This is a genomic window from Niallia sp. MER 6 (assembly GCF_023714395.1).
Taxonomy (GTDB): Bacteria; Bacillota; Bacilli; order Bacillales; family Cytobacillaceae; genus Niallia.
Genome location: NZ_JAMAUK010000004.1, coordinates 285,230 through 329,502, shown reverse-complemented (window position 1 = coordinate 329,502; position 44,273 = coordinate 285,230). Strand labels below are relative to the sequence as shown.

Sequence of the window (44,273 nt, the reverse complement as noted above, 5' to 3'; positions counted from 1 at the left end):
AATCCTATTACTCATAAAAAATCTCCAGTCCCATGTTGTTTTTTCTCTAGTTGTGTTTCTTTATTATACAAAAAAGCACCCTATAGGTAGACTTTTTTTAGTGTCTACTCTATAGGGTACATTTTAATTTAAATCTAGTTCTTTTTTTATTGCTTACTTAACCACTAAAGGAACAACCATCCCTTTATTAACATCAATTAAGCCATGATCTGTAATTTTTAATGCAGGACTTACTGGCAGCGATAAAGTGCTTAACGACATAATCGCATTATAATGTTCATAGCCAAGCGCTTGGAGTGTTGCTGTTAATTGTTCTACCTGCTTAGAAATGATAGATAAAGGCTCTTCTGAAAGAATACCGCCAACAGGCAACGGCACATTTGCAAGAATTTCGCCATTATGAACACAGCAGATTCCTCCTTGCTGCTTTATTACTTCATTCGCTGCTATCACCATATCCTCTTTATTTTGACCTAGGACAAGGAGATTATGGTTATCATGTGAATAAGTTGTGGCAACAGCACCTCTTTTCAGGACATCCCCGCCAATAAGCCCTCTTGCACTATTGCCGTTCTTGCCATAGCGTTCAAATGTAGCAAGAAGTCCGTATTCACTTTCCTCCCACTGCAGCATACCCGCTTCTATATTTAAATCATCATGTTTTTCTTCTGTGAAGGTAGAGCCGTTTTTCACATTCATTATTCGGCATTTTACTTTGCCATCATTTTTCATAAGCTTCACTTGAAAAGCATCTTCATCCAGTTTGTTTAGATTTACACTTTCGTAGAAGCTGCTCGGAAATGCTTGGCTGCTTTCTTCCTGTACGTAAGGAATTGTCTCATCATAGACCTTTGTTCCTTCTTTATATACTTCTTGGATATGAAAGCTTTCTAACTCTGAAACTAGCAGAAAATCTGCGAGCTTGCCTGGTGCAATTACGCCTCTGTCATACATTCGCATGCGGGCAGCTGGTGTATAAGTACAAGCATAAATCGCTTTCTCAGGAGACATGCCCATTGCGATAGCTTTTTTCAGGAGAACATTTAAATGCCCTCTGTTTTGCAGGGAATCTGCCATTACATCATCTGTCACAAAACAGAAATGCTCATCAACATCTTGATCAATTAAATAATCTATAACTTCTTTTGTCATTGATTTTTCTTGAATTTCAAGGAACATCCCTATTGCTATACGCTCCTTCATCCCTGCTACTGTTTGATGGGTATGATCGGATGTAACTCCTGCAAATGCCAGACTCTGTAATTCGAGATCAAGGAGTTTTGGAACATGTCCTTCAATAATAAGCTCAGGATAATTCTCTGACATATATGATAATATCTTGTTTGTTTTTCCGCCTGGTTTGGAAATAACATCATAATAATTCATGATTTCCCCAAGGCATTTTATTCTCTCTGTCTGCAGCAATTCTTCGATATCTTCTATCTCAATTGCTCCGCCAGTAGTTTCCATACTAGTTGCAGGAACCGAGCTTGGAATAGCATAGAACATGTCCAAACGACAGTTCTTGCTTGCCTTGATCATCTCTTTTACACCTGCTATTCCAAACACGTTTGCCATTTCATGAGGCTCAGGTACAATCGTGGTGACCCCATTTTTTAGCAAACCGTATGAAAATGTCGCTGGAGTAACCATCGTGCTTTCAATATGGAGGTGGATATCAATCAATCCTGGAACAAGATACATGCCAGCAGCTTCTATTATTTTCTCTGCCGTAAACGTTTCACTGCCTTTTGCACCTATATAAAAGAACTTGCCATCCTTAACAGCGACATTTGCTTTTGTGAACTGTTTGAAATAGCTGTTAAAAACCATTGCTTCTTTAATAAGCATATCTACTTTCATTGTTTGACCCCTCCTACTCTACAAGCACCATCTGATCCTTTGGAATAATCAGGACTACAACTTGTCCGACATTAAATGGTGCTGTCATCTCTTTATTAACAGTAAATTCACCAATTGGTGTGCTGACAACATATTGATAGCTTCTGCCGAGGAATGTTGTAATCTTTATTTTTCCTGGTATGCCATTAGAAGGAAGGACTTGTGTTTCGTTCCATTCTGCAAGCAGGAAGTCATCTGGCCGGACAGCTCCAACCTTTTTAGCTGGCGTCATATGGGAATGTTTTTCAACAGTAAACATACTGCCATTCTTATACAGCTCCACTATATCCCCTTTATCTTCTCTTCTATCAAACTCAATAAAGTTTTTGAAGCCGATAAAATCAGCGACAAATTTTGTTGCAGGATATTTATAAATGGTTGCAGGATCACTCAATTGCTCGATGATGCCTTTATTCATGATGGCTACTTGATCAGAAATAGAGAAGCATTCTTCTTGATCGTGAGAAACGTATACCGTTGTTATTCCAAGCTCTTGCTGTATTCTTCTTATTTCAACACGCATATTGACACGCAAATTAGCATCGAGATTGCTTAATGGTTCATCAAAAAGGAGAATATCCGGTTCAATGACAAGTGCTCTTGCGATTGCGACCCGTTGTCTTTGTCCACCTGAGAGCTCTGCAGGGTATCTTTTACCGTATCCTTCTAGATTGACGATTTCCAACATGCGCTCTACTCGCTTCACAGCTTCTGCTTTCGGAACCTTTCGCAAACGAAGACCGAAGGCAATATTATCAGCAACAGTCATATGGGGGAACAAAGCATAGTTTTGAAACACAAACCCAAAGTTTCTTTTGTTAACAGGAACCTTTGTATAATCTTTATCTTTAAACAAGAACTTCCCGTTATTTGATTGCAGGAAACCGGCAATTAGACGAAGCGTTGTTGTCTTGCCGCAGCCGCTTGGTCCAAGCAGGGATACAAGCTGCCCCTTTTCGATTTCAAGATTGAAATTCTTAAGAATTTCTTTTTTGTTATAAGCTACAGATATGTCTTGTAATGTAAACAAAGCCACATTTAACAATCCCTTCTATCTTTTTGTAAAATAGGATAATCCCATTAATCGTTCTACTATAAACATGAACAATGCAGTAATAATCATTAACAGTACAGATATAGCTGCAACAGTAGGGTCAAAGTAGTTCTCTACATACAACAGCATCTGGATTGGGAATGTGCTCACACCTGGTCCTGTCATGTAAACAGAGATATCAACATTATTGAATGACTCTAAGAAGGCAATCATTACAGCTGCAATTATGCCTGATTTTATATTCGGGACAACTATCGAGAAAAAGGTGCCAATTCTGCTTGCTCCTAAACTAAGTGCAGCTTCCTCTATCGAAAAATCAAAGTTTGTTAAGCTTGACGAGATAACACGAATAACAAACGGCAGCATGATGACAGTATGACCGATAAATAGGGAAGTATAGATCGGCAGCTCATATGCAACCACAATATAACGTAAGAAGGAAAAACCTAACACAATTCCCGGAATAAGAATTGGCGAAACAAAAATCCCATTGATAATTCCCTTACCCGCAAAGTCAAATCTGCTTAACGCATATGCAGCTGGCACGCCAAGTAATAATGCTAAAATATTTCCGGCAATGGAAACAAGGATAGATGTCTTGAATGTGCTCAAGAACATTTCTACTTGAAAAATATTTTCATACCATTTAAACGAATACTCTTCAGGAGGGAACTTCAAGATGCTTCCGCCCTCAAATGAAGTAATTGATATAATAAGCAAAGGCCCTAGTAAAAAAACAAAAACGAGGAAGGTAAACAGGGCCAACCCTCTATTCTTTTCCTGCATACACCTCTACCCCTTCGGATTAAGTTTTTTTGCTACTCCATTCATAATGGAAATAATAATAAAGGTCACGACAATCATGATTGTTGCTACAATGGATGCTAGCTTCCAATCATTTAATGTAATCGCATTTTGATATAAAAACGTCGAAATAACCCTTTGTTTTCCGCCTAGCAATGCTGGCGTTGTATAAGCTGTAAAGCTGCCGACAAACACGAGAATGCTGCCAATTACCAGCCCTGGCACACAAAGCGGCACAACAATCTTCAAGAAGACTCCGAGTTTTGATGCCCCAAGACTCTCTGCTGCCTGCAGTAAATCCATTTCGATATTCTCCATTACTCCAACAAGTGTAACAATTACTAAAGGCAGGAATAAATGCACTAAACCAATAATAATAGCTGTTGGTGTATACAAAATTTCAAGCGGCTGGTCGATAAGCCCGGCTCCTAGTAAAATCTTGTTCAGAACTCCGTTTTTCCCGATAATAATCATCCAGCTAAATGAGCGGACAACAGGGCTTGTCAACAACGGAAAAATAGTTAACAGCAGGAAAACTGCCTTTTTCCGAGCTTGAAGTTTAGAAATATAATAAGAGACCGGAAAGCCAATCAAGATACAGATAAGCGTCGTCAACAAGCTGACACGCAAGGTAGTCAGTAAAATCTTGATGAAATAATCATCCTTAAAAAAATCGATATATCCTTTTACACTAATTGTTCCATTATCATGAAAGGTTGTACCAATCATCGACAAGATTGGGATAACCATAAAGACAGTTAAAAACAGCAATCCTGGTAGAAGCAACAGGTATAGATATCTTTTCTTCATCTCATCACTCCCTGTTTAGTTTTTAGAATTTAAAGTTTCAATAAACATTTCAAAAAAGGCTTCCGTATCCACTTCAAGACATACCTCTAAATTAGGCTCCTTGTTCAAGCGGTTTTGGAAATCACACACAAACTGACCATCGCATAATTCACTCTTTGTTTCCACATCCACATAATGCTTCTCTGTTACCACCAGCTTGCTGTTAATGGCAATTCCGACCGCTAACGGGTCGTGCATGGCACATGCATGCACATTATAGCGGGAGTAGTACTTTTGCTGATAATCGCTTGTGCTTTCATCTATATAGCTCGCAAGCTTTTCATCTTTCAACTGTTGAATATGATCTCTAGTAAGCAATGCCTTTCTAGTTACATCCAAGCCAACCTGTACAATGGACGGAAAGCCAGCCTGAAGGACAATCTTTGCAGCCTCTGGATCAACATAAGCATTGAACTCAGCTGTTGGGGTAATATTGCCGACACCTCTTACTACACCGCCCATGAAAATCACCTTTTTGACATGCTTCGTAATTTGAGGACATTTTTTCACAGCCAATGCCAAGTTGGTAAGAGGACCGGTACAGATTAAGGTAACCTCTCCAGAAAAACTTAAAATTGAATTGATTATGAAGTCTGGTGCAAAGCCATCGCTTATCTCATTGCTTACAGGGATATCCTTTAACGCTCCGCCAAGGCCATCTTCTCCATGAATACGATGTTCAAAAACCGGCTTTCTAAACAAGGGAGACTCTGCTCCCTTAACAACCGGTATTTCTGTACTACCAAGCAAATCAAGTATTTTGCATGTATTAATAGTCGCGGTATTCAAGGAGACGTTTCCGCTCACTGTCGTTATACCTAACAGGTCAAAGTTTTTGCTTTTAACGGCGAGCAAAATGCCAATCGCGTCATCAATCCCTGTATCCACATCAAGTATCAGCTTTTCAGGCATTCCAAGTTCCTCCTACTCTTATTGAATAAGCTCACGGTTCCAGCGGTCTATCCACTTGCTCAAGTTCTCATTAACGAATTTCATATCCATTGTGTGAAGACTGTTAATCAAGTCTTCTCCATATGTTAGTCCCTCAGCTTCCTCTTCTGTCAGCTCAACATCAATATTTACAGGAGAATCCACTTTATTTTTTGCTGATTTCTCTTGAGCTTCTTGACCGAGAATGTAGTTGATGAATTTTTCAGAAAGCTCTTTTTGATCTGTTCCTTTAATAACATTCATTGTGTTCATTACTGCATAACCACCTTCAGCCGGTGTTACAAATTCTGCATTTGGAACTGCTTCTTTCAAGTCAGCAAAATACATTTCCATAATTGGTCCAGCTGCAATTTCGCCTTGTGCAAACATGTTTACATATTCAGAAGTTTGTCCGTATTCCTTCACAACACTTGGCATAATTTCTTTCAAGGATGTGAAAGCTGCATCTTCGTTAAATGTTTCTTGACCGCTCACCTGTGATGCTAAATCAACCATCATCGGACCTGTTGTAGAAGTGATGCTTGGAATGGTAATTTTCCCTTTTAAATCTGCACTCCATAAATCCTTCCAAGAAGTGATTTCAATTGGAGACTCATCAGGGTTATAAGCAATTCCAAACTGAGCAATTGTGTACGCTGGTCCGTATTCTTCCCCTAGCGGAGCTTTCGCTACATCATAGATTTTGTCAACATTAGGAATATTCTCGCGGTCAATCGTCTCAAATAATCCATCTTGAATGCCTTGCTGTGCATAGTAGTCTGATAAGAAAATAACATCTACATCTGAATTGCCTTGCTTGATTTTATTGAGACGATCAGCATTATTGCCTGTATCTAAAACGATTTCTACATTGTTTTCCTCTTCAAAAGGCTTATAAATTTCTTCACGGAAAAAGTCTTCATTAAAGCCCCATGTCGATACAACAAGTTTCTCTTTTCCTTCGTTGCTGCCTGAATCATTAGAACCACAAGCTGCCAATAACAGTAAAGATGATGCTGCAAATGCTTGAACTATTTTTTTCATTTTTTATGCTCCTCCATTTTCATTTCTATTAGGTATTTTTTTATAATAAATGCTGTATAATACTCCCTTTTTTTATCCTGCCCGCCTTAAAGGCGCGAAGCAAAACAAAAAAAGACAATCTTAAATAGAATCATTCTTCTACTTAAGATTGTCTTTTCTTTGATAAACAAAGGGAAAACTATCTTAGTCTTATATTTTGGCGTTTCACTCAGATAAATCCAAGCAAAAATCCTCATTATTTAGTATTTAAGACGATATTTGTAAAAGCAAATTGAGTGAATGAATCGTAATCTCTTAATAAAGCTTCAATATTCCAGCCTGTTTGTTCCTCAAGCTGCTGCCTGAACTTTTTCTTAAACAATAGAGACAGATGGAAATCCACCTCTAGCTTTAAGCTCGGCACTTCCCCTTCCAGTGCAGCTGATCGGGAAGCCCTCGGATGCTTGGCTTGCAAGGTTATTACGTTTTGATCGATGGTTACTTTCAGCAATGTGGTACCAGCACCAAACAATTCCTTTGATACTTTATTATAGATTTGAGAAAGTAATCTTTTCGTTTCATTCGAATCTATGATAATCACCTGCCAAACTGTTTATACCTGTATTATACATACCTTTTTATTTATTTACAACAAAATGTGCGCTTTTTAAATAAAAAATTATAAAAAAACAGTTCTAAAGTAATAAAATTCAAGCAAAATACGAACTATATCCAAAAACAACATTCCCTATTAAATAGAAAAAAAACACTCTTCCGCGTTAGTTTACCTCTTTTCATGTAAAAAAACGAGACACTTGTCAGAATATCTGACCAGTTTTCACTTTAACCAAATCTCTTTAATCTTGTTACATATCATATCATTATAAAATTATTTAGAAAATTACTTTTTTAATAAAAGAGCAGAATTCTTGTGAATATCACTCTTAAGGTTATTTATAACAGGAGTTACGCCTCCATTAACATACAACAAATCCCGATTACCTTTTAATCGGGATTTGTTCGTATTTTAAGAGACAGCTGTTAGTCTTCGTGTCTGATTTTCTCTATTTCATCTGCAACAAACTGCACTTGTGTGCCGACAATGACTTGAATGCTAGTTGGGCCGACGATATTAATTCCCGGCACTCCCGTCGCTTTGATTTTATTCTGATTTACTGCATTCATGTCTTTCACTTCAATTCTTAATCTTGTTACACAGTTATCGACAGAAGCGACATTTTCATCTCCGCCTAAACCTTCGTATATTTGTGAAGCCATTGCAGCAAATTTGTTATCACCAGTCTGTGTTGTTACCGCTGCTTCTTCAGCAGTCTCTTCCTCACGTCCTGGTGTCGTCAAGTTAAACTTCGTGATTAAAAAGCGGAACAGCGTATAATAAATAACGGCGAAAACCAACCCTTGAACAATCAGCATATACGGCTGGTTTGCCAAAGGCAGCCGTGAGCTTAAAATAAAATCAATTAAGCCACCGCTGAAGGAGAACCCGGCCGTCCAATGGAAGAAGGACGCGATTGCCAGTGAGAAACCAGTAAGCACGGCATGAACTAAATACAATCCAGGTGCTGCAAACATAAAGGCAAATTCAATTGGCTCTGTTACACCTGTTACGAATGCCGCAATTCCTGCTGCAAGCATAAGGGATGCGACTTGCTTCTTTCTTTTCGTCTTAGCTGTATGGTACATCGCCAAAGCAGCTGCTGGCAATCCGAACATCATAACAGGGAAGAAGCCTGCTTGATACATACCGGTCACACCTTTTTCCCCTTTGCCAGCCCAGAAGTTCCCGATATCATTAATACCTGCTAAATCAAACCAGAATACGGCATTCAGCGCATGATGGAGACCTGTCGGGATAAGCAGTCTGTTGAAGAAACCATATAAACCTGCTCCGATTGCTCCTAGCTTACTGATTTGTGTTCCAAATGATACTAATCCGCTGTAGATAGCCGGCCATAAGAATAATAAGATAACAGCAACTACAAGCATACTGACAGCACTTAGAATTGGAACAAGCCTTTTGCCGCTGAAAAATGCAAATGCGGCTGGAAGCTGTGTTTTGCTGAAGCGATTATACATAATCGATGCGACTATACCAGAAAGCATCCCAATAAAGGCATTTTCAATTTTTGTAAAGGCAATATTCACATCTTCTGGATTAACTCCTTGAAGCATCGCAACGGAATTTGTGGATAACAATGTCTTAATAACTAGAAATGCTACTAAACCGCTTAACGCAGCAGATCCATCCTTATCCTTAGATAATCCTAATGCAACCCCAACTGCAAATAAATATGGAATATTGTCAAGAATGGAAGAACCAGCCTTTATTAGAAAAGCTGCTGTTGGACTGTCTGCTCCCCATCCAGAAGGGTCGATTGCATAACCTATCCCCATTAAAATCGCTGCCGCTGGCAATACAGCTACAGGCAGCATTAAAGCTCGACCAAGTTTTTGCAAATAAGCTTTCATACTATTACCCCTTTAGTTTTTCAAAGTAAAAAAATTATATATAATAGCTTAGATTAATCTTCTTTGTTCGTTTAAGCCCTCCCCTCCTTTACGTCCTGGAAATAAAGCTGAATCGCTTTTTTTAAATGCCCCTCTGATTGTGTTAAGAATTCCGCTGCTTCCTCAGCTGCTGCACCTGTCAGAATCAAAAATGCTGCTGATTTCAAGTTAAGGTCTGCACTCATAAGAGCAGCCCGCGCCTCTTCCTCTGTTGTATCTGTTATGTTAATCAGCATCTGCACAGCTCTGTCCACAAGCTTTTTGTTAATCAGTTTCATGTCTGCCATTTCATTTTGATATACTTTGCCGAGCTTTGTCATCGTTGCTGTTGACAGCATATTCAAAATCATTTTTTGAGCTGTGCCTGCCTTCAGCCTTGTTGATCCCCTAATCACTTCAGGTCCTGTTGGCGCCTCGATCCCGATTTCGCATATAGAGGATAAAACAGTTTGTTCGTTGTTGCTGATTCCAATTGTCATCGCACCGACTTGAGCTGCAAGTTTTGCAGCAGCGAGAACGAAAGGTGTTGACCCGCTGGCTGTTACCCCTATCACCACATCGTCCTTTGCAAGAGAGTGGCTGTTCAGTGCAGCAATAATCCAGTTATCATCATCCTCTGTTTCTTCAAGGGAATTCCACATTGCTTCATATCCGCCAGCAAGGAGAGGCACCCATCTGTTTTGCGCGATTGAAAACGTCGGAACTAGCTCTACTGCATCAACTACCGCCAGTCTGCCACTCGTCCCTGCCCCAACAACAAAGCATCTGCCGCCGCGCTTCCATCTGTCAGCAATCCCATCGACGGCAAGGCTAATTTCTGCCAGTGCTCCACGGACTGCCTGAGCAACTCCTTCATCCTCCTTGTTCATAAATTGAACAATCTCTAGTGTTGACCATTCATCTAAATGAAGACTGTGTGGATTGCGCTGCTCTGTTCCTCTTAATTCGCTCATATTTTCACCTCTTCATATCGATGACAAATTTATAGCGGTCTCCTCTGTAAATGGATTTAACATACTCAAAGGCCGCTCCATTTTCCAAATAGCTGTAGCGTTCAATAAGCAGCACAGGATCGCCTTCCTCAATTTTTAATAAATTGCATTCATTTCCTTGAGCAAGGGATGACTCCAGCGTTTGTGATGCATGGCTGATTGTAAGCTGCAGCTCCTTTTCAATATAATCATAAAGGGAGGCGTGAATGGTTTTTTCGGTCAGGTCAGTGATAATATGGGCCGGTAAATAAGAAACCTCCAGCGCCATTGGACTTTCATCTGCTAGCCTTAGACGGCTCACTTCATATACCGGCATGTTTTCTTCTATTTTCAGCTTTGCAGCAATATTTTTGTCAGAACTGATTTGTTGAAAAGAAAGGATTTTCGTCTGCGGCTTCATCCCCCTTGAACGCATATCCTCTGAAAAACTCGTCAAGCCGGAAAGAGGCTGCTCTACCTTCTGTGCTGCAACGAAGGTTCCTTTGCCTCTCTTTCTAACTAAAATACCTTCATTGACAAGATTATTGATAGCTTGACGGACAGTCATTCTGCTGATGTCATATTTCTCTGCAAATTCTCTTTCAGAACTAATTGGGTCCCCAGGATTTAAGCCCTTTACAAGCTCCTTTATTTCCGTTTCCAGCTGAAAATAGATTGGAATATGGGAATCCTTAATAATCAACGATACACACTTCCTTCTTTATCCTTCAAAATTGCCAAAGCTTCACTGTCTGCAATTATTGTTACATCTGGATGCTGCTTCAGAATAGATGCAGGAATATCTTCTGTCACCTCTGTTTGGAAAAGATTATATAAGATCGGCGCTTTTTTGCTGCCTGAAGCGAGCAAAATAATTTTTCTGCTTTTCATGATGGTAGAGATCCCCATAGAAATCGCATGTGTCGGTACGTCATCGCGATTTTCAAAGTATCTTGCATTTGCCTCTCTTGTTGACTCATCCAATTCGACAACACTTGTCTTCGAGGTAAATGATGTGCCCGGCTCATTGAAGCCAATATGGCCATTTTCGCCAATACCAAGAATTTGTAAGTCCACTCCTCCTAATTTGTCGATCAGCTCCTCATATTCTGCGGCATCTTGTTCATATGGCGGTGTTTCCGCCTTTGGAAGATGAACATTTTCTCTTTTAATGTCAATATGATCAAACAGATGCTTATCCATATAATAGGAATAGCTTTGTTCACTATTTGCCTCTAAGCCCACATATTCGTCTAAGTTAACAGTTTTGATGTTTTCATAGGATGTTTTGTTTTGCTTAAAGTCTTCTGCAAGACGTTTATATGTCCCAGCAGGTGTTCCGCCAGTTGCCAAACCAAGAATAGCATCAGGCTTTTCCTTCACAAGTCTGATGATGGCATCTGCTGCCTGCGCACTCATTTTTTCATAGTTATCTACTTCGATCCATTTCATTATTCTGCACCTCCGGATTTTGCTGCGATTATTCCTCTGCAAATGGTTAAGATTACTTTATTGTTGTCATCTAGTACGACTAAATCTGCATCCTTGCCTGTTTTAATACTGCCTTTTCTATCTAAAACGCCAATTTGTTTAGCTGGATTATAAGCACCCATTGTGATGACATCCTCTAACGAACAGCCTGTAAAAGCCATCATATTGGTGAGTGCATCATTCATCTTTAAAGTGCTTCCAGCAAGAGCCCCATTTTCGAGCAACGCTTTGCCGTCTTTTACAATTACTTTCTGACCGCCTAGTGAGGAAACACCATCTTCAAGCCATTTTGCTCTCATGCTGTCTGTTATCAGAATGATTTTATCCTTCCCCTTTTGTTTATAGGTCAGTTTGACGATTTCTGGATGGATATGAACTCCATCTACAATCATCTCTGCTGTTAACTCATCATGAAGGAGGACAGCTCCAGCTGTGCCTGGGTCTCTATGATGGAAACCTCTCATGCCATTATATAGATGTGTAACATGATTCATTCCTGCTTGTACGGCTTCAACTACTTCCTCATAAACAGCATCTGTGTGTCCCATTGACGCGACAATACCATTCTCTTTTAAGTAAGCTGCAAGCTTTAGCCCATTCTCCTTCTCAGGCGCTAATGTAACCAGTCGAATCTGGTTACCAGCCAGTTGATTCCATCTTTGGAAAAGCTCAATATCTGCCGTTTTAATTGCATCGAGCGGCTGTGCTCCTGCTCTCTTTTCATTAATAAATGGTCCTTCTAAATGAACGCCCAGAATTTCTGCCTGGCCTGGTTTGTTGTCTGTTTCTATAAATGCCGAAATGCACGTAAGCGCAGATTCAATTTCTTCCTGCCCTTGTGTCATCGTTGTCGCTAAAAAGCTTGTTGTTCCCTCATATGGCAGGATTTCGGCGATCGTCTTTAGTCCATCGTGTGAACCATCCATCGCATCGGCATTTTTCGCCCCATGAATATGAATGTCAATCATCCCTGGAATAAGCTTGCTTCCTTTAGGGAATGATATTGTTTGCACGTTCTCTGTCTTCTCAAGCTCCGCTAATTTTCCGTAAGAATGAATCCTTCCTTTCTCCATAAGCAAATAACCATCTGAGAGCACTCCCTCTTCTGTGTAAATGGTTAAGTCTTTAAGAAGCAAAAGCTCACCTTGTTCCTTCATTGTCATAACATGATCCCTTCTAACTGAAAATGATTTATCAACTATATAACTAGATGTCTAGACCAGTTAATTCAATATAAACCAATTCTAGCAAATATTAAAAATAATGCTTGGTTTTTGTGAGATTATCTGACCTATTTTTTTAGCGATCAATCGAAACCGCTTACAAGCAGATTATAAATGACTGCCCTTTATATTGTCAATACTTCTATTTTATTCTCCCCTTTCCCTTGGATTTTATTTCTAAAACTAGCATAATTTCGTGAAAAATGTATAGTTTTATACTAAATATTTCATAATGGTGATAGCACTAGTTTAACTAATAGCTTCAAATAAATACATTAAAGAAAGTTTGGATGATAGATGAATCTACTCTTTTTTCGGCCGAAAACTAAAACTGCCAGCGATTATGAGCTTTTCCAGCATCCCAACCAGACTGCAGCCCCCATTGTAACGGTGGTTACACCTGTATACAACAATGATGCCACTATAAAAAAAACAATCGATTCTGTTTTGAATCAAACATTAGGAGAAAAAATTGAATACATCCTCGTGGATGACGGTTCAACAGATAATACCCGCTCCATTCTGCTTGAGTACAGCAAGAAACATCCAAATATTAAGCTAGCATTCCTAAAGAAGAATACAGGGACACCTGCCTACCCAAGAAACTTAGGTATAAAGCTTGCTAAGGCTCCCTATATTTCATTCCTTGATGCAGATGACTGGTTTGAATTATCCGGGCTTGAAAAGCTTTATAATGTGCTTAAAGAAACAAATGATGATTATATCGTGGGTAAAACTGTGAAAATACGGACAGACGGTACAGCAATCGTGGGAGAGCATGAATCAAGCACAGAGCGAAGGAATGTTCCGCCAGTTTCTATCCCCCATATCTTTCATCACTTAGGACCACGAGCAAGAATGATGAAAACGAGCATTATTAAAGAAAATGGCCTAAAGTTTCCTGCCATGAAATTTGCCGAAGATAAGCAATTTTTTATGGATGTGCTCGCATGCTGTAAATCCATCTCAACAACAAAAGATGTCATTTACTATTTAAACAGACAAAACGAAAATAAAGATTCCTTAACTTCAAGAACGAATGTCCTACATAAGATGAAATGTAATCAAAAGGTGATTCACTACTTTAAGGGCAAAGAACTTGATCCTGTTATAAAAAAGATGATACTGAACAGATTATATGAATTTGACTGCTTTACCGGCTTTATCAACCGTTACCATACTTTGCGAAGTGAAAAATCTTCAGTAAAGCATAAAGCAAATGACTATTTGAAAAGGAAAGCCTATGTATGGACAATGAAAAAAACATTAAGGACAGCTAAGAGTTTAGATTATGACATTAGCGATCATTTCTTTAAGCCTATTAACAAAGCATGCTATCAGCTTTTTAAAAACGGTTGCTATAAGGAAGTGGAAGAACTCACCCGCTGGCATGCGAATACAAAAATAAAGAACTTTCATTTTAAAGATGATCAAGTCTTTATGGTGTCACCATTAGCAGAGCCCTATAAATATATCGAGCTTCCAGCTCATGCAGAGCTTGCCAACTGCACCCCTAACACGGACCATATTAGCCTTCATTTGAAGGCAACAGGTGTTGATGCAGCGATCCAAGAACTTCTTTTACGGGACAGGCAGTCCGCAGCATCAGAATTCAGCCTTCCTGCATCCGTCGATGAAAATGGTGAAGGAATAATAGCCATACCGCTCGAGTGGCTAAGCGCTCTTCCAAAATCAGTGTACAATCTTTATTTACGCTACAATGACTATCAAAAGGTGCAATTGCATATCCCGGCATCTATAGAAAGCTTAAAGAAACAGCAGAGTAAAAACTGTCATTTCTATTGTACTGTTAATCAAAATCTTGCTTTGAAAATTAAATAAAGAAAAAACAGGATGCATCCATAATAGATGCATCCATTTTTCATTCGTAATTCGGCAGCCAGCTTCCATGTGCTTCAATTAAATCATCACACATGGCAACAATATCATCAATAGACAGTTCAGCTGCAGTATGAGGGTCCAGCAGGGCTGCTTGATAAATATATTCTTTTTTCCGGGTGACAGCAGCTTCAATTGTCAGCAGCTGTGTATTGATATTAGTTCTGTTTAATGCAGCTAGCTGCTCTGGAAGCTCGCCTATATAGCATGGCAATATCCCGTTGCGATCAACAAGGCACGGCACCTCGACACATGCCTTTTCAGGCAGGTTGCTGATTAAGCCGCCTGTGTTTAAAACATTGCCTCCAAATTTGAAAGGGATGTTTGTTTCCATCGCTTCGATAATTCTTGAACCATATTCGTGGGAGCGCACATGTGTTAGATTGCTGTTATGTACAAGCTCCTTGCGCATTTTTTCCCAGTTTTCGATTTGCTGAACACAGCGGCGCGGATATTCATCCAACGGAATTTGAAAGCGGTCAATTAATTCAGGATAGCGCTTCTTAATGAAATATGGATGATATTCAGCATTATGCTCTGATGATTCAGTCACATAAAAACCAAATCTCTCCATCAATTCAAACCGGACCATGTCCGAATGCTTTTGCAATTGCTTTTCTCTCGCGCGCCTCTTTATTTCTGGATATAAGTCCTGCCCGTCTGCTTTTACTTCCAAAAGCCATGCCATATGATTAATCCCGGCAATCTTCTCCTCTACATTACTGGCTTTTATCCCTAAAGACTTTAAAAGATGGGATGTACAAACTTGAACACTGTGACACAGTCCGACTGTCTTAACATTCGTATAACGGAGCATCGCACCAGTAAGTGCTGCCATTGGGTTTGTATAATTCAAAAACAAGGCATCAGGACAAACTTCTTCCATATCCTTCGCAAACTCAAGCATGACAGGAATAGTCCGTAAACTGCGGAAAATACCGCCAACTCCAACAGTATCTGCAATTGTTTGACGCAGACCGTATTTTTTCGGAATCTCAAAGTCGATAACTGTGCTAGGCTTATACCCGCCAACTTGGATGGCATTTATGACATATTTTGCTCCTCTTAATGCTTCCTTCCGATTGGAATAAGCTTTTATCGTAATAGAGCAATTATAGTTGTTACGCAAATTGTTCAGCATATTTTCCGAATCCTTCAAGCGGCCTTCATCAATATCAAACAGAGCAAACTCAAAACCTTCCAGTGCAGGGACCATCATGCAGTCTCCTAGTACATTTTTTGCAAACACAGTGCTTCCTGCTCCGATGAAAGTAATTTTGGACATATGTTTTTCTCCCCTCTATTCTTCTATAAAACCGCTATGCTTGTTTACGCAGTATGTTCCTGTATGCTGTATTAACATTCCAAGTCAGCCACAGCGCTATCGTGCTTCCTAGGAATAACAAGAAGAAGCCGGCGAATCGGCTGAAAACAGCAAAAATCGTGATAGTGCCGATCACCATAATTGCGCTGTGTGCAATCCGGGTAATGCTCATAAACAGCATACTTTTCAGCACTTCCCTTATAGTTTGTTTCTTTTCCACTAATAGAGGAAATAAGTATGGAAGCATAATGATATAAACAAATGCAATAGTCAGTAGAGTATATCTGAAAACTACAAAAATAGTACTCTCTGCTTGTAAAAAAAACTGGAAATCAACATACAGCAAGATACCAGTAAATAGAACGATTGCCCCTAAAATATTTGCCTGGATGAAATACGCTTTGAACTTTAGCATAAACTCTCGGAACATATGGTCATCTCCCGCTCCCTCGAGCCATTGTTTCGTTAAAGAAAACATGGCTGCAGTTGCAGGAAAAATTCCAAACAGGACAAGTCCTGCGGCTGTAAACAGCAGCCAGAGAAGATTAGCATACAGCAGGCGGTATATCCATGTGCACGCATTCATCAGCTTGTTAATAAGATCACCTCATTAAGGATAGTTCTAACCATCAATGACTTTAGCCTTTAGAGCCCGTTAAGGCGATGCCTTCAATAATTTGTTTTTGGGCAAAAATATAGACAATAATAACTGGAATAATGGAAATGGTCGTTCCAGCCATCATCAAGGACCAGTCTGTAAAATATAAGCCTTTAAAGGTATTCAAGAGCAGCGGAACAGTGAAGTTTTCTGGTGAAGTTAAATAAATCAGCGGCTCTAAAAAACTGTTCCATATTCCCATAAAGGCAAATATTCCGAAGGCAGCAAGTGCTGGTTTGATCAATGGCAGTATGATGCTTCGATAAATCCGAATTGGGTTTGCCCCATCTAATACAGCTGCCTCGATTTGTTCATTCGGTATCCCTCTAATAAACTGCCGCAATAAAAACACCCCGAATGCATTAAACAAGCCAGCTGGAACAATTAAGGATAGATGTGTATCAATCCAGCCAAAGGCATCCATAATTAAGTACAATGGCACCATCGTCACTTGCTTCGGTATCATCATTGTTGCCAAGAACATAATGAACAGCAGATTGGAACCGCAAAAGCGCATTTTTGCGAAAGCAAATGCAGCCATGGAACAAGTCAGCAAGTTTAAAAGCACAACAACTGCTGTTATATAGAAGCTGTTAAAATAAGCTTTTGCAAATGGCATGGCTGTTAAGGAATTGGGATAGTTTTGGAAATTAATAGGATTAGGGAACCATTTCGGCGGCACAAGGAAAATTTGCGACATATCTTTCAGTGAGCTGCTTATTGTCCAAAGGAAAGGTGCAACCATCAAAAAGGCACCAGCAATTAGGACAAGATGGAGCAATATGCGCAGAACAGAGATTTTTTTCTTTGTTGGCAATGGAACCACAGGCTTGGGGGCTGTATTAACCGGTACGTCATTGATCTTCATAATGCACCCACCTTTTCGACATTTTGAATTGGATTAGCGTAAATGCGAGTATGATGACAAACAATACCATTGCTGCTGCCGAGCTGATACCCATTTTGAAATCAACAAAGGCGGCTTCGTAAATATGATACACAAACGTGTAGCTCGATTTAGCAGGTCCTCCGCTTGTCATAACATAAGCCTGATCAAAAACTTGGAAAGAAGAAATAATTGCCATTATAGCAATGAAGAAGGTCGTTGGTGATAGCAGAGGCAAGGTAATATGGCGAAGCTTTTGCCACTTTGTTGCTCCGTCTATTTCTGCCGCCTCATAATAGGATTTAGAAATCCCCTGCAGGCCTGCCAAAAAAATAACCATATTATGTCCTAGTCCCCACCAGATACTTAGAATAGCAATCGATGGCATGACCCAGTTTGTGTCTGTCAGCCACATTGGTCCTTTAATTCCAAAGTTTGCTAGAATTTGATTTAATATGCCGAAGTCTCCATTTAAAATCCACATCCAGATAACCCCGATAGAAACAGAGCTTGTAACAACAGGCATAAAATAAAAAAGTCTGTAGAAATTTTTGCCCTTAATTTTATTGAGAGCAATTGCAACCGCTAATGACAAAGCGATACTGACAGGAATGACTAAAATTGTATAATAAACCGTATTTCCTAAGGCCTTCCAAAAGTCGGCATCTTGAAATTGATCGATATAGTTAGCTAACCCAATAAATTCTTTAGCGCCAAACCCGTCCCATTTCATAAAGCTCAATGTTAATGTGAAGATAACTGGAATCAATGAAAATAGTATTAATCCGATTAATTGCGGAGCTAAAAATGCATATCCCCAAAGATTTTGTCGGCCTCTCATCAGCGTTCACCCACTTTTTTTAAAATAGAAGGGGGAAAGGAATTCCTTCCCCTTCCTCCATTTACTTTTTTATTCCGCTTTATGTTCTTCAATCATTTCTTTCGCTTTTTTCGTCAGTTTATCTACTGTTGTCTGGGCATCATCTTTGCCAAGATACATCAAGTCCATTATGTCATTGACTTCCTTATCCAACCCAGGAATGGTGGATTGAATTGCGTTTGCATAGCCTTTTTCCCTTGCTTCAATAATATAGTTGACATGCTCTGGAACATTGGAGCTAGTAATTGCTTCATCAATACCATTGATAGAAGGAATTGCATTTCCGATACCGTTAAGACGCTGCTCTTGCCCTACCTTAGATGTGTAGTAAGAAACAAATTTCATCGCCGCCTCTTTATTTTTTGAATCTTTATTAGCAGCTAGATATGCAGTCGGAATGGCAACAGGCTCTTGCTTATTTTCTGTATTAGATGGCCATGAAATATAATCCCATTCTAATGATTTATTTTCATGGAAAAGTGGTGTGAACCATCTGCCTGCAGTAACCATGCCAACTTGCCCTGACATAAACATCGCCTCAGAGCCTTGACCTTTCGGCAGAGATCCTGAATAAGTGAAGTTCTTTCCTTTAATCATTTGCTCCAAGAAACTCATTGCGCCAATTCCTTTTTCATTTTGATCGAGAATGAATTCGCCAGTCTCTTTGTTGTAAATTTCCCCGCCGTTAGCCCAAATCCAGCTGAAAAGAGTATTCCATGAGTTATCAACAATTAATCCGTATTTGCCGCCGTCACGCAGGGCATCAGTCACTTCCTTCATCGCTTCGAAATTCCATTTGCCTTCGTCATAATAGTCCTGAGGAGACTTAATTCCAAGCTCTGAAAACAGCTTTTTATTGTAATATATAAGCATCGGATTGCAATCGACTGTGATGCCGTAAATCTCATTGTCTTTTTTAGCCGCTCCCCATAACCCTTCTGCAAATTCATCTGGTTTTGCATAGCTTTCCGAGCTGTTCATAAATTCACCGAGCGGTGCAAGCTTGCCTGTTTCAATAATTTTGGAAATATCACCGTCACCGACATAGAATACATCTGGTGCTTGGCTTCCTTGCAGCTGTGTTTGCAGCTTTTGAATATACCCATCACTTGGGATTGGTACTAACTTCACTTTAATATTTGGATTTTCTTTCATGAATCCATCGACCGCTTTTTGATACACCTTTATTTCAGCTGGATTTCCCCATGCTGAGAAGGTGAGCTGGACTGTATCGTCTGACCCCGAAGTGCCTGATTTGGAACTGCAGGCTTGCAGTATTGGCACAAGCACTAAAATCATGACGATTGTTAACAAAATCAGCTTGCTTTTTTTCATGTTTCTTCCCCTCTTTTCTCTGTTTGATTTCTGACTATCTAAGAGGACCCCACTCCCTTAAATAAACTCAGAGTCTAACACGTTCATCTCTTTAAAACATCAGACAAACTTGCAACCGCTTACAAACTTAAAGAAAAAATTTTGTATTTCTATGATGTCAGACGGGGATCATTCCTAATAGCGCAATATGTAACCGCTACCAATTACAAGTTTTAGTCTAAGTGCCCGCTTCCGCTTTTTCAAGAATATCCCTTACAAAAATTTCCCTATAATTCGAGTTACGAAGGGATATTTGTCGCCGTGATGTTTGATTTCTTGTCCTGTTTCTTTTATTCTTTTAATGAAAACAGTTCCAAAAATAAAAAAGATGCTTTAAAATAAAAGAGAAGAAAAAATTTTTCTAACAAGTTTATGTTTTCTAGAAATTTTTTTTGTTACCGTTTACTCTTAATTTATATTTAAGGATTTTATGATAAAGGAGATTTCGTAATGTTTAAGGATTCCTTCTATTTAGGTGTTGATATTGGAACGACAAGCACAAAAGCTGTATTATTCGGCGAAGCTGGCAAGGTAATCAGCATGCATCATGTTGAATACCCGCTTTACAGCCCTGCACCTGCCATTGCCGAGCAAGACCCTGATGAAATACTTTCTGCTGCGAAAGAAGCAATCAAGACTACATTGAAAAAAGGTAATGTCGAGCTGGAGAAATTAAAGCTTGTTTCCTTCAGTGCTGCGATGCACAGTATAATTGCTCTCGATGATAAAAACAAACCCCTGACTAAATGCATCACGTGGGCAGACAGCCGTTCAGCTGAATGGGCAGATAAAATTAAGAATGACTTAAATGGGATGGAAATATACAAGCGCACAGGCACTCCAATCCATCCGATGTCTCCTCTTGCAAAAATCGCTTGGCTTAGAGCTGATCATCCGGAGATCTTCACAAAAACTGCTAAATTTATTGGTATAAAGGAATATATCTTTCATCATTTCTTTGGAGAATTCATTGTCGATTATTCCATTGCTTCTGCTACAGGTTTGTTTAACCTAGAACAGCTTGACTGGGATAAAGAAGCACTTGAAATTGCTGGAATAACTCCAGACCATTTGCCTTTACCTGTTCCGACAACACACGCTGTCACAGGTCTCAAGGAAGAGCTTGCTTTAGAGCTCGGTCTCTCTCAAGAAGTTCCTTTTATCGTTGGAGCCAATGACGGAGTTCTATCCAATCTAGGTGTAAATGCTATTGATCCTGGTGTGGTAGCTGTCACAATCGGCACGAGCGGTGCAATCCGAACTGTAACAGATAAACCTGTGACAGATCCAAAAGGGCGGACTTTCTGCTACTGCCTCACAGAAAACCATTGGGTAGTCGGCGGTCCTGTCAATAACGGCGGAATGACGTTCAGATGGGTTCGTGATGAACTGGCTTCATCAGAAGTGGAGACTGCAAAGCGTCTAGGCATTGATCCGTATGAAGTGTTAACGAAGATTGCTTCCCGCGTTCTTCCTGGAGCAGACGGACTTCTGTTTCATCCATATTTAGCAGGGGAACGAGCTCCGCTTTGGAATTCGAACGCAAGAGGCTCCTTCTTTGGACTTGGTCTTCACCATAAGAAAGAACATATGGTGAGAGCTGTGCTTGAAGGCGTTATATTAAATCTGTATACAGTAATGCTTGCTTTGCAGGAGGTAATCGGTGAGCCGAAGCAAATCCAGGCTACTGGCGGTTTTGCCCGGTCTGAGCTTTGGAGGCAAATGATGGCTGACATCTTTAATCAGGAAGTGACAGTCCCTGAAAGCTTTGAAAGCTCTTGCCTTGGTGCAGTCGTTCTCGGCATGTATGGACTTGGAGAAATTGAAGATTTCAGCATTATGAAAGAGCTTGTCGGCAGCACACATGCTCATAAGCCTATCAAAGAGAATGTTGTCATCTATGAAGATTTAACACCAATCTTTATCCGTATCTCCAGATTGCTTAATAATGAGTATGAGTATATCGCTGACTTCCAGCGCAAGTGGGTTAAATAAAAAGAGGCTGCAGCAATTAGCTGCAGCTTTTTTTACTTCTTCTCTACACTATGGCCTCCGAATTCATTTCTTAATGAAGCTACGACTTTTCCTGTGAATGTATCCTCCTCTAACGAACGGTAGCGCATCATAAGCGACATCGCAGTCACAGGCATCGCCACTTGCAGATCAAGTGCTGTTTCCAGTGTCCACTTTCCTTCTCCTGATGAATGCATTACTCCTTTAATGCTTTCAAGTTTTGGATCTTTCGAGAAGGCATTTTGTGTTAATTCCATCAGCCATGAGCGGATGACAGAGCCATTATTCCAAACTTTCGCAACCTGCTCATGGTCAAAGTTGAATTCACTTTTCTCAAGCAATTCAAACCCCTCTGCAATTGACTGCATCATTCCATACTCAATTCCGTTATGAACCATTTTTAAGAAATGGCCGCTGCCAATTTCTCCTGTATATAAATAACCATTCTCCACACAAATATCTCTAAAAAGGCCTTCCACACTTGTGAAGACGTCTTTGTCTCCTCCAATCATCATGCACGCACCGTTTCTAGCTCCACTTGTTCCCCCGCTAGTGCCTACATCAAGATAATGAATGCCTTTTGTCTTCAGCTCAGCTGCTCTCCTTTTTGTGTCCTGATAATGGGAATTGCCACCTTCTATGATAATATCCCCTTCTTCTAATTGCTCGCTAAGCTCTAAGATAACATCCTCGGTAATTTTTCCTGATGGTACCATTACCCAAATCACCCGCGGACTTGGCAAACTAGCAGCTAAATCTGCTATTGTCTTTACACCAAGGGCACCAGCTGCTGAAATTTTTTCTACAGCGCTTACATTTACGTCAAAAGCTGTTACACTATAATTATGATCCAATAAATTCTCTGCTAAATTGAATCCCATTTTTCCTAGACCTATTAATCCAATATTCATTTTTATAACGCTCCCTCATGAAAAAAATTTTCTCTCTCATCTTTATTATACGAAATTTTTTTCATTAATGAAAGCGTATTAAAAAATATTTTTTCTAATTTTGAATATGCTATACTATACTTATAATATGTCGAAAGGAATCAAATGATATGGCACAAAACTGCTTAGGAAAAATCCGCTCCTATTATGCAAGACTAAGTGAAAAAGAAAAAAAGATTGCAGATTATATATTAGAAAACCCTGAAAAAATTATTCACAGTACAATCAATGAGCTTGCAGAGGATTTAAACGTTGCAGATGCAACTGTATTTCGATTTTGCAAACGAATTGGCTTTAAAGGCTATCAAGCGATGAAAATCGCGCTCGCATCTGAAATCATTGAGCCTATCCAGCATATCCATGAAGAGATAAATGAACAGGATAATGTGAAAACAGTGACAGAAAAGGTGTTTATGTCGAATATTCGCACATTGGAAAATACTTTGCAGCTGGTAAACGGTTCGTCCATACAAAAAGCGGCAGATTTTTTGCTTGCAGCACAGCGTGTAGAGTTTTATGGAACTGGAGGATCAGCAGTCATTGCAATGGATGCATTTCATAAATTTGTGCGCACAGGAATAAAAGCGTTTACATTCATTGATTCACATTTTCAGCTGATGTCTGCCTCCCAGCTTTCTGATCGTGATGTAGCTGTCGTCATCTCCCATTCCGGTACGAACAAAGATACAATCAATATCTTAAAAACAGCAAAAACCAATGGCGCCAAAACGATTAGCATTACAGGATATCCAAAATCACCAATCGCTCAACATGCAGATGTGGCACTGTTTACAAGCTCAGAGGAAACAGAATTCAGGTCTGAGGCCCTTTCCTCCCGGATTGCTCAATTAAGCCTGATTGATGCTCTGTATGTTAATATGATGATTTTAAATAAAGATACAGCCAATAAGTCACTAAAGAAAATCAGAAATGCTATCTCCGATACGAGAATGTAACATAAAAAGGGTGCCAACCTTGATAGCTTCAAGGTTGGCACCCTTTTTCTTTATTTATTATACAAACAGATCCAAAATCAATACTCCTGCAAAGGCAACGAATGAAAGAACCGTCTCAAGAACTGTCCAAGTTTTGAATGTTTCCTCTACTGACAATCCTAAATATTCCTTCACCATCCAGAAACCAGCGTCATTGACATGAGAGAACATTAAGGAACCTGCTCCTGTTGCTAATACAAGCAATTCCACATTAACTCCAGACATACCTGCAATTATTGGAGACACAATTCCTGCTGCAGTTGTTAAAGCAACTGTCGCAGACCCTGTCGCAATTCGGATAAGTCCTGCAATCATGAAGGCTAAAACTAATGGAGACAAAGATAAGCTTTCAGACATATTACCGATTGTAGTACCAACACCACTGTCAATCAGCACTTGTTTAAATGCTCCGCCAGCACCGATGATTAACACGATTGATCCGACTGGCAAGATGCAGTCCTCTGTGAATTTTTTCAATTTTTCCTTGCCTATTCCCTGCTTGAAGCCAAGGAAATAGAATGCAAAGAATACAGCAAGCAGCAGTGAAACCAATGGACTTCCAATAAATGCTAGTGCTTTTTGAACTTCACCAGGCAAGAATTTCATATATGGTGCAGCAGTTCCGATAATCATTAAAATAACAGGCAGCAAGATAGAGAAGAAAGAAATACCTACACTTGGCAGTGCCTTTTCGTCTTTTTCTTCCACACGAACTAATTCTGGCTCGCCTTGTGGTACAACACGTTTATAAATATATTTAGCAAACAGCGGTCCGCCGACAATCCCGGCTGGAAGTGCAATGATAAGTGAGTAAAGCAATACTTTTCCTAGATTTGCATCAAAGATTCCGATTGCCGCAATAGCACCTGGATGCGGCGGCACTAAACCATGAACGATTGACAAACCAGCAATACCTGGCAAAGCAATCAAAAGAATGTTTTTCTTTGTTGCTTTCTGTATAGAGATAACAAGTGGAAGCAGTATTAAAATACCAACTTCAAAGAAAACGGGAATTCCGATAATAAACCCAGAGAAGAACATTGCCCATGGCAGTTTCTTTTCTCCAAAAACTCTAACAAAGAAGTTTGCAATTTGCAGCCCTGCCCCAGATTCGGACAGCATTTTTCCAAGTATTGTTCCAAGCGCCAAAATCCCGACTAAATGACCTAATACGCCACCTACGCCCGTCTCATAAGCGCTTACAATTTTATCCCAAGATAGTCCTGAGAAAATGGCTAGAAATAAGCTTGCAACTGTTAAGCTGATAAATGCATGCCATTTAAACAGGGAAACTCCTAATATAACAAGGACGATTGAAACTAGTGTGATAATTAATAAGTAGGCATCCATATGATGTACCTCCTAGTCAAAGTTGTTTATTTGTAAGTGTTTTCATTTCCTATGTACTTATTATACGAAAAAAAATTTCTTTCATCAACTATTATTTTCGAAAAAAATATTTTAACAATTTCGATTGTTCATTATATATTTACTATCCCCTTTTTGGTTCGTTTCTAAAAAGGGTGGAATAAAAAAAGAAAATTAATCAACAATAAAAAATGATAAAAATTAAAAAAATACCATTGGAGGTATCATCTTGTATTTCTATAAAGAAGATTTAATAAATGTAATTGTTCCTGATAAACCAGACCCAGCCGCAGCAAAAGTCCTTCAAGAAGCATTAGGCGGGCGTTTTGGAGAAATGAGAACAATGATGCAGTTCTCTTTCCAAAGTGCTAACTTCCGTGGAAAAGCTAAACAATATCGCGACTTGATTCGTGGTGTATTCCTTGAAGAGCTAAGCCATGTGGAGCTCGTTCAGACAACTATTAATCAGCTGCTCAATGGTTCAGGTGATATAGGTGTAGGTTCTGTTGGCGAAAGCAATGCACCACTTCATGTTGCAACAGAAAATGTTAACCCACATCATTATATAATGGGTGCACAGGCTTCTCTGCCAGTTGATGCCGGTGGAAACCCATGGACAGGAAACTATGTATACAGCCACGGGAACTTAGTTGCTGATCTTCTTGATAACTTAGTTCTTGAGTCAACAGGTGTTTTGCAAAAATCACGTTTATATGAAATGAGCTCAAACAAAACATTCCGTGAAACTTTGGCATTTTTAATTGTTCGTGACAACGCACACCAAAATGCCTTCGCCAAAGCACTTGAAACATTAGGCGTAAACTGGGCAAAACTATTCCCAGTTCCAAACTATGACATCAATAAGTACCCTGAATGCCGCAAGTATGTAGACTTAGGCTTCCATAATGCTCAATTCAACTTCCGTCTTGATGACACTAGAATCGGCGAGATTTTCCAAGGTGAGTCACCAAGCAGAAATAAAGGAGAGCTTAAAGTCGTTGAGCCTCCTCAAGGCTATCCTGTCCCTGAACTTCCTGATATGCCAAATGAGCACAGCCCAGGATTATATGATTTAAACAGTTGATTTCTATGGCCCTTTTCCTTTGAAAAGGGTCTTTCCTCTGTTTAATAAACCGCTTTCCTTCTATTTTAATATAGCTACTTTCCACTCATTATTTTCTCATCATTTTTTTAACTTCTTTTAATGATACTCCTAATTAATTATGCGAAGATAGCTCTTGCGATATAGTTCGTATACGAACTATTTTTGACAAGGTATTAATTCCAGCATTTTTTATGTCTGGTTGGGTAGTTTATTTCATAAGGGAAAAGGAGGCATGGCGTGAAAGAAGCTTTAAACAATGAGCTGATTCGATCGTACGCAAGAATAAGCAAGGCTTACTATCAGCTCCTAAAGGAAGATGCAGACCGGATGGGTTTGACTGCTGTTCAGCTAAAAGCTTTATATCGGGTTTCATTTCAGCCGAATATAAGCTTAGGCGAGCTTGCAGACAAATTACGTCTGACAAAAAGTACTGTCAGCGGTGTGATTGACCGCCTTGTGCAGCAGGATATGATTGAACGGACAACTCAAACAACCGACAGAAGAGCTGTCAATCTACATCTGACAAAGCTAGGAAATGAAAAATTAGAAGCACTGATGCATTCTGACTCTGTCGTTGCCCGCAAAATAAAAGAAATAATGCAATTCCCAGACGAAGATATACAAAAACTGCTTGAATTAAACAACAAAATCTTAACGATTCTCAATTCTAAGGAGGACTTTCAAGAATGAATGCAAGACGCATGATACTTATTAACATCATCCTACTAGTTGTCTTAGTAGGCGGCGGTTTTACCGGCTATTATTTCTATGACAAATCAGTTTCGTATATCTCAACAGATAATGCCCAAATCGCTGGACAGCAAGTAAGCATTGCTTCCCCTGCAACAGGTAAATTAACGAACTGGAGCGGTGATGTCGGAGAAAAATTCGGCAAAAACGAAAAAATCGGTACAGTTGAAGTAACAACAGAAACTGGAACTTCAAAAATCAATGTAAACGTTCCTGCTAACAGCACGGTTGTCCAATCTTCAGCAGTAGAAAACTCATTCGTAGCAGCAGGTACTTCTCTTGCTAAAGCATATGATATGAACAATCTTTGGGTTACAGCAAATGTTGATGAAACGGACTTAAATGATGTAAAGGTCGGTCAAGATGTCGATCTTTATGTAGATGCATATCCAGATACAACTCTTACTGGTAAAGTCGATTCTTTAGGCTTAGCAACATCAAGCACATTCTCTTTGCTTCCTAGCAGCAATTCTTCAGGCGACTACACAAAAGAAACGCAAGTCATTCCTGTAAAAATCTCGATTGATAACTATGGTGGTTTAGATTTAGTACCTGGTATGAATGTAACTGTGCGAATTCATAAGTAGGTGATGACGATGACGATATATATCGCAAGTTATGCAGTGATCAGCATTATATTGCTCCTCACCATCAATTACCTGATTAGGAAACAAAGCAGGAAGCCAAAACCGGCAAAAAATTATGAAAAAGATGAACCAATCCTTAATAAAGAAACATCGCAAACCAGCTCCATCGCTGAAGAGAGTCCGATGGATGATGCCATAAATGATACATTAGCAAAATCTGCGATTACAGAGCCAAGCCTAGAGTATGTCGTAGATGTAGATGATGCCGAAAAACCTGGCGAAGAAGAAATACCTGAAGTAGAAAAAACAGTAAAAGAAAAAGCGAAGGTTGATTTTGAAGGCAGTAAAGGCAAAATTATTGCTGCAGTTATGCTCGGCGCATTCGTTGCGATTTTGAACCAAACATTATTGAATGTTGCCATCCCGCATATTATGAACGACTTGAATGTATCAACAAGCACTGTGCAGTGGCTGACAACAGGCTATATGCTGACAAACGGTATATTCATTCCAATTACTCCGTTTTTAATCAGCAAGCTTGGTACAAGGAAACTATTAATCCTTGCAATGAGTGCCTTTACGATAGGGTCATTAGTTTGTTCTGTCTCCACCGGATTCAGCATGCTGATGGTTGGACGCGTTATTCAGGCAGCCGGAGCAGGTGTCATTATGCCGCTTCTAATGACAACATTCTTAACTATTTTCCCTCCTGAAAAACGAGGAACTGCAATGGGTATCATGGGTGTTGCCATGATCTTTGCCCCTGCAATCGGACCGACACTTTCAGGTTGGCTTATCGGACACTATTCTTGGAGGGTGCTTTTCGATCTAGTCATTCCTTTTGGTATTATCGATTTAATTATCGCCTCCATTTGGATGAGAGATGTTACACCGCGTACAAATCCTAAATTTGACCTTTGGGGCTTTATTACTTCCTCTATCGGGTTGGGCTTCTTACTGTACGGTTTCAGTGAAGCTGGAAACGATGGCTGGGACAGCAGTGTAGTTGTCTTATCTCTTTTCATCGGGATTGTGTTCTTAGTTCTATTCGTATGGCGTGAATTCACAACAGATGTACCGATGCTTGATTTAAGAGTATTTAAATATGATATTTATGCTTTAACTACAGTAGTAAGCATGGTTGTTAATATGGCAATGTTTGCTGGGATGATCTTGCTCCCTGTTTACCTGCAAAACATCCGTGGCTTTACAGCATTGGATTCTGGCCTATTAATGCTCCCAGGTGCTATCGTGATGGGTATCATGTCGCCGATTGCCGGTAAGCTGTTTGACCGCTTCGGGGCAAGACCGCTCGCAGTTATTGGACTTGTCATTACTGTTTTGACAACATGGGGCTTTACCCAATTGACGATGCAAACAACTTATGCACATATCATGATGCTTTATATTTTCCGCATGTTCGGAATGTCGTTTATCATGATGACAGTTATGACAGAAGGAATGAATCAGCTGCCTATGCATTTAACAAGTCATGGTACAGCTGCTTCTAATACTGCAAGAACAGTTGCAGGAAGTATTGGGACAGCATTCCTTGTTACCGTTATGACAAACAGATCCACATACCATACTGCTAATTACAGCAATATTATTACAAGTGATAATCCATTTATCGCCGAAAAAATGGCACAGCTTGGTCAAGGCTTTGCAGCATTAGCTGGCATTCCGACAAGCTCTGGTCAGGCACTGGCTGTATCCTCTATTTATGGGAAAGCAGTTCAGCAAGCGACAATTGACGGAATTAACGATGCCTTTATCGTTGCTACAGGTATCTCGGCACTAGCTCTTCTTTTAGCATTTTTCATTAGAAGATCAACGCCTAGAACAAAATCTAAATAATAAAAAACGAGGCTATATCATAGCCTCGTTTTTTTGCTTTATATTACCCTAGAATGTTATAGCCTGAATCTACATAAATGATCTCGCCTGTAACCCCTCTGGACAGCTCACTGATCATAGCTAATGTCATGTCACCAACTTCGTCCTGTGTTACATTCCGTTTCAATGGCGCAGTATCTTCAATCTTATGAAGAATTTCATTAAATGAACCGACACCTTTAGCAGCGAGTGTGCGGATTGCTCCAGCAGAGATTGCATTAACGCGGATATTATCTTTACCCATGTCTAATGCCAAGTATCTCACAGAAGATTCTAGTGCTGCTTTAGCAACACCCATCACATTATATCCGCCTACAGCACGTTCTGCTCCTAGATAGCTCATTGTCGTGATAGATCCGCCTTCTGTCATGAAGGGCTTCGCTTCCCTTGCAACAGCAACTAATGAATAGCTGCTAGTATCCTGTGCAAATGCATATCCTTCTCTTGAAGTATTAATGAAATCTCCCTTTAAATCTTCCGAATGAGCAAACGCAACAGAGTGGACGATTCCATGGATCACGCCAACCTTTTCCCCAATTTCCTGGAAGGCATTTTTTGTGCTTTCATCACTATTAACATCACATTGCACAATCAAATCGGCATTATAGCTGTTATCTGCCAGCAATTTGTTCAACTTAGCAAGAGAGCGGTCAAGACGGTATGTAAATATCAGATTTGCACCTGCTTTAAATAATGATTTAGCCACACCCCAAGCTAGACTCCGTTCATTTGCAACGCCCATAATGACGATATTTTTGCCTTTTAGCTTTAATAAATCTTCCATATTGTCCCCCTAGTTCGACAAGTCGTATTCATAATATTACACCTAGTTTTAGTACTTGGTTCTAATACTATTATAGCATAAACAAATCTAATTTAAATAAGCCCCTTCTATCGTAATCGGATCGATGCCTATATTATGGCTCATATAGCGTAAGAGCATGTTATTAAATCCGAATATCTTCGTAATAAACAGCCATTATCTGCAAACAAGGATAAAACAGCTGTACCGAAACAATACTAAGCATATATGGTTGTGGGAGGTGAAGTAAGCTTTGACCGAACTAACAATGAAGGAACTGGCATTTATTGAGGATGAGATACGTGCAGAAGCAATTACCGCTAAAACATTAAATTGGTGTGCAACGCAATGTGAGGATGAAACATTAAAAAACATATTGGAAACAATGGCAGAAAAGCACCAGTTAAAGATTGCCGACCTATCCCAATATTTTAACAGGACGCAAAATATTCAATAGCTTATGGGAAAGGAATGATCTTATGCCAAACAATATCGAAGGACGCGGACTGACAGACCGGGAATTGCTCCAGCTTTGTTTGGAGCTTGAAAAAGGCCGCTGCCATAGCATCAATAACGTTATACTCGAGACAAAGCATCAAGGACTGCGAGAGATTTACGAAGGAGCCTATGCCAATGCCAGCTCCAACCAATACGAACTCTTTTCAATCATGGATGACAAAGGCTGGTACAAAACAGAGATTGCCTCAACAGATCAAATCAACAAAGTACAAGAACTCATGCAAAACAATCTTCACCCAGACAATCAATTTAAGTAAACCTATCTTAAAAGCGTGCATAAACATGTACGCTTTTAAGCATCCACCCATTCCCCTTCCCTCTTTAAAAAGCTATAGAAAAATTTTTTCAATTACAGGCATTAGATACACCATTGTAAGAAAAAATAAAACGACTTAGAAAAAGCATTTCTTTTATCAAGCAAACGCCAAACAAAAAAAACTATCATGGAAGAAATTTTGCCGTTACCTTCTTCATCGCTAGGTATGAAACCTCTTTCATATCAGAAAACAAGCTGTATGAAAGAACTAATGCAATTATTAATAAAAAGGTAAATTATACTCAATTAAAAATCATATCTGTACAATTTTGCGTTTATTTAGTATGATTTTAATTATGTTTTATGTCAGATTATCTTACATACAAACAAATGTTTATTAAAAAGGATTTATTTATCCTAATTTCCCAACACAGAAAAAGTACAAAAGGAGCTATATGAATGAAGATAAAACAAAGATTTCCAAAGTTAATTTTGTTCTTTGTAGTTTTACTGACTACCTTAAGCATGCTTTCTCCACTAACAAATGTGAAGGCTGCAGAAAAAACATATCAGATTGCTACAGATATTACTTTTGCTCCATTTGAATTCCAAGATACGAGTGGTGAATTCGTTGGAATTGATATGGACCTTGTTGCAGCAATTGCAAAAGACCAAGGCTTTAAATACGAAATTAAACCGCTTGGGTTTAATGCTGCTGTTCAGGCATTAGAATCAAAGCAAGTTGACGCAGTTATTGCGGGAATGAGCATTACCGATGAAAGAAAACAGAAATTTGATTTCTCTGATCCATATTTTGATTCTGGAATCATCATGGCTGTTAGTAAAGATAATGACACTGTTACTTCCTACGATGACCTAAAAGGCAAAAAGGTCGCTGTTAAAACAGGAACGGAAGGTGCAAGCTTCGCTGAAAGCATTAAAGACGAATACGGCTTTAATATTGTTACTTTTGATGACTCTGCAAATATGTACGAAGATGTAAAAACAGGAAATTCCGTTGCTGTATTTGATGACTACCCTGTATTAGCATATGGAATTAAACAAGGCAATGGCTTAAAAACAGTAACTGAAAAAGAAGCAGGCGCTTCTTACGGATTTGCTGTTTCAAAAGGCCAAAACACGGAACTTTTAGAAATGTTTAACGCAGGACTTGCAAACTTAAAAGCATCTGGTGAATACCAGAAAATCATGGATAAATACTTGGAAACAGGCTCTGACACTGCTGCTGCAGAAGACACTGGATTTTTCGGACTTCTAAAAGAAAGCATGCCAAGCTTGATGACAGGATTAAAAATGACATTAATCCTTACTGTTGTTTCTTTAATTATTGCAACAATAGTGGGAATTGTCTTTGGCTTAATGCGAATTGCAAAAAGTAAAGTTTTAAGCACTATTGCAATGATTTATATTGATATTTTCCGTGGAACACCATTGATTGTCCAAGCATTCTTCATTTACTTTGGTATACCGGCTGCATTTGATTTCCGAATCACTGCATTTGTTGCAGGTCTCATTACATTAAGCTTAAATGCTGGTGCTTACATGGCTGAAATCGTCAGAGGCGGTATTCAATCTGTAGATAAAGGCCAAATGGAAGCTGCCCGCAGTTTAGGACTTCCTTATGGAAAAGCTATGATGAAGGTAGTTCTTCCACAAGCTATTCAATTGATGATTCCGGCATTTATTAACCAGTTTGTCATAACACTGAAAGATACATCGATTCTGTCTATTATTGGCATAAACGAATTGACACAAAGCGGTAAAATCATCATTGCAAGAAATCTGGAATCATTCCAAATGTGGATTATCGTCGGCGTGATTTACTTAATTGTTATTACAATACTAACTAAAGTATCAAATGTTTTAGAAAGAAGGATTAAAAATGGCAAAGCTTAAAGTGACCAATCTGAAAAAATCATATGGAAACCTTGAAGTTTTAAAATCGATTGATGTGCAGGTCCAAGAAGGTGAAGTCGTTTGCCTTATCGGTCCTTCTGGTTCTGGAAAAAGTACCTTGCTGCGCTGTTTGAATATGCTGGAGGAAGTAACAAGCGGAGAAGTTGTTGTTAACGACCAAAAGCTGACAGATAAAAACACTGATATTAACAAGGTAAGAGAAAATATCGGAATGGTTTTCCAGCACTTTAACCTCTTTCCAAACTTGAGTGTTCTGGAGAATATTACACTTGCTCCTGTCGAATTGAAGAAAGCAACGAAGGCAGAAGCAAAAGAAAAAGCCCTTCAGCTTTTAGATCGTGTTGGATTAAAGGATAAGGCTCCAGAAAACCCAGCGAAGTTATCTGGCGGTCAAAAACAAAGGGTGGCTATCGCCCGTGCGCTTGCAATGAATCCAGATATTATGCTGTTTGATGAACCAACAAGTGCCCTTGACCCTGAAATGGTTGGAGAAGTGCTCAATGTTATTAAGCAATTGGCACAAGAAGGCATGACTATGGTTATCGTGACACATGAAATGGGATTTGCAAGAGAAGTAGCAGACAGAGTTATATTTATGGATGGCGGTTATATTGTCGAACAAGGCACTCCACAGGAGATCTTCGGTAATCCGCAAAACGAACGGACTAAAGACTTCTTAAACAAAGTACTTTAATCTAAGAAAACAGGCGTACCTTCTGGTACGCCTGTTTTTATTAAAATGCTGTCCACCCTGCATCTGCAGTGATCACTGTTCCATTAACAAAGCTTGATTCATCTGATGCGAGGAATAGAGCAACAGTTGCGACTTCTTCCGCCTTGCCGATACGAGGGTTTACACCTAGCCCCGGTTGTACTCTGCCCATTCCAAATGGGTTAACATTTGTCATTGAAGCACTGATATTAGTCTCCACGCCTCCTGGAGCTATTGCATTGCAGCGAATTCCCTTTTTGGCATACATGAAGCCAGTGTTTTTAGTGAAGCCGACAACAGCATGCTTAGAAGCTGTATAAGCAGCACCTGCCCTTGCTCCTTGCAAGCCTCCAGCTGAAGCTACATTGATAATCACACCGCTCTCTTTTTCCAAGAAAATCGGCAGCGCCTTCCGTGTTGCTCTCATAACACTTGTTGTATTGACGGCAAATACTCTTTCCCAATTCTCGTCCAAAATATCGCCTGCAGGTTCAAAATTATCCATAATTCCAGCATTATTAACAAGAATATCGAGCGTTCCATAGTTTTGCACTGTTGTATCTATAAGATTTTGTATGTCCTCTTCTTTTGCCACGTTCGCTGATACTGCGAATGCATTGCCGCCATTTGCTTTTATTTCTTCTACTGTTGCATTTGCTGCATCCAAATTAATGTCTGATACAGCCACATTTGCTCCTTCCTTTGCATAAAGAAGAGCAATTTGTTTTCCCATACCAGAACCAGCACCTGTTACGATTGCAACCTTGTTTTCAAGTCTCATTAAGATACCCCCATATATAAACTGTTAGAATACGCTTTCAACATTGCGAATTTTTACTACACTTATAGTATAATGACACTAAACGATGAAGGACAATCAGCAAATAAAGTGGAATTTGTCTATTAGTCAACAAATCGCAGGCTTTCTGCTGCCAAATCCTTTTTGATGAACATTAGAGGTGGAATATGTCTAATAAAAATGAATACCTTGATAGGCGAGTGATTAAATCAAAACGATCACTAAAAGAAGCATTTCTTTCCCTTATGCAGGAAAAAAGCTTTAAGGAAATAACCATAACAGATATCGTCCAGCTAGCAGACTTGAATCGCGGCACCTTCTATAAGCATTATACTTATAGGGAAGATTTGCTGAATGAAATTATTGATGACATTATTACTGATTTGGTTGCTTCTTACCGGGAACCTTATAAAAATTCCGAAATCTTTGAAGTAAGTAAACTGACGGCAAATGCCATTAAATTGTTCGACCATGTCCAAAAAAACGCAAACTTTTATAAGCTGATTATCCATGCAGAATTGCTGCATAGTTTCCAGTATAGACTGTGTGAAATTCTAAAGGAATTATCGCTCCAAGATTTTCATACACCTGTAGTGGACTCCCCCATAGACAAAGAACTAGCTGCTAGTTATTCTGCCTACGCCCTCTTTGGTCTGCTCGTTGAATGGATTAAAGGCGGTTTTAAATACAGCTCAAGCTATATGGCAGAGCAATTATTGCTAATCATCAATAGAAATACAACAGCTTCTGTAATAAAACCAAGCATCGAGTAAAGCTCCCTTCGTAACTGGGAGCTTCTCCTTAATCACATTACAGTGATTTCTGACACACTCTTTAATAAATGTTCAAATATCAGACACAATATCTTGGCTTCTTTGTGAACTGTTTCACAATAATCATTTTCTTCCCTCTTTTTTTGCTATATTTAACTTGTAAGAAATATTGAAATAAAGGAAGGATGAAAACTATGATTAATGCCTTTATTAGAGAAAATAAGATTGCTGCCATTGTTTTAACTGTTATTCGTTTATTCCTTGGATATTCTTGGTTTAAATCCGGCTTCGGAAAACTGACTGGCGAGGGCTTTGATGCAAGCGGATTTTTAACAAATGCGATTAAAAATCCTGTCACAGGTCCTGACGGTGCCGTTTACGGCTGGTATACGAGCTTTATAGAAGGATTTGCACTTCCTAATGTTGGACTATTTAACGTATTAATTCCGATTGGCGAATTGCTGGTAGGGTTAGGCTTAATTCTTGGCTGTCTGACAACTGCAGCTACATTCTTTGGAGTTGTGATGAATTTCTCTTTCATTCTCGCAGGTACGATTTCTCATAACCCAACAGATATACTCATGGGAATGATCATTATGTTTGCTGGCGCAAATGCAGGCTACTATGGCCTAGACAGATGGGTGCTGCCAATCTTGCGAAAGTACATCATGAAAGACAAAGAAGAAAAGCCGTTATCTCCAAATTTAAGAGCGTAAATATAGAAGCTAAAAGGCATGTGCGAAAAGCACATGCTTTTTTATCATTCAAAAAGAATGGGTTCTTGCGCTGCCAAGCTGCGGGAAACAGCAATCAGTCTCTGGTTGCTGCTTCCCATAAACTGCAGATTTAAATCTCTCTTCTCCATAATAAACGGGCCATCTACAATAACATCTAAATATTCGCAAACGGCTTTGCTGCTTGCGCAGCTAATTAATTGTTCCCATTTATATCCAGTATAACACCAAATATTTTTTCCATTCCTTTTCAGTTCTGATGCAAGTGTGAGGAGCTCATGATGATTCTGATAAAAAGGCTCCCCGCCGCTGAAGGTGACATCATTAAAGGGATTGGCCATCAATATATTAAAAATATCAGCAGCTTCCATCTCTGTACCGCCTCTTCTGTTCCAGCTGTTCGGGTTATGGCACCCCTTGCATCGATGAGGACAGCCGGCAAAAAAAACAGTGCTTCTCAGTCCGGGGCCGTCTACAATGCTGTCTTGTATAATATTTAGCACTCTCATCTATGCTTCACTCGGTCCTTCTCTTCCGACCGTTTAGCTGAGTTCCATTTATCTAGTGACCCGACGAGATAGCCTGTAATTCTCCGGATACGCTCAAAATTCTCCTCTCCCGCAATATTGCAGCTAGGGCAGCTGTTATTTATAACCCCTTTATACCCGCAAGCAAGACACCGATCGACAGGATGATTAATGCTTCCATATCCAATGCCGGCCTCCTTCATTGCTCGGACAATCTGCTCCATTGCTGCAAGGTTTTTGCTTGCATCCCCATCCAATTCTAAATAAGTGATGTGGCCTCCGTTCGTCAATGGGTGGAATGGCGCTTCCTTTTCAATTTTATCAATTGCCATAATTTTGTAATGAACGGGGATATGAAAGCTATTTGTAAAATAAGGCCGGTCGGTAATCCTCTTTATGATTCCGTATTTTTTTCTGACTTCTCTTTGCGCTTTGCCTGCAAACGATTCAGCTGGAGTGGCGATAAGAGAATAGTTCATTTGCTTAGCTTTCGTTGCTTCATCTGTTCTTTTTCTCATATGAGCAACAATTTTCAACCCAAGCTTATAAGCCTCTTCCGATTCTCCGTGATGATAGCCTGTTAAGGCAACCAGAGCTTCAGCAAGGCCTACAAACCCAAGAGACAGCGTGCCCTGTTTCCAGATTTCTTCAAGATTATCTTCAGGGCTAAGCGCCTCCCCTCCTTTCCAAACTCCTTGAGTGAACAAAAATTTGAAGTTCGCTGCCTTTTTATTCCCTTGATACTCGTAACGATCATACAATTGCTCAATGGCAATATGTATATAACTGTCCAAGCGTGTAAAAAAATCCTCAACAGTGTTGGATTCCAGTGCGATAAGGGGTAGGTTAAGGCTTGTGAAAGACAGATTTCCCCTTCCAATACAGCTGGCTGACCCATGAATATTTCCCATCACTCTCGTTCTGCAGCCCATTGTTGCTGCTTCTGACTCTGGTGTGCCGTCATAATGTTCTTTGTTAAACGGTGCATCCAGAAAAAGAAAATTCGGAAACAATCTTTTGCTTGTTGTCTCGATTGCAAGCTGAAAAAGATCATAGTTTATATCTTCCTTGCTGTAATTGATACCTTCCTTTACTTTAAAGACGATAATTGGAAAAATTGGCGTCTCCCCTTTCCCTAATCCTGCCTTTACAGCAAGCAGCAAGCTTTTTGTAAGCAATCTTCCTTCCACTGATATGTCGGTACCGAGATTAACAGAGACAAACGGTGTCTGCCCCCCTCCTCTTGAATGCATGCTATTACAATTATGCACAAACGCTTCACATGCCTGATAGGTTTCTTCCTCTATCCATTTCCAGGCAATTTCATCCCTTTGCTTGACACTTGAAAAAAGCCCTTCAAGTCGGTTTTTATGGCGCATATAGGATTTCTTGATATATGGAGCCAAGTCATAATCAAACAAAGGCACTGCTTGTCCCCCGTGCTGCTGGTTTTGGTTTGCCTGCAGGATTATTGATGTCAGCGCCATGGCGCTCATAATGCTCTTCGGTTCTCTCATATATCCATGGCCCGTATTAAAGCCTTCTTTTAAAATCTTGCCGACTGGGATTTGGCAGCATGTAGCCGTTCCTGACGCATAAAAGTCTAAATCATGAATATGGATATAACCGCTTAAATACGCATTTTTCGCTTCTTCTGACAAAAGTTGTTCGATTGTAAAATGCTTTGTTGAAGCAGAAGCAAAATGCATCATATGGCTCATCGGAGAAACACCGTCCATGTTGGCATTTTCTTGGATAAGGTCTATGCGCTCCCCTGTTGTTATATCAGCAAATTCATTCATTAATTTTTCATATGTACCCATTTCCTTCTCTCCCTCTACACTCAATTCTTCCTCATTATAAATAACCGTCTCTAAAAACATCAACATATAGTAGGTTTGTTCACCGAATGTACACAATATATAGTGAATTAGCAGTTTATGAAAATAAACGGAGAATCTGCAAGGAAAAGGGATTTTATGCTAAACTAAACGTAAATAATAATAAAAAATGAAGGAGCAAATTATGTCTACTCAAGGGACAATTAAAGAAATCATGTTTTACAGCAATGCTTTGAATGAAGAAATTCAGCTGCTCGTCTATTTACCACCAAACTATTCTGATTTATATAAATACCAGCTTTTGATTGCCCAAGATGGGAAAGATTATTTCCAGCTTGGCAGGATTGGCAGAACTGCAGATGAACTGCAGTTGAATAACGACATAGAAGGAACAATAATCGTTGGTATTCCATATGCGGATGTTGCAGACAGAAGGTCAAAATATCACCCAGATGGCGAAAAATCACAAAGCTATATCCGCTTTCTCGCACATGAGCTTGTCCCGTTTTTGGATAGTGAATTTCCGACATACCAAATGGGGCTCGGCAGAGGACTTATCGGTGATTCCCTTGGAGCAACCGTTTCGCTTAGAGCAGCCTTGAAATATCCACATACATTCGGCAAAGTGATGCTTCAGTCTCCATATGTTAACGAGGAAGTGTTATCTGAAGTAAACGCCTTTCAGACCTTTCATCTTCTCGAAATATTCCATATAATAGGAAGCGAGGAAACAGCAGTTAAAACGTCCAGCAACACAATCGAGGACTTCCTTGAACCAAACCGGAACTTGGCTACACTGCTGCACGAATCTAATGCCGATTATCATTACGAAGAATACGAAGGAAATCATACATGGAAATATTGGCAGCCTTATTTGAGGACTATTCTGTTACATATGTATAGCAGTTAGAACAATTTTTTATATATGAAAATAATGAAAAAACAGATATTTTTGAACATCAATTTATAAATTTGTTATAATATCTTACAGATACTGCAAAACTGCTTGTAAGGCAATGAATACCTGTCTTAAGGAATATACATTATTGAAGAGAAGAAATGGGGGTTTCAACCATGAAATATGGCATCGCTATTTTTCCAGGAAAAGAGCTGCAAGATTTAGCTAATTCTTACCGTAAACGCTATGATCCGAAATACGCTTTAGTACCGCCTCACATCACGCTAGTAGGCGAATTCAACGCAGACAATGATGAAATTAAGACAATCAGTGCCAAGTTGCAAAAGGTGGCGAGCCATTACCATTCCATCGCGATTAAAGTTTTGAAAATAAGCACATTTCAGCCTGTTAATAATGTTATTTATTTAAAGATCGAACAAAATTCCGATTTAGAGGATCTACATACGGAAATCATTAACACAATCGGTGTGCCCGAGGAGCATCCTTTCATTCCTCACGTAACACTTGGGCAGCAGCTGTCTAACGATGAGCATCTCGATCTATACAGCAGCTTAAGAATGCGCAGTTTCAGCCATGAGGAAAGTACGGACCGCTTTCATCTCTTGTATGAGTTGGAAAACGGCTCTTGGACTGTATTTGAGACTTTCCGTCTCGGTAATAATGAATAAGAGAACTTACAAATTTTTAGGGGAATGTCAGCTGACATTCCCCTTTGTTTATTTTCTATTGTTCTTGTCTAGAATAACGGAGGAGAAAGGATGATAAACTTATGGATTTCCTGCATATTGGTTCAGAGCTTGTTTTTGGATTTATTGCACTTCTTCTCTTTACTAAAATACTCGGTAAAACCGTTATAACCCAAGTAACAACGTTCGATTTTGTTTGTGTGCTAGTTATTGGGGAATTAGTCGGAAACGCAATGTATGATGACAATACAGGCATAAAGGAAATATTATATGCTGTCATTATTTGGGGTTTTTTAATCTTCCTGACAGAATTTTTGACACAAAAGTTCCGGAGCTCACGCAGCTTACTTGAAGGAAAGCCATCTATCATCATCCAAAAAGGAAAGATAGATTATGATGAACTGAAGAAAAACCATCTCGATTTGAACCAGCTTCAGCATCTTCTCCGTTCCAAGGATATTTTCTCCATCCAAGAATGCCATTATGCTATTTTAGAAACAGATGGAACGGTTAACACGATTAAAAAACAGGCATATACAAGTCCCTCCCGGACAGAAATGCAGCTGAATGTCCAAGACAGCACTCTGCCTTTAAGTCTCATACTAGATGGAGAAATCATCGAGGAAAATTTGACTACTGTCGGCTGGGATGAAAAAAAGCTAAACGCAGAATTAGCTCAAATAGGAATTCATTCTCCTAAAACAGTGTTGTATGCTGAATGGCAGGAAGATGCTCCTTTATATGTTCAAAGCTATTAATTAGACAAGCTTGTTGAATTGCCGACCTTTTCCTGTCAGTTCGGCAATGAGCTTCTCCGCATCTTCCATTCTCCTTTTGGAAGCCTCTTTATTATGTGCAGAATAGGGCTGGTCAAATCTCTCATATGTATTGGAAATAACAGCAGGTGCAAAAACCTTTTGGCTCTTAACAGGTCTAATTTTTTGCGCGATATCCTGTCTAACATACTGTTCATATTGATAGTTATTTACTGGAAGAATATAACCCATACGAATTGCCTCCTACTTGATTTTTTTATCCATACCCAATTAATGGTTTTGTTAAACTTCCTTCTTCCCTTTTATATACTCTTTTATTTTGCTATGATAATAAGTACGTTAAAAAAAGAAGTATTGTATGAAAATGAGGTTTAACTATGGAAACAGCCTACTATTATGATAGATTGATACATTTATATGCTGATACGAGAAGCGACTGGCAGACTTGGCATGAAGCTGGAAAAAAAGGCCTTCTTGCTTGCTCAGTCTGCGGTGAGGCTGTAAAGCTTTATTTGGGTATTAAAGCAAAACCGCATTTTTACCATGCTTCCACTTCAGAGCCTTGCCAGCAAAATATTACTCCAGCTGTCAGTGAAGCAGCTGCTGCTGTTGAATATGAAGAAAGAAACGGATTTCGTTTTCCTAAATCTCGAAGCATTTCAACACCGATTGAAGAAATTAGCTTTAAACAGCCTAAAATCATCCAAACTGTTACAGATACTGCTGCTAAGGTGAGCAGACCTGATTATAACGCGCCAGACAGTTATCTTCATGCTCTTTCCCTTAGTGGCGTCAAGCTTGATGAATCCCAATGCAATGCCGTCACAACAGATGAGGAAGCAGTATTGGTTGTTGCAGGTGCCGGAAGCGGAAAAACACGAGTTCTGACGGCGAGAACTGCCTATCTCATCCATGAGAAGAAAATTGATCCTGCCTCCATCATGCTAGTAACATTTACGAGCAAAGCTGCATTAGAAATGAAAGAACGGCTTATGAAGTATCCTGACATGACCAAAACGGTAATCAGCCGGATTGTTTCAGGGACCTTCCACAGTATCCTGTATCAAATACTCCTTTTTCACGAACCAAATAAATGGAAAAGGACCAATTTGCTGAGCAGCAACTGGCAGAAAGAATTAATCCTAAAAGAAATTGGCACAGAATTAGGAATTGATATGAAAGAATTCCCATATGATGCTGCCCTTCAATTGATTGGAGCATGGAAGAATTCTTTGCAATTTCCAAATGAAATTAAGCCTGCTTCTGATTGGGAAGAGAAGGTATTGCCACTTTACAAAAAATATGAAGAGACAAAGCATAACAAAGGCCAATATGATTTTGACGATATGCTTGTCGGCGGATATTACTTTTTCCTTGAAAATCCTAAAATACTTGAAACATACCAAAACAGATTTTCCTATTTCCTGCTAGACGAATTTCAAGACATTAATAAAGTCCAGTATGAATGGATAAAATTGATGTCCCAACGAGCGAAAAGTATTTATGCAGTTGGAGATGATGATCAGGCTATTTATGCATTTCGAGGCAGTGACCCGAAATACCTGCTGGATTATGAAAAGGACTTTAAAAACGCCAAAATTATTTATCTGAAGAATAATTACCGCTCTACTAATGAAATTGTATCATCAGCAAATGATATTATAAAAGCAAACAAAAACAGACGTCCCAAAAAAATGGCTGCGACCTATACTGGACAAAATCCCCTCCTCTTCTATCCTTATGATGAAGAGGAAGAAGCAACAATGATAGTCACAGACATATTAGAAAAAATTCAAAAAGGGGCAGAACCGACGGACTTCGCCATTCTGTTTAGAACTAATACAAACAGCAGGGCAATGTTTGAAAGACTGTCTTCCTCAAGTCTTCCATTTAGACTCGAGCAGGATTCTGGTTCCTTTTACAGCCGCTTTATCGTCAAAAGCATGATTGCTTACTTAAAGCTTGCTGTTGACCCAGATGATCAGCATGCTGTTAACAGTTTGCTGCCGACATTATTTCTCAAGAAAAGTGTGCTTCAAGACTTAAAAGCATTAAGTATTTTGGAAGATTGCAGCCTGGCTGACGGATTCGCAAAAATTAAAACCGGATTTGCCTTTCAGGAATCGAGACTAAAAAAAATTCCAGACGCTCTGAAAAAACTAAAATCAACTCCCCCTTTAGAGGCCATTGCCTTTATTGAAAAAGAACTCGGCTTCCAAGAGTTCATTAAAAAACGGGGAAATGAAGGAAATCAATGGGATAAAGGCTCTGACGATCTTCGAGATCTTAAAGTTGTCGCTAAAAAGTTTGGCACCATTGCTGAATTTGTTGCCTATACAGACCATATGATTGCCATGAACGCAGAACTGAAAAAACAATATAAAGATACAAAAAATGCAATCAGCCTGACAACCATTCATCGTGCCAAAGGACTTGAATATAAAATCGTCTATATTCTAGGCGGTGTTGACGGTTCCCTTCCTCACGATTATGCATTGGAAGCCTTCCGAAATGGCGACAATCTGCCTATGGAAGAAGAAAGGCGACTATTATATGTTGCGATGACAAGATCAATGGCAGAGCTGTATGTATCCATTCCGATGCACTTGAGGGGAAGAAAAGCAAAAGCATCCCGGTTCTTATCTGCTTTAAGACTGGCACCAATACACAAGAATAAAGAATAAAAGGGTAACCTTTAGACAAGAGGTTACCCGCCAAATCACTTTTTATTAATCATCTTGGATAGTGTGTTGAAATCAAGCTGTTTCCCATCCTTAACAATGGATTGAACAATTTTGTCCTCTGTTTCTTTAGGAACAGGTTTGCCAGCGATTTGGGATACTCGGCGAATGACCCCTCTTACTGTGTTTTCATCTTTGAAGTTTGCATTTTGTAATGAATTAGCCAGGTCAAAAATGTCTTTCATATTCACACCTGTTTTTGATTCTATATTCTTAAAGAAGTTGTTATTCATACCTGTATTTCCTCCTTCTTGAGCTACTTTACATAGTATGTAGGTAAAAGTAAAAGGTGAAAATTTTCAGTTAAAAAAATTAAAAAGGATAGGCTTTCCCATGGAAAGCCTATCCTTTCGTTCATTTACTAATTATTAAGCGTAGAAGCTAGCTCCAACAATAATCAATAGAATGAAAAGTACAACGATCAAAGCAAATGAAGAACCATAACCGCCGCCGCTATAGCCGCCGCCTCCATATCCATATCCGCCGAAACACATACACCTTCACCTCACTTCTCCTTTATTCTTTAATAGCATATGGAAATTGAGGTATTGTGTATAGGCAAGCTCCTAAGCTATGTGAATTTGTACGATTGACTATTAGCGGATGAAACGGAAGAATTCTTAACCCTTTGGTTTAAAAATTAAAGCGCCAATAAAACCGAAGACGATTGCGGCTGAAATTCCTGAGCTGGTAACCTCAAACATTCCTGTGAGTACCCCAATTAACCCATGTGTCTCTGCTTCTTGCATAGCACCATGAACCAGTGCGTTACCGAAGCTCGTAATAGGA

Annotated in this window: 44 protein-coding genes (1 of these 44 cut by a window edge); 17 read left to right on the top strand and 27 right to left on the bottom strand. The window is 39.4% G+C overall.

Features of this window, described 5'->3' with window-relative positions:
• Positions 1-153: 153 nt before the first annotated feature.
• The 12 genes from M3600_RS08555 to nagA all read right to left on the bottom strand — a co-directional run bounded on the left by M3600_RS08555 (position 154) and on the right by nagA (position 12,710).
• Positions 154-1,863: an adenine deaminase C-terminal domain-containing protein gene (locus M3600_RS08555; protein ID WP_251645361.1), complete on the bottom strand. Its 1,710-nt coding sequence runs from the start codon at positions 1,861-1,863 to the stop codon at positions 154-156.
• A gap of 13 nt (positions 1,864-1,876) precedes the next feature.
• A complete protein-coding gene (locus M3600_RS08550; RefSeq protein ID WP_251645355.1) occupies positions 1,877-2,938 on the bottom strand; it encodes an ABC transporter ATP-binding protein in 1,062 nt (353 codons plus the stop codon).
• A 15-nt stretch (positions 2,939-2,953) separates the two neighbouring features.
• Positions 2,954-3,742: an ABC transporter permease gene (locus tag M3600_RS08545; RefSeq protein ID WP_233316784.1), complete on the bottom strand. Its 789-nt coding sequence runs from the start codon at positions 3,740-3,742 to the stop codon at positions 2,954-2,956.
• Positions 3,743-3,748: 6 nt separating this feature from the next.
• The gene (locus M3600_RS08540; RefSeq protein ID WP_233316783.1) at positions 3,749-4,570 is read right to left on the bottom strand and encodes an ABC transporter permease; all 822 of its coding nucleotides are present in this window, start codon (positions 4,568-4,570) and stop codon (positions 3,749-3,751) included.
• A 15-nt stretch (positions 4,571-4,585) separates the two neighbouring features.
• The gene (locus tag M3600_RS08535) at positions 4,586-5,521 is read right to left on the bottom strand and encodes a nucleoside hydrolase (protein ID WP_233316782.1); all 936 of its coding nucleotides are present in this window, start codon (positions 5,519-5,521) and stop codon (positions 4,586-4,588) included.
• Positions 5,522-5,539: 18 nt separating this feature from the next.
• Complete coding sequence (locus tag M3600_RS08530) at positions 5,540-6,583, bottom strand: ABC transporter substrate-binding protein (protein ID WP_251645354.1); 1,044 nt, start codon at positions 6,581-6,583, stop codon at positions 5,540-5,542.
• A gap of 235 nt (positions 6,584-6,818) precedes the next feature.
• A complete protein-coding gene (locus M3600_RS08525; protein WP_233316780.1) occupies positions 6,819-7,163 on the bottom strand; it encodes a DUF2294 domain-containing protein in 345 nt (114 codons plus the stop codon).
• A 440-nt stretch (positions 7,164-7,603) separates the two neighbouring features.
• Positions 7,604-9,052: an N-acetylglucosamine-specific PTS transporter subunit IIBC gene (gene nagE / locus M3600_RS08520; RefSeq protein WP_233316779.1), complete on the bottom strand. Its 1,449-nt coding sequence runs from the start codon at positions 9,050-9,052 to the stop codon at positions 7,604-7,606.
• 71 nt (positions 9,053-9,123) lie between these two features.
• Complete coding sequence (murQ, locus tag M3600_RS08515; protein WP_233316778.1) at positions 9,124-10,044, bottom strand: N-acetylmuramic acid 6-phosphate etherase; 921 nt, start codon at positions 10,042-10,044, stop codon at positions 9,124-9,126.
• Between the two features lie 4 nt (positions 10,045-10,048).
• Complete coding sequence (locus M3600_RS08510) at positions 10,049-10,765, bottom strand: GntR family transcriptional regulator (RefSeq protein WP_233316777.1); 717 nt, start codon at positions 10,763-10,765, stop codon at positions 10,049-10,051.
• Complete coding sequence (gene nagB / locus M3600_RS08505) at positions 10,762-11,514, bottom strand: glucosamine-6-phosphate deaminase (protein WP_233316776.1); 753 nt, start codon at positions 11,512-11,514, stop codon at positions 10,762-10,764. The genes M3600_RS08510 and nagB overlap by 4 nt, the downstream gene beginning before the upstream one ends.
• The gene (nagA, locus tag M3600_RS08500; RefSeq protein WP_251645391.1) at positions 11,514-12,710 is read right to left on the bottom strand and encodes an N-acetylglucosamine-6-phosphate deacetylase; all 1,197 of its coding nucleotides are present in this window, start codon (positions 12,708-12,710) and stop codon (positions 11,514-11,516) included. The genes nagB and nagA overlap by 1 nt, the downstream gene beginning before the upstream one ends.
• 363 nt (positions 12,711-13,073) lie before the next feature.
• Between nagA and M3600_RS08495 the strand changes: the two genes are divergently transcribed.
• On the top strand, positions 13,074-14,618 hold the full coding sequence (locus M3600_RS08495; protein ID WP_251645353.1) for a glycosyltransferase family 2 protein: 1,545 nt from the start codon (positions 13,074-13,076) through the stop codon (positions 14,616-14,618).
• A 40-nt stretch (positions 14,619-14,658) separates the two neighbouring features.
• On the opposite strand, the gene melA is transcribed toward M3600_RS08495, so the two are convergent.
• The 5 genes from melA to M3600_RS08470 form a co-directional block, all read right to left on the bottom strand.
• Positions 14,659-15,960 (bottom strand): alpha-glucosidase/alpha-galactosidase, encoded by a 1,302-nt coding sequence (melA, locus tag M3600_RS08490; protein ID WP_251645352.1) that lies wholly within the window; start codon positions 15,958-15,960, stop codon positions 14,659-14,661.
• A gap of 34 nt (positions 15,961-15,994) precedes the next feature.
• Positions 15,995-16,585, bottom strand: a complete 591-nt coding sequence (locus tag M3600_RS08485; protein ID WP_251645350.1) for a YesL family protein — start codon at positions 16,583-16,585, stop codon at positions 15,995-15,997.
• A 52-nt stretch (positions 16,586-16,637) separates the two neighbouring features.
• Entirely contained in the window at positions 16,638-17,525 is an 888-nt protein-coding gene (locus M3600_RS08480; RefSeq protein ID WP_237940986.1) for a carbohydrate ABC transporter permease, read from the bottom strand.
• A complete protein-coding gene (locus tag M3600_RS08475) occupies positions 17,512-18,384 on the bottom strand; it encodes a carbohydrate ABC transporter permease (RefSeq protein WP_396953793.1) in 873 nt (290 codons plus the stop codon). The genes M3600_RS08480 and M3600_RS08475 overlap by 14 nt, the downstream gene beginning before the upstream one ends.
• A 69-nt stretch (positions 18,385-18,453) precedes the next feature.
• Complete coding sequence (locus tag M3600_RS08470; protein WP_237940984.1) at positions 18,454-19,758, bottom strand: ABC transporter substrate-binding protein; 1,305 nt, start codon at positions 19,756-19,758, stop codon at positions 18,454-18,456.
• 489 nt (positions 19,759-20,247) lie between these two features.
• Here M3600_RS08470 and gntK point away from each other — a divergent pair, with 489 nt between their 5' ends.
• Positions 20,248-21,792, top strand: a complete 1,545-nt coding sequence (gntK, locus tag M3600_RS08465; protein ID WP_251645348.1) for a gluconokinase — start codon at positions 20,248-20,250, stop codon at positions 21,790-21,792.
• 32 nt (positions 21,793-21,824) lie between these two features.
• Here gntK and gnd read toward each other — a convergent pair whose 3' ends face one another.
• Positions 21,825-22,721 (bottom strand): phosphogluconate dehydrogenase (NAD(+)-dependent, decarboxylating), encoded by an 897-nt coding sequence (gene gnd, locus M3600_RS08460; protein WP_233316769.1) that lies wholly within the window; start codon positions 22,719-22,721, stop codon positions 21,825-21,827.
• 149 nt (positions 22,722-22,870) lie between these two features.
• Here gnd and M3600_RS08455 point away from each other — a divergent pair, with 149 nt between their 5' ends.
• Positions 22,871-23,716, top strand: a complete 846-nt coding sequence (locus M3600_RS08455) for a MurR/RpiR family transcriptional regulator (protein ID WP_233316768.1) — start codon at positions 22,871-22,873, stop codon at positions 23,714-23,716.
• Positions 23,717-23,773: 57 nt separating this feature from the next.
• Here the strand turns inward: M3600_RS08455 and M3600_RS08450 are convergent, their stop codons facing one another.
• A complete protein-coding gene (locus M3600_RS08450; protein ID WP_233316767.1) occupies positions 23,774-25,105 on the bottom strand; it encodes a GntT/GntP/DsdX family permease in 1,332 nt (443 codons plus the stop codon).
• Between the two features lie 247 nt (positions 25,106-25,352).
• Here M3600_RS08450 and M3600_RS08445 point away from each other — a divergent pair, with 247 nt between their 5' ends.
• The 4 genes from M3600_RS08445 (at position 25,353) to M3600_RS08430 (ending at position 29,422) form a co-directional block, all read left to right on the top strand.
• Positions 25,353-26,207, top strand: coding sequence for a manganese catalase family protein (locus M3600_RS08445; RefSeq protein ID WP_233316766.1), 855 nt, complete (start codon positions 25,353-25,355; stop codon positions 26,205-26,207).
• Between the two features lie 258 nt (positions 26,208-26,465).
• A complete protein-coding gene (locus M3600_RS08440) occupies positions 26,466-26,918 on the top strand; it encodes a MarR family winged helix-turn-helix transcriptional regulator (protein ID WP_233316765.1) in 453 nt (150 codons plus the stop codon).
• Positions 26,915-27,565 (top strand): HlyD family secretion protein, encoded by a 651-nt coding sequence (locus M3600_RS08435; protein ID WP_233316764.1) that lies wholly within the window; start codon positions 26,915-26,917, stop codon positions 27,563-27,565. Before M3600_RS08440 ends, M3600_RS08435 begins: the two co-directional genes overlap by 4 nt.
• A gap of 9 nt (positions 27,566-27,574) precedes the next feature.
• On the top strand, positions 27,575-29,422 hold the full coding sequence (locus M3600_RS08430; RefSeq protein WP_285854750.1) for a DHA2 family efflux MFS transporter permease subunit: 1,848 nt from the start codon (positions 27,575-27,577) through the stop codon (positions 29,420-29,422).
• A 43-nt stretch (positions 29,423-29,465) separates the two neighbouring features.
• Here the strand turns inward: M3600_RS08430 and fabI are convergent, their stop codons facing one another.
• On the bottom strand, positions 29,466-30,245 hold the full coding sequence (fabI, locus tag M3600_RS08425) for an enoyl-ACP reductase FabI (RefSeq protein ID WP_233316763.1): 780 nt from the start codon (positions 30,243-30,245) through the stop codon (positions 29,466-29,468).
• A gap of 271 nt (positions 30,246-30,516) precedes the next feature.
• Here fabI and M3600_RS08420 point away from each other — a divergent pair, with 271 nt between their 5' ends.
• The 4 genes from M3600_RS08420 to M3600_RS08405 all read left to right on the top strand — a co-directional run bounded on the left by M3600_RS08420 (position 30,517) and on the right by M3600_RS08405 (position 33,670).
• Positions 30,517-30,720, top strand: coding sequence for a hypothetical protein (locus M3600_RS08420; RefSeq protein WP_251645341.1), 204 nt, complete (start codon positions 30,517-30,519; stop codon positions 30,718-30,720).
• Positions 30,721-30,742: 22 nt separating this feature from the next.
• A complete protein-coding gene (locus M3600_RS08415; RefSeq protein ID WP_237940978.1) occupies positions 30,743-31,039 on the top strand; it encodes a spore coat protein in 297 nt (98 codons plus the stop codon).
• A 458-nt stretch (positions 31,040-31,497) separates the two neighbouring features.
• Positions 31,498-32,955 carry an amino acid ABC transporter substrate-binding protein/permease gene (locus M3600_RS08410; protein WP_396953792.1) on the top strand — a complete coding sequence of 486 codons (1,458 nt, stop codon included), beginning with the start codon at positions 31,498-31,500 and terminating at the stop codon, positions 32,953-32,955.
• On the top strand, positions 32,942-33,670 hold the full coding sequence (locus M3600_RS08405) for an amino acid ABC transporter ATP-binding protein (protein ID WP_233316760.1): 729 nt from the start codon (positions 32,942-32,944) through the stop codon (positions 33,668-33,670). Before M3600_RS08410 ends, M3600_RS08405 begins: the two co-directional genes overlap by 14 nt.
• A gap of 40 nt (positions 33,671-33,710) precedes the next feature.
• Here M3600_RS08405 and M3600_RS08400 read toward each other — a convergent pair whose 3' ends face one another.
• Entirely contained in the window at positions 33,711-34,469 is a 759-nt protein-coding gene (locus M3600_RS08400; protein ID WP_251645339.1) for an SDR family oxidoreductase, read from the bottom strand.
• A gap of 185 nt (positions 34,470-34,654) precedes the next feature.
• Between M3600_RS08400 and M3600_RS08395 the strand changes: the two genes are divergently transcribed.
• Together M3600_RS08395 and M3600_RS08390 are read left to right on the top strand one after the other, a co-directional pair.
• The gene (locus M3600_RS08395) at positions 34,655-35,260 is read left to right on the top strand and encodes a TetR/AcrR family transcriptional regulator (protein WP_251645338.1); all 606 of its coding nucleotides are present in this window, start codon (positions 34,655-34,657) and stop codon (positions 35,258-35,260) included.
• Between the two features lie 194 nt (positions 35,261-35,454).
• Positions 35,455-35,976 (top strand): DoxX family membrane protein, encoded by a 522-nt coding sequence (locus tag M3600_RS08390; RefSeq protein ID WP_233316757.1) that lies wholly within the window; start codon positions 35,455-35,457, stop codon positions 35,974-35,976.
• 44 nt (positions 35,977-36,020) lie between these two features.
• On the opposite strand, the gene nrdG is transcribed toward M3600_RS08390, so the two are convergent.
• Both nrdG and M3600_RS08380 read right to left on the bottom strand, forming a co-directional pair.
• The gene (gene nrdG / locus M3600_RS08385; protein ID WP_233316756.1) at positions 36,021-36,503 is read right to left on the bottom strand and encodes an anaerobic ribonucleoside-triphosphate reductase activating protein; all 483 of its coding nucleotides are present in this window, start codon (positions 36,501-36,503) and stop codon (positions 36,021-36,023) included.
• Positions 36,500-38,344, bottom strand: coding sequence for an anaerobic ribonucleoside triphosphate reductase (locus M3600_RS08380; RefSeq protein WP_251645337.1), 1,845 nt, complete (start codon positions 38,342-38,344; stop codon positions 36,500-36,502). Before M3600_RS08380 ends, nrdG begins: the two co-directional genes overlap by 4 nt.
• Positions 38,345-38,546: 202 nt before the next feature.
• On the opposite strand from M3600_RS08380, the gene M3600_RS08375 reads away from it, so the two are divergent.
• The 3 genes from M3600_RS08375 (at position 38,547) to M3600_RS08365 (ending at position 40,725) form a co-directional block, all read left to right on the top strand.
• The gene (locus tag M3600_RS08375) at positions 38,547-39,272 is read left to right on the top strand and encodes an alpha/beta hydrolase (protein WP_233316754.1); all 726 of its coding nucleotides are present in this window, start codon (positions 38,547-38,549) and stop codon (positions 39,270-39,272) included.
• A gap of 164 nt (positions 39,273-39,436) precedes the next feature.
• Positions 39,437-39,949 (top strand): 2'-5' RNA ligase family protein, encoded by a 513-nt coding sequence (locus tag M3600_RS08370; protein WP_233316753.1) that lies wholly within the window; start codon positions 39,437-39,439, stop codon positions 39,947-39,949.
• Positions 39,950-40,050: 101 nt separating this feature from the next.
• A complete protein-coding gene (locus tag M3600_RS08365) occupies positions 40,051-40,725 on the top strand; it encodes a DUF421 domain-containing protein (RefSeq protein WP_237940974.1) in 675 nt (224 codons plus the stop codon).
• Here the strand turns inward: M3600_RS08365 and M3600_RS08360 are convergent, their stop codons facing one another.
• Positions 40,726-40,974, bottom strand: a complete 249-nt coding sequence (locus tag M3600_RS08360) for a hypothetical protein (protein ID WP_233316751.1) — start codon at positions 40,972-40,974, stop codon at positions 40,726-40,728.
• Positions 40,975-41,120: 146 nt separating this feature from the next.
• Between M3600_RS08360 and M3600_RS08355 the strand changes: the two genes are divergently transcribed.
• Positions 41,121-43,427, top strand: a complete 2,307-nt coding sequence (locus M3600_RS08355) for a UvrD-helicase domain-containing protein (RefSeq protein WP_237940972.1) — start codon at positions 41,121-41,123, stop codon at positions 43,425-43,427.
• Between the two features lie 35 nt (positions 43,428-43,462).
• Here the strand turns inward: M3600_RS08355 and spoVIF are convergent, their stop codons facing one another.
• From spoVIF to spoVAE, 3 genes are all read right to left on the bottom strand, one after another.
• Positions 43,463-43,717 carry a sporulation-specific transcription regulator SpoVIF gene (gene spoVIF, locus M3600_RS08350; RefSeq protein ID WP_233316749.1) on the bottom strand — a complete coding sequence of 85 codons (255 nt, stop codon included), beginning with the start codon at positions 43,715-43,717 and terminating at the stop codon, positions 43,463-43,465.
• A gap of 135 nt (positions 43,718-43,852) precedes the next feature.
• Complete coding sequence (locus M3600_RS08345; protein ID WP_233316748.1) at positions 43,853-43,978, bottom strand: YjcZ family sporulation protein; 126 nt, start codon at positions 43,976-43,978, stop codon at positions 43,853-43,855.
• A 126-nt stretch (positions 43,979-44,104) separates the two neighbouring features.
• A protein-coding gene (gene spoVAE, locus M3600_RS08340; protein ID WP_233316747.1) for a stage V sporulation protein AE crosses the window boundary here: on the bottom strand, positions 44,105-44,273 show its final stretch. The gene runs 188 nt beyond the window's last position; only the last 169 of its 357 coding nucleotides appear in the window; its start codon lies off the right edge, out of view; its stop codon occupies positions 44,105-44,107.

Excerpts from the sequence above, each read along its gene's own strand:
- M3600_RS08475 (WP_396953793.1), bottom strand. The coding sequence starts at position 18,384 with ATGAGAGGCCGACAAAATCTTTGGGGATATGCATTTTTAGCTCCGCAA.
- M3600_RS08545 (WP_233316784.1), bottom strand. The coding sequence starts at position 3,742 with ATGCAGGAAAAGAATAGAGGGTTGGCCCTGTTTACCTTCCTCGTTTTT.
- spoVIF (WP_233316749.1), bottom strand. The coding sequence starts at position 43,717 with ATGAATAACAACTTCTTTAAGAATATAGAATCAAAAACAGGTGTGAAT.
- M3600_RS08480 (WP_237940986.1), bottom strand. The coding sequence starts at position 17,525 with ATGAAGATCAATGACGTACCGGTTAATACAGCCCCCAAGCCTGTGGTT.
- M3600_RS08355 (WP_237940972.1), top strand. The coding sequence starts at position 41,121 with ATGGAAACAGCCTACTATTATGATAGATTGATACATTTATATGCTGAT.
- M3600_RS08410 (WP_396953792.1), top strand. The coding sequence starts at position 31,498 with ATGAAGATAAAACAAAGATTTCCAAAGTTAATTTTGTTCTTTGTAGTT.
- M3600_RS08530 (WP_251645354.1), bottom strand. The coding sequence starts at position 6,583 with ATGAAAAAAATAGTTCAAGCATTTGCAGCATCATCTTTACTGTTATTG.
- M3600_RS08360 (WP_233316751.1), bottom strand. The coding sequence starts at position 40,974 with ATGGGTTATATTCTTCCAGTAAATAACTATCAATATGAACAGTATGTT.
- M3600_RS08450 (WP_233316767.1), bottom strand. The coding sequence starts at position 25,105 with ATGGATGCCTACTTATTAATTATCACACTAGTTTCAATCGTCCTTGTT.
- murQ (WP_233316778.1), bottom strand. The coding sequence starts at position 10,044 with ATGAGCGAATTAAGAGGAACAGAGCAGCGCAATCCACACAGTCTTCAT.
- M3600_RS08345 (WP_233316748.1), bottom strand. The coding sequence starts at position 43,978 with ATGTGTTTCGGCGGATATGGATATGGAGGCGGCGGCTATAGCGGCGGC.
- M3600_RS08495 (WP_251645353.1), top strand. The coding sequence starts at position 13,074 with ATGAATCTACTCTTTTTTCGGCCGAAAACTAAAACTGCCAGCGATTAT.
- M3600_RS08365 (WP_237940974.1), top strand. The coding sequence starts at position 40,051 with ATGGATTTCCTGCATATTGGTTCAGAGCTTGTTTTTGGATTTATTGCA.
- M3600_RS08370 (WP_233316753.1), top strand. The coding sequence starts at position 39,437 with ATGAAATATGGCATCGCTATTTTTCCAGGAAAAGAGCTGCAAGATTTA.
- M3600_RS08430 (WP_285854750.1), top strand. The coding sequence starts at position 27,575 with ATGACGATATATATCGCAAGTTATGCAGTGATCAGCATTATATTGCTC.
- M3600_RS08535 (WP_233316782.1), bottom strand. The coding sequence starts at position 5,521 with ATGCCTGAAAAGCTGATACTTGATGTGGATACAGGGATTGATGACGCG.
- nagA (WP_251645391.1), bottom strand. The coding sequence starts at position 12,710 with ATGAAGGAACAAGGTGAGCTTTTGCTTCTTAAAGACTTAACCATTTAC.
- gntK (WP_251645348.1), top strand. The coding sequence starts at position 20,248 with ATGTTTAAGGATTCCTTCTATTTAGGTGTTGATATTGGAACGACAAGC.
- M3600_RS08400 (WP_251645339.1), bottom strand. The coding sequence starts at position 34,469 with ATGAGACTTGAAAACAAGGTTGCAATCGTAACAGGTGCTGGTTCTGGT.
- M3600_RS08390 (WP_233316757.1), top strand. The coding sequence starts at position 35,455 with ATGATTAATGCCTTTATTAGAGAAAATAAGATTGCTGCCATTGTTTTA.
- M3600_RS08415 (WP_237940978.1), top strand. The coding sequence starts at position 30,743 with ATGCCAAACAATATCGAAGGACGCGGACTGACAGACCGGGAATTGCTC.
- M3600_RS08455 (WP_233316768.1), top strand. The coding sequence starts at position 22,871 with ATGGCACAAAACTGCTTAGGAAAAATCCGCTCCTATTATGCAAGACTA.
- fabI (WP_233316763.1), bottom strand. The coding sequence starts at position 30,245 with ATGGAAGATTTATTAAAGCTAAAAGGCAAAAATATCGTCATTATGGGC.
- M3600_RS08540 (WP_233316783.1), bottom strand. The coding sequence starts at position 4,570 with ATGAAGAAAAGATATCTATACCTGTTGCTTCTACCAGGATTGCTGTTT.
- M3600_RS08435 (WP_233316764.1), top strand. The coding sequence starts at position 26,915 with ATGAATGCAAGACGCATGATACTTATTAACATCATCCTACTAGTTGTC.
- melA (WP_251645352.1), bottom strand. The coding sequence starts at position 15,960 with ATGTCCAAAATTACTTTCATCGGAGCAGGAAGCACTGTGTTTGCAAAA.
- nagB (WP_233316776.1), bottom strand. The coding sequence starts at position 11,514 with ATGAAATGGATCGAAGTAGATAACTATGAAAAAATGAGTGCGCAGGCA.
- nagE (WP_233316779.1), bottom strand. The coding sequence starts at position 9,052 with ATGAAAGCTTATTTGCAAAAACTTGGTCGAGCTTTAATGCTGCCTGTA.
- M3600_RS08395 (WP_251645338.1), top strand. The coding sequence starts at position 34,655 with ATGTCTAATAAAAATGAATACCTTGATAGGCGAGTGATTAAATCAAAA.
- M3600_RS08375 (WP_233316754.1), top strand. The coding sequence starts at position 38,547 with ATGTCTACTCAAGGGACAATTAAAGAAATCATGTTTTACAGCAATGCT.
- M3600_RS08405 (WP_233316760.1), top strand. The coding sequence starts at position 32,942 with ATGGCAAAGCTTAAAGTGACCAATCTGAAAAAATCATATGGAAACCTT.
- M3600_RS08470 (WP_237940984.1), bottom strand. The coding sequence starts at position 19,758 with ATGAAAAAAAGCAAGCTGATTTTGTTAACAATCGTCATGATTTTAGTG.
- gnd (WP_233316769.1), bottom strand. The coding sequence starts at position 22,721 with ATGAATATTGGATTAATAGGTCTAGGAAAAATGGGATTCAATTTAGCA.
- M3600_RS08485 (WP_251645350.1), bottom strand. The coding sequence starts at position 16,585 with ATGAATGCGTGCACATGGATATACCGCCTGCTGTATGCTAATCTTCTC.
- nrdG (WP_233316756.1), bottom strand. The coding sequence starts at position 36,503 with ATGAGAGTGCTAAATATTATACAAGACAGCATTGTAGACGGCCCCGGA.
- M3600_RS08555 (WP_251645361.1), bottom strand. The coding sequence starts at position 1,863 with ATGAAAGTAGATATGCTTATTAAAGAAGCAATGGTTTTTAACAGCTAT.
- M3600_RS08380 (WP_251645337.1), bottom strand. The coding sequence starts at position 38,344 with ATGGGTACATATGAAAAATTAATGAATGAATTTGCTGATATAACAACA.